The sequence below is a fragment of the Enterobacter sp. MG-EB028 genome, from assembly GCF_056673305.1.
The window spans coordinates 4,455,785-4,512,778 of the sequence record NZ_CP195079.1; the positions used below are offsets into that span (position 1 = coordinate 4,455,785).

53 protein-coding genes (2 of these 53 only partly in view) are annotated in these 56,994 nt (G+C 58.7%); 33 read left to right on the plus strand and 20 right to left on the minus strand.

The features are described from left to right. Positions 1–1,248: the 5' portion of a two-component system sensor histidine kinase EnvZ gene (gene envZ / locus ACR42C_RS21245; RefSeq protein WP_233003202.1), read on the minus strand. The gene continues 99 nt to the left of window position 1, outside the view; the window shows 1,248 of its 1,347 coding nt (coding positions 1–1,248); it begins with the start codon at positions 1,246–1,248; its stop codon lies off the left edge, out of view. Then, positions 1,245–1,964 carry an osmolarity response regulator transcription factor OmpR gene (gene ompR / locus ACR42C_RS21250; RefSeq protein ID WP_001157751.1) on the minus strand — a complete coding sequence of 240 codons (720 nt, stop codon included), beginning with the start codon at positions 1,962–1,964 and terminating at the stop codon, positions 1,245–1,247. Before ompR ends, envZ begins: the two co-directional genes overlap by 4 nt. Before the next feature lie 229 nt (positions 1,965–2,193). On the opposite strand from ompR, the gene greB reads away from it, so the two are divergent. The 5 genes from greB to feoC all read left to right on the plus strand — a co-directional run bounded on the left by greB (position 2,194) and on the right by feoC (position 8,246). Next, positions 2,194–2,667 carry a transcription elongation factor GreB gene (gene greB / locus ACR42C_RS21255; protein ID WP_014885539.1) on the plus strand — a complete coding sequence of 158 codons (474 nt, stop codon included), beginning with the start codon at positions 2,194–2,196 and terminating at the stop codon, positions 2,665–2,667. Positions 2,668–2,752: 85 nt separating this feature from the next. Beyond that, the gene (locus tag ACR42C_RS21260) at positions 2,753–5,083 is read left to right on the plus strand and encodes a Tex family protein (RefSeq protein ID WP_479984528.1); all 2,331 of its coding nucleotides are present in this window, start codon (positions 2,753–2,755) and stop codon (positions 5,081–5,083) included. Between the two features lie 338 nt (positions 5,084–5,421). Continuing rightward, on the plus strand, positions 5,422–5,649 hold the full coding sequence (feoA, locus tag ACR42C_RS21265) for a ferrous iron transporter A (protein ID WP_006177893.1): 228 nt from the start codon (positions 5,422–5,424) through the stop codon (positions 5,647–5,649). A 30-nt stretch (positions 5,650–5,679) separates the two neighbouring features. Continuing rightward, positions 5,680–7,998 carry a Fe(2+) transporter permease subunit FeoB gene (gene feoB, locus ACR42C_RS21270; protein WP_479984529.1) on the plus strand — a complete coding sequence of 773 codons (2,319 nt, stop codon included), beginning with the start codon at positions 5,680–5,682 and terminating at the stop codon, positions 7,996–7,998. An 11-nt stretch (positions 7,999–8,009) separates the two neighbouring features. Continuing rightward, on the plus strand, positions 8,010–8,246 hold the full coding sequence (gene feoC / locus ACR42C_RS21275) for a [Fe-S]-dependent transcriptional repressor FeoC (RefSeq protein WP_233003201.1): 237 nt from the start codon (positions 8,010–8,012) through the stop codon (positions 8,244–8,246). Between the two features lie 33 nt (positions 8,247–8,279). On the opposite strand, the gene ACR42C_RS21280 is transcribed toward feoC, so the two are convergent. Both ACR42C_RS21280 and bioH read right to left on the minus strand, forming a co-directional pair. Beyond that, positions 8,280–8,549, minus strand: a complete 270-nt coding sequence (locus ACR42C_RS21280) for a YdgH/BhsA/McbA-like domain containing protein (protein ID WP_023309499.1) — start codon at positions 8,547–8,549, stop codon at positions 8,280–8,282. A 112-nt stretch (positions 8,550–8,661) separates the two neighbouring features. Further along, positions 8,662–9,435, minus strand: coding sequence for a pimeloyl-ACP methyl ester esterase BioH (gene bioH, locus ACR42C_RS21285; RefSeq protein ID WP_479984530.1), 774 nt, complete (start codon positions 9,433–9,435; stop codon positions 8,662–8,664). Between the two features lie 36 nt (positions 9,436–9,471). Between bioH and gntX the strand changes: the two genes are divergently transcribed. From gntX to gntT, 3 genes are all read left to right on the plus strand, one after another. Further along, a complete protein-coding gene (gntX, locus tag ACR42C_RS21290) occupies positions 9,472–10,155 on the plus strand; it encodes a DNA utilization protein GntX (RefSeq protein WP_316380245.1) in 684 nt (227 codons plus the stop codon). Positions 10,156–10,216: 61 nt separating this feature from the next. Beyond that, positions 10,217–10,792, plus strand: a complete 576-nt coding sequence (gene nfuA, locus ACR42C_RS21295; protein WP_003861601.1) for a Fe-S biogenesis protein NfuA — start codon at positions 10,217–10,219, stop codon at positions 10,790–10,792. Between the two features lie 307 nt (positions 10,793–11,099). Continuing rightward, positions 11,100–12,416: a gluconate transporter gene (gntT, locus tag ACR42C_RS21300; protein WP_116342718.1), complete on the plus strand. Its 1,317-nt coding sequence runs from the start codon at positions 11,100–11,102 to the stop codon at positions 12,414–12,416. Between the two features lie 92 nt (positions 12,417–12,508). Here gntT and malQ read toward each other — a convergent pair whose 3' ends face one another. Beyond that, a complete protein-coding gene (gene malQ, locus ACR42C_RS21305; protein WP_479984531.1) occupies positions 12,509–14,590 on the minus strand; it encodes a 4-alpha-glucanotransferase in 2,082 nt (693 codons plus the stop codon). Between the two features lie 9 nt (positions 14,591–14,599). Beyond that, positions 14,600–16,993: a maltodextrin phosphorylase gene (gene malP / locus ACR42C_RS21310; protein WP_479984532.1), complete on the minus strand. Its 2,394-nt coding sequence runs from the start codon at positions 16,991–16,993 to the stop codon at positions 14,600–14,602. Between the two features lie 585 nt (positions 16,994–17,578). Here malP and malT point away from each other — a divergent pair. Further along, entirely contained in the window at positions 17,579–20,284 is a 2,706-nt protein-coding gene (malT, locus tag ACR42C_RS21315; protein ID WP_061096855.1) for an HTH-type transcriptional regulator MalT, read from the plus strand. A 61-nt stretch (positions 20,285–20,345) separates the two neighbouring features. Here malT and ACR42C_RS21320 read toward each other — a convergent pair whose 3' ends face one another. From ACR42C_RS21320 to glpE, 3 genes are read right to left on the minus strand one after another with little or no spacing between them, the layout of a single operon-like run. Beyond that, positions 20,346–21,104 (minus strand): DeoR/GlpR family transcriptional regulator, encoded by a 759-nt coding sequence (locus ACR42C_RS21320; protein ID WP_028014684.1) that lies wholly within the window; start codon positions 21,102–21,104, stop codon positions 20,346–20,348. 16 nt (positions 21,105–21,120) lie between these two features. Beyond that, positions 21,121–21,951, minus strand: coding sequence for a rhomboid family intramembrane serine protease GlpG (glpG, locus tag ACR42C_RS21325; RefSeq protein WP_166712536.1), 831 nt, complete (start codon positions 21,949–21,951; stop codon positions 21,121–21,123). A gap of 47 nt (positions 21,952–21,998) precedes the next feature. Continuing rightward, a complete protein-coding gene (glpE, locus tag ACR42C_RS21330; protein ID WP_096928555.1) occupies positions 21,999–22,331 on the minus strand; it encodes a thiosulfate sulfurtransferase GlpE in 333 nt (110 codons plus the stop codon). 300 nt (positions 22,332–22,631) lie between these two features. Between glpE and glpD the strand changes: the two genes are divergently transcribed. Continuing rightward, complete coding sequence (gene glpD, locus ACR42C_RS21335; RefSeq protein WP_116342727.1) at positions 22,632–24,140, plus strand: glycerol-3-phosphate dehydrogenase; 1,509 nt, start codon at positions 22,632–22,634, stop codon at positions 24,138–24,140. Positions 24,141–24,227: 87 nt separating this feature from the next. On the opposite strand, the gene glgP is transcribed toward glpD, so the two are convergent. The 6 genes from glgP to asd form a co-directional block, all read right to left on the minus strand. Then, complete coding sequence (gene glgP, locus ACR42C_RS21340) at positions 24,228–26,675, minus strand: glycogen phosphorylase (RefSeq protein WP_116342729.1); 2,448 nt, start codon at positions 26,673–26,675, stop codon at positions 24,228–24,230. A gap of 18 nt (positions 26,676–26,693) precedes the next feature. Further along, positions 26,694–28,127, minus strand: a complete 1,434-nt coding sequence (gene glgA / locus ACR42C_RS21345; RefSeq protein WP_479985216.1) for a glycogen synthase GlgA — start codon at positions 28,125–28,127, stop codon at positions 26,694–26,696. Next, positions 28,127–29,422: a glucose-1-phosphate adenylyltransferase gene (gene glgC, locus ACR42C_RS21350; RefSeq protein ID WP_023333724.1), complete on the minus strand. Its 1,296-nt coding sequence runs from the start codon at positions 29,420–29,422 to the stop codon at positions 28,127–28,129. The genes glgA and glgC overlap by 1 nt, the downstream gene beginning before the upstream one ends. 17 nt (positions 29,423–29,439) lie before the next feature. After that, positions 29,440–31,413, minus strand: a complete 1,974-nt coding sequence (glgX, locus tag ACR42C_RS21355; RefSeq protein ID WP_163330636.1) for a glycogen debranching protein GlgX — start codon at positions 31,411–31,413, stop codon at positions 29,440–29,442. Next, on the minus strand, positions 31,410–33,596 hold the full coding sequence (glgB, locus tag ACR42C_RS21360) for a 1,4-alpha-glucan branching enzyme (protein WP_116342733.1): 2,187 nt from the start codon (positions 33,594–33,596) through the stop codon (positions 31,410–31,412). The genes glgX and glgB overlap by 4 nt, the downstream gene beginning before the upstream one ends. 231 nt (positions 33,597–33,827) lie before the next feature. Further along, positions 33,828–34,931 carry an aspartate-semialdehyde dehydrogenase gene (asd, locus tag ACR42C_RS21365; protein ID WP_061096847.1) on the minus strand — a complete coding sequence of 368 codons (1,104 nt, stop codon included), beginning with the start codon at positions 34,929–34,931 and terminating at the stop codon, positions 33,828–33,830. A gap of 177 nt (positions 34,932–35,108) precedes the next feature. Between asd and yhgN the strand changes: the two genes are divergently transcribed. Next, positions 35,109–35,702, plus strand: coding sequence for an NAAT family transporter YhgN (yhgN, locus tag ACR42C_RS21370; RefSeq protein ID WP_003861574.1), 594 nt, complete (start codon positions 35,109–35,111; stop codon positions 35,700–35,702). Between the two features lie 63 nt (positions 35,703–35,765). Here the strand turns inward: yhgN and tusA are convergent, their stop codons facing one another. Beyond that, entirely contained in the window at positions 35,766–36,008 is a 243-nt protein-coding gene (gene tusA / locus ACR42C_RS21375) for a sulfurtransferase TusA (RefSeq protein WP_008503071.1), read from the minus strand. Positions 36,009–36,175: 167 nt separating this feature from the next. On the opposite strand from tusA, the gene ACR42C_RS21380 reads away from it, so the two are divergent. Together ACR42C_RS21380 and ACR42C_RS21385 are read left to right on the plus strand one after the other, a co-directional pair. Continuing rightward, a complete protein-coding gene (locus ACR42C_RS21380) occupies positions 36,176–36,841 on the plus strand; it encodes a 7-cyano-7-deazaguanine/7-aminomethyl-7-deazaguanine transporter (RefSeq protein ID WP_014885561.1) in 666 nt (221 codons plus the stop codon). 72 nt (positions 36,842–36,913) lie between these two features. Next, positions 36,914–37,471 (plus strand): DcrB family lipoprotein, encoded by a 558-nt coding sequence (locus ACR42C_RS21385; protein ID WP_316380241.1) that lies wholly within the window; start codon positions 36,914–36,916, stop codon positions 37,469–37,471. A 4-nt stretch (positions 37,472–37,475) separates the two neighbouring features. On the opposite strand, the gene ACR42C_RS21390 is transcribed toward ACR42C_RS21385, so the two are convergent. Next, entirely contained in the window at positions 37,476–38,693 is a 1,218-nt protein-coding gene (locus tag ACR42C_RS21390; protein WP_316380240.1) for an MFS transporter, read from the minus strand. A 145-nt stretch (positions 38,694–38,838) separates the two neighbouring features. Between ACR42C_RS21390 and ACR42C_RS21395 the strand changes: the two genes are divergently transcribed. The 20 genes from ACR42C_RS21395 to acpT all read left to right on the plus strand — a co-directional run bounded on the left by ACR42C_RS21395 (position 38,839) and on the right by acpT (position 55,896). Continuing rightward, complete coding sequence (locus ACR42C_RS21395) at positions 38,839–39,888, plus strand: AI-2E family transporter (RefSeq protein WP_233003196.1); 1,050 nt, start codon at positions 38,839–38,841, stop codon at positions 39,886–39,888. Between the two features lie 313 nt (positions 39,889–40,201). Further along, positions 40,202–40,591, plus strand: coding sequence for a lipoprotein (locus ACR42C_RS21400; RefSeq protein ID WP_061096845.1), 390 nt, complete (start codon positions 40,202–40,204; stop codon positions 40,589–40,591). A gap of 68 nt (positions 40,592–40,659) precedes the next feature. Further along, positions 40,660–41,724, plus strand: coding sequence for a class I SAM-dependent methyltransferase (locus tag ACR42C_RS21405; RefSeq protein ID WP_116342736.1), 1,065 nt, complete (start codon positions 40,660–40,662; stop codon positions 41,722–41,724). 65 nt (positions 41,725–41,789) lie between these two features. Beyond that, a complete protein-coding gene (locus tag ACR42C_RS21410; RefSeq protein ID WP_316380239.1) occupies positions 41,790–42,512 on the plus strand; it encodes a beta-ketoacyl synthase chain length factor in 723 nt (240 codons plus the stop codon). Then, a complete protein-coding gene (locus tag ACR42C_RS21415; protein ID WP_316380238.1) occupies positions 42,509–43,324 on the plus strand; it encodes a lysophospholipid acyltransferase family protein in 816 nt (271 codons plus the stop codon). The genes ACR42C_RS21410 and ACR42C_RS21415 overlap by 4 nt, the downstream gene beginning before the upstream one ends. Beyond that, complete coding sequence (locus ACR42C_RS21420) at positions 43,305–43,562, plus strand: phosphopantetheine-binding protein (protein WP_028014701.1); 258 nt, start codon at positions 43,305–43,307, stop codon at positions 43,560–43,562. The genes ACR42C_RS21415 and ACR42C_RS21420 overlap by 20 nt, the downstream gene beginning before the upstream one ends. Positions 43,563–43,572: 10 nt before the next feature. Next, positions 43,573–43,824 (plus strand): acyl carrier protein, encoded by a 252-nt coding sequence (locus ACR42C_RS21425; protein ID WP_116342741.1) that lies wholly within the window; start codon positions 43,573–43,575, stop codon positions 43,822–43,824. Between the two features lie 6 nt (positions 43,825–43,830). Continuing rightward, positions 43,831–44,418: a COG4648 family protein gene (locus ACR42C_RS21430; protein WP_166712542.1), complete on the plus strand. Its 588-nt coding sequence runs from the start codon at positions 43,831–43,833 to the stop codon at positions 44,416–44,418. Beyond that, a complete protein-coding gene (locus ACR42C_RS21435; protein WP_479984533.1) occupies positions 44,411–45,772 on the plus strand; it encodes a class I adenylate-forming enzyme family protein in 1,362 nt (453 codons plus the stop codon). Before ACR42C_RS21430 ends, ACR42C_RS21435 begins: the two co-directional genes overlap by 8 nt. Beyond that, positions 45,759–46,112, plus strand: coding sequence for an ApeI family dehydratase (locus ACR42C_RS21440; protein ID WP_116342747.1), 354 nt, complete (start codon positions 45,759–45,761; stop codon positions 46,110–46,112). The genes ACR42C_RS21435 and ACR42C_RS21440 overlap by 14 nt, the downstream gene beginning before the upstream one ends. Continuing rightward, positions 46,103–47,794 carry a glycosyltransferase family 2 protein gene (locus ACR42C_RS21445; RefSeq protein ID WP_479984534.1) on the plus strand — a complete coding sequence of 564 codons (1,692 nt, stop codon included), beginning with the start codon at positions 46,103–46,105 and terminating at the stop codon, positions 47,792–47,794. The genes ACR42C_RS21440 and ACR42C_RS21445 overlap by 10 nt, the downstream gene beginning before the upstream one ends. Before the next feature lie 3 nt (positions 47,795–47,797). Then, entirely contained in the window at positions 47,798–48,220 is a 423-nt protein-coding gene (locus tag ACR42C_RS21450; RefSeq protein ID WP_028014706.1) for an acyl-CoA thioesterase, read from the plus strand. After that, entirely contained in the window at positions 48,217–48,822 is a 606-nt protein-coding gene (locus ACR42C_RS21455) for a LolA family protein (RefSeq protein ID WP_479984535.1), read from the plus strand. The genes ACR42C_RS21450 and ACR42C_RS21455 overlap by 4 nt, the downstream gene beginning before the upstream one ends. Then, positions 48,791–51,115, plus strand: coding sequence for an MMPL family transporter (locus tag ACR42C_RS21460; protein WP_316380234.1), 2,325 nt, complete (start codon positions 48,791–48,793; stop codon positions 51,113–51,115). The genes ACR42C_RS21455 and ACR42C_RS21460 overlap by 32 nt, the downstream gene beginning before the upstream one ends. Continuing rightward, on the plus strand, positions 51,112–51,690 hold the full coding sequence (locus ACR42C_RS21465) for a DUF3261 domain-containing protein (RefSeq protein ID WP_116342755.1): 579 nt from the start codon (positions 51,112–51,114) through the stop codon (positions 51,688–51,690). Before ACR42C_RS21460 ends, ACR42C_RS21465 begins: the two co-directional genes overlap by 4 nt. A gap of 1 nt (position 51,691) precedes the next feature. Then, entirely contained in the window at positions 51,692–52,861 is a 1,170-nt protein-coding gene (locus ACR42C_RS21470) for a beta-ketoacyl-[acyl-carrier-protein] synthase family protein (RefSeq protein WP_479984536.1), read from the plus strand. Beyond that, complete coding sequence (locus ACR42C_RS21475; RefSeq protein WP_163330628.1) at positions 52,858–53,331, plus strand: hotdog family protein; 474 nt, start codon at positions 52,858–52,860, stop codon at positions 53,329–53,331. The genes ACR42C_RS21470 and ACR42C_RS21475 overlap by 4 nt, the downstream gene beginning before the upstream one ends. Then, on the plus strand, positions 53,328–54,059 hold the full coding sequence (locus tag ACR42C_RS21480; RefSeq protein WP_479984537.1) for a 3-ketoacyl-ACP reductase FabG2: 732 nt from the start codon (positions 53,328–53,330) through the stop codon (positions 54,057–54,059). Before ACR42C_RS21475 ends, ACR42C_RS21480 begins: the two co-directional genes overlap by 4 nt. After that, positions 54,056–55,285: a beta-ketoacyl-ACP synthase gene (locus ACR42C_RS21485; protein WP_192983757.1), complete on the plus strand. Its 1,230-nt coding sequence runs from the start codon at positions 54,056–54,058 to the stop codon at positions 55,283–55,285. Before ACR42C_RS21480 ends, ACR42C_RS21485 begins: the two co-directional genes overlap by 4 nt. 2 nt (positions 55,286–55,287) lie before the next feature. After that, a complete protein-coding gene (gene acpT, locus ACR42C_RS21490; RefSeq protein WP_479984538.1) occupies positions 55,288–55,896 on the plus strand; it encodes a 4'-phosphopantetheinyl transferase AcpT in 609 nt (202 codons plus the stop codon). On the opposite strand, the gene arnF is transcribed toward acpT, so the two are convergent. The 3 genes in view from arnF to arnT are tightly spaced (each overlapping or abutting the next) and all read right to left on the minus strand, a layout consistent with a single transcriptional unit that may run on beyond the window. Beyond that, the gene (gene arnF, locus ACR42C_RS21495) at positions 55,853–56,233 is read right to left on the minus strand and encodes a 4-amino-4-deoxy-L-arabinose-phosphoundecaprenol flippase subunit ArnF (RefSeq protein ID WP_116342767.1); all 381 of its coding nucleotides are present in this window, start codon (positions 56,231–56,233) and stop codon (positions 55,853–55,855) included. The genes acpT and arnF overlap by 44 nt on opposite strands. Next, on the minus strand, positions 56,230–56,565 hold the full coding sequence (arnE, locus tag ACR42C_RS21500; RefSeq protein ID WP_116342769.1) for a 4-amino-4-deoxy-L-arabinose-phosphoundecaprenol flippase subunit ArnE: 336 nt from the start codon (positions 56,563–56,565) through the stop codon (positions 56,230–56,232). Before arnE ends, arnF begins: the two co-directional genes overlap by 4 nt. Next, positions 56,565–56,994 carry the final stretch of a lipid IV(A) 4-amino-4-deoxy-L-arabinosyltransferase gene (arnT, locus tag ACR42C_RS21505; RefSeq protein WP_479984539.1) on the minus strand. It continues 1,226 nt past the right edge of the window, so the window shows 430 of its 1,656 coding nt (coding positions 1,227–1,656); its start codon lies off the right edge, out of view; it ends in the stop codon at positions 56,565–56,567. The genes arnE and arnT overlap by 1 nt, the downstream gene beginning before the upstream one ends.

Sequence of the window (56,994 nt, forward strand, 5' to 3'; positions counted from 1 at the left end):
ATGGTTATCGATAATACGCTGCACAATCGCCAGGCCTAAGCCCGTACCGCTGGTGCTGCGCGCGCTATCGCCGCGCACAAACGGCTGGAACAGATGCTTACGCTGCTCGGGCTTAATGCCCGGACCGTCGTCTTCCACCTGGAACCAGGCGCGGTTGAGTTCAGACCCGCTGCTGACCTTAATCCAGCCGTTACCGTAACGCGCCGCATTGACCACCATGTTAGCCACCGCACGCTTAATGGAGAGCGGGTGCATACGAACCTGAATTTCACCGTCCTGAAGGTCAGTGTCAATTTCACGTTCATAACCACTTTCTGCGGCCACCACTTCGCCCAGCACCGCGTTCAGATCGGCCATTTCCATTGGCATTTCCTGGCCGGTGCGCAGGTAGTCGATGAACTGCTCGATGATGGCGTTACACTCTTCGATGTCCTTGTTAATGGACTCGGCGAGATAGCCGTCCTCTTCCCCCATCATCTCCGTCGCCAGACGAATACGCGTTAGCGGGGTGCGAAGGTCATGACTGACGCCTGCCATCAGCAGCGTACGGTCGTCCGCCAGTTGCTTCACGCCTGCCGCCATATGGTTAAACGCGCGCGTTACCGAACGCACTTCAGAGGCACCATATTCGCGCAGCGGAGGAGGAATGATGCCTTTACCGACCTGCAGCGCCGCGTGCTCCAGGTCGACCAGCGGTCGGTTCTGGATACGGATAAACAGCCACGCGCCACCTATCGCCAGCAGCATAATGGCCAGGGTGTAGCGGAACAGCGGCGAGAAGTCGCCCTGATGAATTTCGGTCAGCGGAACGCGCACCCAGATGTTGGGTGACAGCCAGGTTTTCAGCCAGACGACGGGCGAGCTTTTGTTGACCTCAACGCGCACTTCCGTTGGGCCACCCAGCTGCTGCGCCATCTGCTGGCTGAGAAATTCGTAGTGCTGCGCCCAGCGCAGGCCAGCGTCTTCCGCCGCCTCATTCGAGTAGAGCGAAATGCCCAGCTCACGGTAAATTTCACGGCGAAATGCCGGGGGAACAACCAGCTGCGTACCGTCCTCCAGCTGCAGCTTATCGGTCATCAGCATACGCACTTCGTAGGCCAGGACCTTATTAAACTGCTGGAGGCTCGGCAGGATCGCAAAGTTCAGCACCACCAGGTAGGTCGTCACCAGGCTGACGAACAGCAGGGTGACGATCAGCAGCAGGGTGCGGGCAAACGAGCTTCGCGGCGAGAAGCGCATTCGCCTCATGCTTTAGAGCCGTCCGGGACAAATACGTAGCCCAGACCCCACACGGTCTGAATATAACGAGGATGCGCCGGATCTTCTTCCACCATGCGGCGCAGGCGAGAGATCTGCACGTCGATGGAGCGTTCCATTGCGGAGTATTCGCGACCGCGCGCCAGGTTCATCAGCTTGTCACGGGAAAGCGGCTCGCGCGGGTGGCTGACCAGCGCTTTCAGTACCGCAAACTCGCCGCTGGTGAGCGGCATTGGTTCGTCTTCACGGAACATCTCGCGCGTGCCGAGGTTCAGCTTGAACTTGCCGAAGGCAATCACCGCTTCTTCCTGCGACGGTGCGCCAGGCAGTTCGTTCGCCTGACGGCGCAGCACGGCGCGAATACGCGCCAGCAGTTCACGCGGGTTAAACGGTTTTGGAATGTAGTCGTCCGCGCCGATTTCGAGGCCCACGATACGGTCAACTTCCTCGCCCTTCGCCGTCACCATGATGATCGGCATCGGGTTGCTCTGGCTGCGCAGACGGCGGCAAATAGAAAGCCCGTCTTCGCCCGGCAGCATCAGGTCGAGAACCATCAGGTGGAAAGATTCACGGGTCAGCAGACGGTCCATCTGCTCAGCGTTCGCGACGCTACGAACCTGGAAGCCCTGCTCGGTCAGATAACGCTCCAGCAGCGCGCGCAGGCGCATGTCGTCATCCACGACCAGAATTTTGTAGTTCTCTTGCATTGTGTGTACTCCCAAAGGTTCGGATAGTCTTTGTAACAGCGTATTCTAAAAAAGTGCACGTATTCGACCAGTTAATTCTGGTATAAATTCTAGTCGAAATTGTTACAAAGCATATTTAACAGCAGCTTATCTGTTCATTTCATCACATAAATCATTATTAATCCTGTCTGTTACACTGTGCGCTACGTATTGTGCGCAAAGACAGTTAACCGGCATTAAAGGCTGCACCATGAAAACGCCCCTGATCACCCGCGAAGGGTACGAGAAACTCAAGAAAGAGATGGATTACCTGTGGCGCGAAGAGCGTCCTGAGGTGACCAAAAAGGTGACCTGGGCGGCCAGCCTGGGCGATCGCAGCGAGAATGCGGATTACCAGTACAACAAAAAGCGGCTGCGCGAAATTGACCGCCGGGTTCGCTACCTGACGAAGTGCCTCGAGAATCTCAAAATTGTCGATTACTCCCCACAGCAGGAGGGCAAAGTGTTCTTCGGCGCGTGGGTGGAAATTGAAAACGATGACGGTGACACCCTGCGTTTTCGCATTGTCGGCTACGATGAAATTTTTGGTCGTAAAGATTACATCTCCATCGACTCCCCGATGGCCCGCGCGCTGCTGAAAAAGGAAGTGGGCGATCTGGCCGTCGTTCAAACCCCAGCCGGTGAAGCCAGCTGGTACGTCAATGAGATCGTCTACGTAAAATAGTCCGAGAGCGCCCTCCCCGGCTGGCATTTTGCCGTGTCAGCCCGTATAACTATCCCCTGATTTTGACCCACAAGATGATAAAGCCATGATGAAAGATTCGCTCTGCCGCATTATTGCGGGTGAACTTCAGGCCAGAGCCGAACAGGTAGAAGCTGCCGTTCGCCTGCTTGATGAAGGGAACACCGTGCCGTTTATTGCACGCTATCGTAAGGAAGTCACCGGCGGTCTGGATGACACGCAGCTGCGTAACCTGGAGACCCGTCTGGGCTATCTGCGCGAGCTGGAAGAACGTCGTCAGGCGATCCTCAAATCCATCGGCGAACAGGGCAAGCTGACCAGCGAGCTGGAAAGCGCCATTAACGGCACCCTGAGCAAAACCGAACTCGAAGATCTCTATCTGCCGTACAAACCGAAGCGCCGCACGCGCGGGCAGATTGCCATCGAAGCGGGCCTTGAGCCGCTGGCCGACCTGCTGTGGAATGAGCCGTCTCACGACCCGGACACCGAAGCGGCGAAATTCATCGACGCCGACAAAGGCGTCGCGGACACCAAGGCCGCTCTGGACGGCGCGCGCTACATCCTGATGGAGCGCTTCGCGGAAGACGCTGCCCTGCTGGCCAAAGTGCGTGATTACCTGTGGAAGAATGCCCACATCGTCTCTACCGTCGTCGCGGGCAAAGAGGAAGAAGGCGCGAAGTTCCGCGACTACTTCGATCACCACGAACCGATTTCAACCACCCCTTCTCACCGCGCGCTGGCGATGTTCCGCGGCCGCAACGAAGGCGTGCTCCAGCTCTCCCTGAACGCCGACCCGCAGTTTGACGAGCCGCCGAAAGAGAGCCACTGCGAGCAGATCATTATCGACCATCTCGGCCTGCGCCTGAACAATGCCCCGGCGGACAGCTGGCGCAAAGGCGTAGTGAGCTGGACCTGGCGCATCAAGGTGTTGATGCACCTGGAAACCGAGCTGATGGGCACCGTGCGCGAGCGCGCTGAAGATGAAGCGATTAACGTTTTCGCCCGTAACCTGCACGACCTGCTGATGGCCGCTCCTGCCGGCCTGCGCACCACCATGGGTCTCGATCCGGGCCTGCGTACCGGCGTGAAGGTCGCTGTGGTTGACGGCACCGGCAAGCTGGTCGCCACCGACACCATTTACCCGCATACCGGACAGGCAGCGAAAGCCGCCGTCGTGGTGGCGGCGCTGTGCGAGAAGTACAACGTGGAGCTGGTTGCCATCGGTAACGGCACCGCATCACGCGAAACCGAGCGTTTCTACCTCGACGTGCAGAAGCAGTTCCCGAAAGTGACGGCGCAGAAAGTGATCGTCAGCGAAGCGGGCGCATCGGTCTACTCCGCCTCTGAGCTGGCGGCGCAGGAGTTCCCGGACCTGGACGTTTCCCTGCGCGGTGCGGTCTCTATTGCCCGTCGCCTGCAGGATCCGCTGGCCGAACTCGTGAAGATCGACCCGAAATCCATCGGCGTGGGCCAGTACCAGCACGACGTGAGCCAGACGCAGCTGGCGCGCAAGCTGGATGCGGTGGTGGAAGACTGCGTAAACGCCGTCGGCGTGGACCTGAACACCGCCTCCGTTCCTCTGCTGACCCGCGTGGCGGGCTTAACCCGCATGATGGCGCAGAACATCGTGGCCTGGCGTGACGAGAACGGCCAGTTCCAGAACCGTCAGCAGCTGCTTAAAGTGAGCCGCCTGGGGCCGAAAGCGTTTGAGCAGTGCGCGGGCTTCCTGCGCATCAATCACGGCGATAACCCGCTGGATGCTTCTACCGTTCACCCGGAAGCATACCCGGTTGTTGAGCGCATCCTGGCCGCTACTCAGCAGGCGCTTAAAGACCTGATGGGCGACAGCGGCGCCCTGCGCAACCTGAAAGCGGTGGACTTCACCGACGAAAAATTTGGCGTGCCTACCGTCACCGATATCATCAAAGAGCTGGAAAAACCGGGCCGCGATCCGCGTCCTGAGTTCAAAACGGCGACCTTTGCTGACGGCATCGAGACCATGAACGATCTCCTGCCGGGCATGGTGCTGGAAGGCGCGGTGACCAACGTCACCAACTTCGGCGCGTTTGTGGATATCGGCGTGCACCAGGACGGTCTGGTGCATATCTCGTCCCTTGCCGACAAGTTCGTTGAAGACCCGCACACCGTGGTCAAAGCGGGCGACATCGTGAAGGTGAAAGTGCTGGAAGTGGATCTGCAGCGCAAGCGTATCGCCCTGACCATGCGTCTGGACGAGCAACCGGGCGACACCAACGCGCGCCGTGGCGGCAACGGTGGAGGCCGCGAGCAGCAGCGTCCGGCCGCGAAAGCCGCAAAACCGCGCGGGCGTGATGCACAGCCTGCGGGCAATAGCGCGATGATGGACGCGCTGGCGGCCGCGATGGGTAAGAAACGCTAAGGCAACAACGCCCCCCTCACCCTAACCCTCTCCCCAAAGGGGAGAGGGAACTTTAACACCCTCGCCCCTTTGGGGAGAGGGTTAGGGTGAGGGGAATAAAACATCTCGAAATATATGAAACCGATTGCACAGCCATATTTAAACCACTAATTATCACCCCGTTAACAAATATCCCTCTTTTCATTTTCCCGGCAATTCAGCAAATATTGAGCAAGGTCAATCAGACCGCAAATTAATACGATTAACAACATCCCGTCACATTTTTATTATTGCTGATAAAAACTATTCTCATTATCATCGCAGTGTAGATTATTTAACCTCTCGTGGAATCAGGCATTATGCAATTCACTCCAGACAGTGCATGGAAAATTACCGGTTTTACCCGCGAAATTAGCCCGGCCTATCGGCAGAAGCTGCTGTCACTGGGCATGCTGCCCGGCTCATCATTCCAGGTCGTGCGCGTAGCGCCGTTGGGCGATCCTGTCCATATCGAAACCCGGCGCGTGAATCTGGTTCTGCGCAAAAAAGACCTCGCATTAATTGAAGTTGAATCTTTATCCCGTTAACAAGCCAGCGGTTTCGGTGGGTCTAATACAATGAAAAAATTAACTATTGGCTTAATTGGCAATCCTAATTCCGGCAAGACAACCTTATTTAATCAGTTAACCGGCGCGCGCCAGCGCGTGGGAAATTGGGCAGGCGTAACGGTTGAACGTAAAGAAGGCCAGTTCACGACAACGGACAATCAGGTGACCCTGGTCGACCTTCCCGGTACCTATTCCTTAACCACGATTTCATCCCAGACATCGCTCGATGAGCAAATTGCCTGCCACTACATTCTTGGCGGCGATGCCGATCTGCTGATCAACGTGGTCGACGCCTCTAACCTCGAACGAAACCTTTACCTGACGCTGCAGCTGCTGGAGCTGGGGATCCCCTGCATCGTGGCGCTCAACATGCTCGACATTGCAGAGAAACAAAAGCTGCGCATTGACGTCGATGCCCTCTCTGCGCGCCTTGGGTGCCCTGTCGTTCCGCTGGTCTCGACCCGCGCTCGCGGTATCGACGCGCTGAAGCTGGCGATTGACCGCCACGCGGGAAACCGCGACGTTGAGCTGGTGCACTACGCCCAGCCGCTGCTGCGCGAAGCCGATCTGCTGGCGCAGGAGATGGACAAAAATATGCCTGCGAAACAGCGTCTGTGGCTCGGCCTGCAGATGCTGGAAGGGGATATCTATAGCCGCGCCTATGCCGGACATGCAGCAGATAAGCTGGACGTGACCCTCGCCCGTCTCAGCGGCGAGCTGGACGACCCGGCGCTGCACATCGCCGATGCGCGTTATCAGGCCATTGCGTCAATTTGTGATGTGGTCAGCAACGCCCTTACCGCGGAACCCAGCCGCTTTACGGCGGCGGTGGATAAGATTGTGCTCAACCGCTTCCTCGGTTTGCCGATCTTCCTGCTGGTGATGTACGTGATGTTCCTGCTTGCCATTAACATTGGTGGCGCGCTCCAGCCGATTTTTGACGCGGGTTCTGTCGCCGTTTTCGTTCATGGTATTCAGTGGCTGGGTTACACCCTGCACTTCCCGGAATGGCTAACCATCTTCCTCGCTCAGGGGATCGGCGGCGGTATCAACACCGTGCTGCCGCTGGTGCCGCAGATCGGCATGATGTATCTGTTCCTCTCGTTCCTTGAAGATTCCGGCTACATGGCGCGCGCCGCGTTCGTGATGGACCGCCTGATGCAGGCGCTGGGTCTGCCGGGTAAATCCTTCGTCCCGCTGATCGTCGGCTTCGGCTGTAACGTGCCGTCGGTGATGGGCGCGCGCACCCTGGATGCGCCGCGTGAACGTCTGATGACCATCATGATGGCGCCATTTATGTCCTGCGGCGCGCGTCTGGCAATCTTTGCGGTCTTTGCAGCCGCCTTCTTTGGTCAGCAGGGCGCGCTGGCGGTCTTCTCGCTGTATGTGCTGGGCATCGTGATGGCGATCCTGACCGGCTTAATGCTCAAGCACACCATCATGCGTGGTGAAGCGTCGCCGTTTGTGATGGAGCTTCCGGTTTACCACGTACCGCATCTGAAAAGCCTGGCGATCCAGACCTGGCAGCGACTGAAAGGCTTTGTGCTGCGCGCCGGTAAGGTGATTGTCATTGTCAGTATTTTCCTGAGCGCGCTGAACAGCTTCACCCTGAGTGGACAGACGGCGGATAACATCAACGACTCTGCCCTCGCCTCCGTCAGCCGCGTCATCACGCCGGTCTTTAAACCAATTGGCGTGCAGGAGGATAACTGGCAGGCGACCGTGGGACTGTTCACCGGGGCGATGGCGAAAGAGGTGGTCGTCGGGACCCTGAACACGCTCTACACCGCAGAGAACATTCAGGAGCAGGAATTTAACCCGGCGGAGTTTCACCTCGGTGACGAACTGCTGGGTGCCGTAGAGGAGACCTGGCAGAGCCTGAAAGATACCTTCAGCCTGAGCGTGCTGGCGAACCCGATTGAGGCCAGCAAGGGCGACGGCGAAATGGCAACCGGTGCCATGGGCGTGATGGGCGAGAAGTTTGGCAGCGCGTCTGCGGCCTACAGCTATCTCATCTTTGTCCTGCTCTATATCCCGTGCATCTCCGTCATGGGAGCGATTGCCCGCGAGTCCAGCCGCGGCTGGATGGGCTTCTCCATCCTGTGGGGGCTAAATATCGCTTACTCGCTGGCGACGCTGTTTTATCAGACCGTTAACTTCAGCCAGCACCCGCGCTACAGCCTGGTCTGCATTCTGGCGGTTGTGCTGTTTAACGTAATGGTTCTCGGTCTGCTACGCCGGGCACGCAGCCGCGTCGACATCGACCTGCTGGCAAATCGTAAAACCGCCGCAACCTGCTGCAGCAGCCCGGCTGGCGACTGTCACTAAGAGGAAACCAGATGGCATCGTTGATTCAGGTTCGTGACCTGCTGGCGCTTCAGGGGCGGATGGAGGCAAAACAGCTCAGCCTCAGCCTGCATACGCCGCAGCCGATGATCGATGCCATGCTGGAACGCCTGGAAGCGATGGGTAAAGCCGTGCGGATTAAGGAAGAAGCGGACGGCTGCCTCTCCGGCAGTTGTAAAAGCTGCCCGGAAGGAAAGGCCTGCCTCAGGGAGTGGTGGGCACTGCGCTAATAAAGCCGGGCATTGCTGCCCGGCTTTATCGTATTACTTATAGACGTCCGCGGTAGCGCGTACGTTTTTGGTCTGTTTTTCTGCACTGGTGACGACGTAGTACGTCCCGCCCAGCTCATCCGCTTTCTTCGACAGCTCTTTTCTTGCATCCATCGGCGCGGTGGTGTCAGACGTAGAAATCTCACCAATTTTCGTCAGATTCATCCCGGCAACTTTATCTTTTTCCAGCTCTTTCGCCGCAAAAACGCCAAATGACAGTGACCCAATAACCAGAGAAGTGACAATACCTGTAACAAGTTTCATAGCCTGACTCTCCATAGGATTGTTGTTTTTGATTATCGTAGGCAGAACAACCGCAACGACATCTGGAGTATGGTTGCGGTGTGTAACTTTTTCCAGGCTGGATAGAAAATAATCAGTCTAAACGTTGACTTAACGCAACCAGCGCTGAACAAAATTCCGTCGGATGAGAGATAAACGGAGCATGCGCGGCTTTGGCAATGACCCGGGATTCGCTGTCCGGCCAGAGGGAATCCAGAAGTGGAACCACTTTGCGCGGCACCAGCCCGTCCAGATGGCCATAGATACGCAGGTGCGGCATGGCCAGCGCAGTCAGCGGCTCCCGCAGGTCGACCGTTTTCAGGATCTCAAGACCGCCGTTAAGCACCTCGACGTCCGGCATCGGCAGGGAGAGCACCACCTGCTTCAGCGCTCTGGCATCCTGACGCGCGGTTTCCGTCCCCATTGTCTGCAATGCGAGGAATCGCTCGACGGTCCGCTGGAAATCGTCGCTCAGCTGCTGCTGGAAGCCCGCCAGCACGTCAGGTTTGATGCCGGGCCACGTCTCTTGCGCGCTAAAGCATGGCGACGAGGCCACGGTGACCAGCGCCTTAACGCGCTCGGGCCAGGAGAGCGCAATCTGGCTTGCCACCAGCCCGCCCAGGCTCCAGCCCAGCCAGATGGCATTTTGCGGCGCGGCGTCCACAACCTGCTGCGCCATCTCATCAAGCGACATCGCGCCAAAGCCGCGGCTGCGACCGTAGCCCGGTAGATCAACCAGATGTAACGTAAATTGCGAGGCAAGTTCCTCGCTTATGCAATGCCACACTTCCGCATTCAGGCCCCATCCGTGCAGCAGCACAAGATGGCAATTTCCTGTCCCTACGGTCTGCCACCACAGCGTCTTCATCAGTTACTGTTCTCTTTTTTCACATGGAGGTTGCACATGCTAACAGTGCCTGGCTTGTGCTGGCTATGCAAAATGCCGCTTGCCCTCAGCGCGTGGGGCGTCTGTTCCGTCTGCACGCGCTCACTGGCAAGGCGTATCACAACCTGCCCGCAATGTGGTTTACCGGCGGCTAACCGCTATTTGCCCTGCGGCCGCTGCCTGAAAAAATCCCCGCCGTGGAGCGCGCTGGTAGCCGTGGATGATTATGTTCCACCGCTGAGCGGGCTTATTCACGCCCTGAAGTTTTCCGGCCAGAGTTCGCTGGCGCAGCCCCTTGCCCGCCTGCTATTGCTGGCAGTTTTACAGGCGCGACGAACCCGCGCTCTGCCGAAAATCGATAGGGTGGTGAATGTCCCCTTATACCGACGTCGGCACTGGCGGCGCGGCTATAATCAAAGCGACCTGCTCTGCCGCCCGCTCGCCCGGTGGCTAGGCTGTCGCTATGATGCCTGCGCGCTTACCCGCGTACATGCCACCGCCATCCAGCATCAGCTCAACGCCCGGCTTCGCAAAAGGAACCTGAAAAACGCCTTTCGCCTTGAATTGCCGGTCAAAGGCCTCCATATCGCCATCGTGGATGACGTCGTCACCACAGGCAGTACCGTTGCTGAACTTTCCCGACTGCTTTTGCAAAGCGGCGCCGCGTCGGTTCAGGTATGGTGTCTGTGCCGTACCTTGTAGCCCTTCTTCAATGGGCGTATGATTATACCCAGGTAATTTAGTCAACTATTAGGCCAAAGCTATGATCCGTATTTCCGATTCTGCACAAGCGCACTTTGCCAAACTGCTGGCAAATCAGGAAGAAGGGACGCAGATCCGCGTGTTTGTGATCAATCCAGGCACTCCGAATGCAGAATGTGGTGTCTCTTATTGTCCTCCGGATGCTGTGGAAGCAACTGACACTGCCCTTAAATTTGAACAGCTCACCGCTTATGTCGATGAACTGAGCGCGCCGTATCTTGAAGATGCGGAGATCGACTTCGTCACCGACCAGCTGGGTTCTCAGCTGACCCTGAAAGCGCCAAACGCCAAAATGCGTAAAGTGTCTGACGATGCGCCGCTGATGGAGCGCGTTGAGTATCTGCTTCAGTCCCAGATCAACCCACAGCTGGCTGGCCACGGCGGTCGCGTTTCCCTGATGGAAATCACGGAAGACGGCCTGGCGATCCTGCAGTTCGGCGGCGGCTGTAATGGTTGCTCTATGGTCGACGTGACCCTGAAAGAAGGGATCGAGAAGCAGCTGCTGAACGAGTTCCCGGAACTGAAAGGCGTGCGTGACCTGACCGAGCACCAGCGCGGCGAGCATTCTTACTACTAATTCAGTACCCGCCCGTATTGCCCGGTGGCGCCACGCTTACCGGGCCAACCTCCCTTACCTTCCCACCTCGATATGTTGACCTGCGTCTCATAATTCAAATTTTGCCTCACTGGGTGATTCTCAACCGCGACATGTTACCCGTATCATTCTCGTGGGCACTCAGCACCCTTATAACAGCCGACTAAACTTAACTGTTTCGCAGGCATCAGTATGAGTGCCGTTAACCACTCTGTTCCCAGTTGGGACAATCGGAATTTGTCGTTGAAACAATGACGTTACCCATAACAATTCAAAGGCCAGGTAAATCATGCCATTAGTCATCGTTGCTATCGGTGTTGTGTTATTACTGCTCTTGATGATCCGTTTCAAAATGAACGGATTTATCGCTCTGGTTCTGGTGGCACTTGCAGTCGGTCTGATGCAGGGGATGCCGCTGGTTAAAGTTATCAGCTCTATCAAAGCCGGCGTCGGCGGCACGCTCGGCAGCCTGGCGCTGATCATGGGCTTCGGTGCCATGCTCGGCAAAATGCTGGCGGACTGCGGTGGCGCGCAGCGTATTGCCACCACCCTGATTGCCAAATTCGGTAAACAGCACATTCAGTGGGCAGTGGTGTTAACCGGTTTTACCGTCGGTTTCGCGCTGTTCTATGAAGTGGGCTTCGTGCTGATGCTGCCGCTGGTGTTTACCATCGCTGCGGCAGCGAACATCCCGCTGCTGTTTGTGGGTGTGCCAATGGCTGCGGCCCTGTCCGTGACCCACGGCTTCCTGCCGCCACACCCGGGTCCAACCGCTATCGCCACCATCTTCCACGCCGATATGGGTAAAACCCTGCTGTTCGGTACGATTCTGGCGATCCCGACCGTGATTCTGGCGGGCCCGGTGTATGCCCGCTTCCTGAAAGGCATTGATAAGCCTATCCCGGAAGGTCTGTACAGCGCCAAAACCTTCACCGAAGAAGAGATGCCGGGCTTTGGCGTCAGCGTCTGGACCTCTCTGGTGCCGGTGATCCTGATGGCGATGCGCGCCGTGGCGGAGATGATCCTGCCGAAAGGTCATGCTTTCCTGTCCGTTGCGGAATTCCTGGGTGACCCGGTAATGGCAACGCTGATTGCGGTGTTGATCGCGATGTTCACCTTCGGTCTTAACCGCGGTCGTTCAATGGATCAAATCAACGACACGCTGACCTCTTCCATCAAAATCATTGCCATGATGCTCCTGATCATCGGCGGCGGCGGTGCGTTCAAGCAGGTGCTGGTCGACAGCGGCGTGGACAAATACATCGCTGCCATGATGCATGAAACCAACGTGTCGCCGCTCCTGATGGCCTGGTCTATTGCTGCAGTTCTGCGTATTGCGCTGGGTTCTGCGACCGTTGCGGCGATCACCGCAGGCGGTATCGTTGCCCCGCTGATTGCGACCACGGGCGTAAGCCCTGAGCTGATGGTTATCGCCGTCGGTTCCGGTAGCGTGATTTTCTCTCACGTTAACGACCCTGGCTTCTGGCTGTTCAAGGAGTACTTCAACCTGACGATCGGTGAAACCATCAAGTCCTGGTCCGCGCTGGAAACCATTATTTCGGTGTGTGGTCTGGTCGGGGTGCTGCTGTTGAATATGGTTGTCTGATGTAAAAAAGCCGGGTGGCGCTGACGCTTACCCGGCCTACATTCTATTCCCTCTCCCTCCGGGAGAGGGTTAGGGTGAGGGTGAGGGTGAAACTACCGCTTCTTACCCACTGCCCTTCTGCGCTTATCCAAATCCTTAATCAGCCTGTTCACCCCGTCATCGGCAAACATCTTCTCAAGCGTTGTGGACAGCTTGCGTCGCCAGTTCTTGTACTGATAGCTGGTGCCCGGAACGTTCACCGGCTCCGCCATATCAATCCAGTCTTCCGGCTGCAGGCCGAGCAACGCGCTGTTGCTGTCGGCGATATAGCGCTGCAGGCCACGGTTGAGCGTTGGGGTCATCGCCATCAGCGACGCTTTATGCCCTGCACGCTTCGGCAGACAGCCATGCTTATGCAGCGCATCCAGCAGCCCCTGCTTCGCCAGCTCACGATCCTGATACAGACCGCGCAGAACCTCTTCATCAGGATACAGTCCCAGCGTTTTGCCGAGGGTCAGGTCGCCGCTTTCCCAGTAGCCCCTGAGCGTAGGAAGATCATGCGTCGTCGCGACTGCCATTGACTGTTCAGGGTACGCTTTCGGCGCGCGGAAGGTTTTCTCATGGTCGTTTTCAAAATAGAGCACTTTATAGGAGTAGACGCCGCTGTCGCGGAGCTTGCTGACAATTTCCACCGGCACGGTACCGAGATCTTCACCGATCACCATGCACTGGTGACGTTTACTCTCCAGCGCCAGGATCGACAGCAGATCGTCAACCGGATACTGGACGTACGCCCCGTGATCGGCCGTTTCACCGTACGGGATCCACCACAGGCGCAGCACGGACATCACGTGGTCAATGCGCAGCGCCCCGCAGTTCTGCATGTTCGCGCGCAGCAGGTCGATAAACGGCTCGTAGGCGCGCGCCGCCATCACGTGCGGATCCATCGGCGGCAGGCCCCAGTTCTGCCCGAGCGGCCCGAGGATATCCGGCGGTGCACCCACGGAGGCCTTCAGGCAGTAGAGCTCACGATCGCACCAGGTTTCCGCGCCGCCTTCCGCCACGCCCACGGCCAGGTCACGATACAGACCGATCGGCATTTTATAGCCCTGGCTCACCTGCCAGCAGGCAGCAAACTGGCTGTACGCCAGCCACTGCAGCCACAGGTAGAAGTCCACCTCATCGGCATGATTTTTACAGAAGGCTTTGACTTCAGGGGTATCCACGGTCTGATACGCTTCCGGCCAGACCGGCCAGCCCCAGCGCATTTCGTCCTCTTTCACCTGATATGCGTGCAGCGCATCAAATGCCGCCTGCCAGTAGAGACTTTCGCCTTCCTGCATCACAAACTGGCGGAAGGCCGCCATCTGCTCGTCATCGCGCTGCGAAAAGCCTTTCCACGCCAGACGCAGCGCGGCCATTTTCAGCGCCGTGACGGTGGAATAGTCCACCCAGTCCGCGTCGCGGGCCTGCTTCAGCATCTGCCGGGTGGTATCAAGCTTCCACCACGCCTGCGCCTCTTTGCTGTTTTTGAAGTCGTCTAACGCGTTAACGTCGATGTAAATCACGTTTAGCCAGCGTCGGGACGACGGGCTGTACGGGCTGGCGCTTTCCGGATTCGCCGGATAGAGCGCGTGAATTGGGTTGAGGCCAATAAAGGCCCCACCGCGCTCGCCCACGGATGCCAGCATGTTCTTCAGGTCGCCAAAATCGCCGATGCCCCAGTTGCTGTCGGAACGCAGCGTATAGAGCTGCACGCAGGCGCCCCACAGCTTTTTGCCTTCAAGCAGCGCCTGCGGCTCATAGCAGCGTTTTGGCGCGACGATCACCCGGCAGTGAAAACGCTGTTCGTCCTGGGTGAGCGTCAGGCTGTGATAGCCCTCCGGCAGCTTCGCCGGAAGGTTTAACGTTTTGCCGCCGGTGGCGTGGCCTTGATGCTGATGCCCCTCTTCGGTGGTGAGCAGCCAGCTAAACTCGCCGAGCCCCTCCACCGCCAGCGGCATCTTTTTGCCTGCGGTAAAGACCTTCACGTTTGGCACCGGGGCAACCGACGCTTTCGCGTCGGTTTTGTGCATCGCATCCAGCAAACGTCTTTTGGTGTCCGCACCAATAGACTGCGGTTTGCCGTGCGCGTTGATGTAACTGAGGCTAATTCCCGCCGCCTGCGCGGCACTGTCCAGACGTTTACTCTCCATCGCGCTTCCTTAGCGTTTTGCCTGCCAGATACGGGCCTGATAATCACGGATTGAGCGGTCAGAGCTGAACATGCCGCAGCGCGCGGTGTTCAGAATGCACGCCCTGGTCCACGCCTCCTGGTCGCGATACAGCACGTCGACCTGTTTCTGCGCTTCAACGTAGGCCGTGAAGTCCGCCATTACCAGGTATGGGTCGCCGCCGTGTTTGTCCATGCTGTGCAGCATCTGGTCAAACGCGTGCTTGTCGCCGTCGCTGTATTTGCCGCTTTCCAGCTCCTTCAGCACCGCATCCAGCACTTTGTCTTTCTTACGCCATTTCACCGGATCGTAGCCTTTGGCCTTGATGGCTTTCACCTCTTCCACGGTATGGCCGAAGATAAAGATATTCTCTTCACCGACCTTCTCGGCGATTTCGACGTTCGCCCCGTCGAGCGTGCCGACGGTCAGCGCGCCGTTCAGCGCCAGCTTCATGTTCCCGGTACCGGACGCTTCTTTCCCTGCGGTCGAGATCTGCTCGGAGATATCCGCCGCCGGGATAAGCATTTCAGCCGCCGAGACGCAGTAGTCCGGCAGGAACACCACCTTCAGCTTGTCGCCCACTTTTGGATCGCTGTTGATCGCCGCCGCCACTTTATTAATAGCGAGGATAATGTTTTTCGCCAGGTAGTAGCCCGGCGCCGCTTTCGCACCGAACAGGAACACGCGCGGCACGCGGTCGGCCTGCGGGTTCTCGCGGATCTCTTTGTACAGCGCCAGAATGTGCAGCAGGTTCAGGTGCTGGCGCTTGTACTCATGCAGACGTTTGATCTGAATGTCGAAAATGGCATGCGGGTTGATCTCAATCCCGGTACGCACTTTCACGAACTCCGCCAGGCGAACCTTGTTCTCCAGCTTGATCGCACGGTACTGCTCGCGGAATTTTGCGTCGTCGGCCTGTTTTTCCAGGTTGATCAGCTGGTCCAGATCGTTGGCCCACTCTTTCTTCAGGGTCTTGTCCAGCAGGCCGGCCAGCAGCGGGTTGCACTGCTTGATCCAGCGACGCGGCGTGATGCCGTTGGTCACGTTGTGGAATTTGGTCGGCCACAGCTGGTGATATTCCGGGAACAGATCTTTCACCACCAGGTCGGAGTGCAGCGCCGCCACGCCGTTAACGGCAAAGCCGCTGACTACGCACATGTTCGCCATGCGCACCTGTTTGTCGTGCACCACTGCCAGCTTGGCCCAGACGGCTTTGTCGCCCGGCCAGGTTTTCTCCACCAGCGCTTTAAACTGGTCGTTAATCTTGTTGATGATCTGCATATGGCGCGGCAGCAGCGCTTTCACCAGCTTCTCATCCCAGCACTCGAGCGCTTCTGGCATCAGGGTGTGGTTGGTGTAGGCGAAGGTGCGGCTGGTGATGGCCCAGGCGTCGTCCCAGCTCAGCTGATGCTCGTCGATCAGCACGCGCAGCAGTTCCGGGATGGCAATAGTCGGGTGCGTGTCGTTGAGCTGGATAACTTCGAAGTCCGGCAGCTGCGCCAGCTTGCGGCCCGCCAGATGATGGCGACGCAGAATGTCCGCCACGGAGCAGGCGCACTGGAAGTACTGCTGCATCAGGCGCAGCTTTTTACCCGCCAGATGATTGTCGTTCGGGTAGAGGACCTTCGTCAGTTTCTCGGCGTCAATGCCCTGCTGTTCGGCGCGCAGGAAATCACCGTCGTTGAATTTGGTCAGGTTGAACGGATGCGCGTGCTTCGCCTGCCACAGACGCAGCGGCTGCGCCACGCCGTTACGGTAGCCGAGCACCGGCAGATCCCAGGCTTCACCGGTAATAGTGAACGCCGGCTCCCAGAGCCCCTGCTTCGTCACTTTCCCGCCGATGCCGACCTGCACATCCAGCTGCGCGTTGTGGCGGAACCACGGGTAGGTGTTACGGTGCCAGTCGTCCGGCGCTTCCATCTGATGGCCGTCGGCAAACGACTGACGGAACAGACCGTACTGGTAGTTCAGACCATAGCCAATCGCCGACTGGCCGACGGTCGCCATGGAGTCAAGGAAGCAGGCCGCCAGACGACCCAGACCGCCGTTACCCAGCGCCGGGTCAATCTCTTCTTCCAGCAGGTCGGTCAGGTTAATGTCATGCTCTTTCAGCACATCACCCACCTCCTGATACCAGCCAAGGTTCAGCAGGTTGTTGCCGGTCAGGCGGCCAATCAGGAACTCCATCGAGATATAGTTGACGTGACGCTGGCCTTTGACGGGCTTCACCACGGGCTGAGCATCCAGCTGCTCTGCGAGCGCCCCGCTCACCGCCTGCCACCACTGGTGAGGCGTCATCTCGTTTGCAGCATGAAGGCCAAAACGCTGCCACTGACGCGTCAGGGCAGCCTGGAATTGAGCTTTGTTGAAGGTAGGCTGTGACATAGGGGATCGGCATCCTTTAGAAAGAAAACACAAGTTGGCGCTAGTGTGCCTGGCTCATTTCACCTCTTCCTCCTCCCGTGGGGGATTAGACAGGGAGGAGTAGCGGGGATGAGCATAAAAGTGTGATCGAGGCCACTCTGAGAGCATAGCCGTAGCGTGCCAGGAAGTTAAAAAAGTAACCGGGGAGAATGTCAAAGAAATGAAATGCAGTTTCGGGTGAAATTAATCCGCCCGGAAATGATTGCTTACGGAGAATAATATTTCAGCAATGGGCTCATACCTAAGGAGATTATTAATCTCACTCAACTTTACCCGAAGTTTATTAAATTCGGCGTCATTATACCTTTCTGAAACCAGTTTCAGCCCGACCGGGTGACATCCATACAAGCCAGCATTCACGCGGCATCAAAGCCTTTTTAAAAAAGTTCCGACACTGGCCGGAATGTTTTGTGACAGAGTGCAAATTCAGAGCCACAAAAGCCAGACATAACTTGCAATAGTTCTCTTTCTGACCGACCTTATAGCTATTAATTACGAAGCGCAAAAAAAATAAATTCTCTCGTTCCCCACAGTGAAGTGAAACCTATGTTGATTCCGTCTAAATTAAGTCGCCCGGTTCGTCTTGACCATACAGTGGTCCGCGAGCGCCTGTTGGCTAAACTTTCCGGCGCGCATAATTTCCGACTGGCGCTGGTTACGAGCCCTGCAGGTTATGGAAAAACAACGCTCATTTCACAATGGGCCGCAGGTAAAAGCGATCTTGGCTGGTACTCTCTTGATGAGGGCGATAACCAGCAAGAGCGTTTTGCCAGCTATCTGATTGCCGCTATTCAACAGGCAACCAATGGACACTGCGTCGCCAGTGAAGCGATGGTGCAAAAGCGCCAGTACGCCAGCCTGTCCTCCCTTTTCTCTCAGCTATTTATCGAACTGGCCGAATGGCATCGCCCGCTGTACGTGGTAATTGATGACTATCATCTGATTACGAACCCGGTGATCCACGAGTCGATGCGCTTCTTCCTGCGTCATCAGCCGGAAAACCTGACCTTAGTCGTGCTGTCACGCAACCTGCCGCAGCTGGGAATTGCCAACCTGCGCGTGCGCGATCAGCTTCTGGAAGTGGGCAGCCAACAGCTGGCCTTCACCCACCAGGAAGCGAAACAGTTCTTCGACTGCCGCCTGACCTCGCCGATTGAGGCCGCTGAAAGCAGCCGCCTGTGTGATGACGTCGCGGGCTGGGCGACGGCGCTACAGCTGATTGCCCTCTCTGCCCGGCAAAACAACAGCCCGACGCACCAGTCTGCGCGTCGTCTGGCCGGCATCAACGCCAGCCATCTTTCTGATTACCTGGTGGATGAAGTGCTGAACAGCGTCGATCCATCGACCCGTAATTTCCTGCTGAAAAGTTCCCTGCTGCGTTCCATGAACGACGCGCTGATTGTGCGCGTTACCGGCTGTGAAAACGGCCAGCTGCAGCTGGAAGAGATTGAACGTCAGGGCCTGTTCCTGACGCGCATGGACGATCCCGGCGAGTGGTTCAGCTACCATCCGCTGTTTGGCAGCTTCCTGCGCCAGCGCTGCCAGTGGGAGCTTGCCACGGAATTGCCGGAAATCCACCGCGCCGCCGCCGAAAGCTGGATGGCGCAAGGCTTCCCGAGCGAGGCCATTCACCACGCGCTTGCCGCCGGTGACGCCAGCATGCTGCGCGATATCCTGCTTAACCACGCGTGGGGGCTGTTTAACCACAGCGAGCTGACGCTGCTGGAAGAGTCGTTGAAAGCCCTGCCGTGGGAGAGCCTGCTGGAGAACCCGCGTCTGGTGCTGCTCCAGGCCTGGCTGATGCAGAGCCAGCACCGCTACAGCGAAGTGAATACCCTGCTGGCGCGCGCCGAGCAGGAGATGGAAAGCGAAATGGATATCACCCTGCATGGCGAATTTAACGCCCTGCGGGCGCAGGTCGCGATTAACGACGGCGATGCGGATGAAGCGGAACGGCTGGCGATGGTCGCGCTTGATGAACTGCCGCTGGCGAATTTTTACAGCCGGATTGTGGCGACCTCGGTGCACGGCGAAGTGCTGCACTGCAAGGGTGAGCTGACGCGCTCCCTTTCGCTGATGCAGCAAACCGAGCAGATGGCGCGCCGCCATGATGTGTGGCACTACGCGCTGTGGAGCCTGATCCAGCAAAGCGAGATTTTATTCGCTCAGGGGTTCCTGCAGGCGGCCTGGGAAAATCAGGAAAAAGCGTTCCAGCTGATTCGTGAACAGCACCTGGAACAGCTGCCGATGCACGAGTTCCTGTTGCGTATTCGCGCTCAGCTCCTGTGGGCGTGGTCGCGCCTGGATGAAGCAGAAAGCTGCGCCCGTCAGGGTGTGAACGTTCTTTCTGGCTTCCAGCCGCAGCAGCAGCTGCAGTGTCTGGCTCTGCTGGTGCAGTGCTCGCTGGCGCGCGGCGATCTGGATAACGCCCGCAATCACCTTAACCGTCTGGAAAACCTGCTCGGCAACGGGCAGTACCACAGCGACTGGGTGTCAAACGCTGACAAGGTCCGGGTAATTTACTGGCAGATGACGGGGGACAAAAAATCCGCCGCCAACTGGCTGCGTCAGACGCCAAAACCGGAATTTGCCAATAACCACTTCCTGCAAAGCCAGTGGCGCAACATCGCCCGCGTGCAGATCCTGCTGGGTGACTTTGAGCCTGCCGAAATTGTGCTGGAAGAGTTAAACGAAAACGCCCGCAGCCTGCGCCTGATGAGCGATCTGAACCGCAACCTGCTGCTGCTTAACCAGCTTTACTGGCAGGCGGGGCGCAAAAACGACGCCCAGCGCGTGCTGCTGGAAGCCCTGCAGTTGGCGAACCGCACCGGGTTTATCAGCCACTTCGTGATTGAAGGTGAAGTGATGGCGCAGCAGCTGCGCCAGCTGATTCAGCTCAACACGCTGCCGGAGCTGGATCAGCATCGCGCCCAGCGCATTCTGCGCGAGATTAATCAGCACCACCGTCACAAGTTTGCGCATTTCGACGAGAACTTCGTTGAACGCCTGCTGAACCACCCGGAAGTGCCGGAGCTTATTCGCACCAGCCCGCTCACCCAGCGCGAATGGCAGGTGCTGGGGCTAATCTATTCAGGCTACAGCAATGAGCAGATTGCCGGAGAGCTGGCTGTGGCGGCAACCACCATCAAAACGCATATTCGCAATCTGTATCAGAAGCTGGGCGTGGCGCACCGTCAGGATGCGGTGCAGCATGCGCAGCAGCTGTTGAAGATGATGGGATACGGAGTTTAGTTTTGTGCGGTCTGATGCCCTAACCCCGGCCCTCTCGCACGGGGAGAGGGTGAAAGGCTTTTCAACACAACTCTAACTGCAAATTATTATCTTTAATTACCTGCATCACGCCCGCCGGCGGCATCACGTCGGTATAGACCGCATCCACCATGCTGATGCTGCCCATGTTCACCATTGCGTTACGGCCAAACTTCGAATGATCCACCACCAGCATCACGTGACGCGAGTTTTCAATAATCGCGCGCTTGGTGCGCACCTCGTGGTAATCAAATTCCAGCAACGAGCCGTCGGTGTCGATGCCGCTGATCCCCAGAATGCCGAAGTCGAGGCGGAACTGAGAGATAAAATCGAGCGTCGCTTCGCCGATAATCCCGCCGTCGCGGCTGCGCAGTTCGCCCCCCGCGAGGATGATGCGAAAATCATCTTTCTGCATCAGAGTGTTGGCGACGTTCAGGTTGTTGGTCACCACGCGCAGGTTCTCATGATCCAGCAGGGCATGGGCGACCGCTTCCGGCGTGGTGCCGATGTCAATAAACAGCGTCGCGCCGTTCGGGATCTGGCTCGCCACTTTACGGGCAATGCGCTCTTTTTCCGCCGTCTGCGTGGCTTTACGGTCGTGCCAGGAGGTGTTGACCGAGCTGGACGGCAGCGCGGCCCCGCCGTGGTGGCGCAAAATACGGTTCTGATCGGCCAGATCGTTCAGGTCACGACGGATGGTTTGCGGGCTGACGGCAAACTGCTCGACCAGCTCTTCGGTGCTGACGTATCCCTGTTTTTTGACCAGTTCGATAATGGCGTCATGACGTTGTGTTTGTTTCATCAATTATCCCTGAGAATTATGTTCGTTTTCGCGCATGGAGCGTGTCGGCAAGCGCCATTGCCAGCCCGACCGCCAGGCCGGTGACGTGCGCACCATTGGCGATAGACATACCAAACAGATCAAACCATCCGGCAATTAGCCATATTAACGCAAAGGCTATTAATCCGCGTTGTAAATAGATGCCGCTTTCCGGGTCGCGCTCCCCGCGAAGCCAGACGTAGCCCATCAGGGCGTAGACGACACCCGACAGCCCGCCGAACCACGGGCCGCTGAATTTATGCTGCACGTAGCCGCTCAGCAGGGCGCTAATCACGGTGATGACAATCAGCTTACCGCTGCCGAGCCGCTTCTCAACGATGCCGCCGAGATACCACCACCACAGCAGGTTAAAGAGGATATGCATCACCGAGAAGTGCATCAGCGCGTGGGTAAAGTAGCGCCAGACGTCAAACTGCAGCGATGGGTCATACGGCCACGCCAGCGCGATCATTACGCTCTGGTCGCCCACCACGTTCATAATAATGAAGACGATAATACAGGCCGCCATCAGCAGCAGCGTAAACGGGCCCGCACGCTCGCGAATCGTGGCAAGGAAGGGAAAACGGCTGTAATGCAGTCCGCTGCCGGTCTGGCCGGATTGCCAGCTGGCCGCCAGATAGCGCGGGTCGCCAGGGTTCTCAAGAAAACGCGCCAGCTCTTCGTTTACCCGCCCTGCCTGGCTCTCGTCGGCCAGCCAGACGTCGGTCTGAGTATGTTGCTGAATGGTCAGAATAACGCCCTGCGTCGCCATATAGTCGACAAACGCCTGGGCGACGCGCGGGTTGGTAAAAGAGGTGATCATCAACATGGGCAGCGGTCGCTTATTTCCACACAAAAGGGAACAGTATAGCGGGATTAGCGCTCAAACGCGTATTCCACTTCTGCCGGGAAATGACGATGCCAGGCATCGAAGCCGCCATCGACACTGTATACCGCGTCGTAGCCCTGCTGAATAAGATACTGCGCCGCGCCTTTGCTGCTGTTGCCGTGGTAGCACATGACCATTACCGGCGTGTCGAAGTCGTTATCGCGCATAAACGCGCCCAGCGTGTCGTTGGTGAGATGGAACGCGCCCGGCGTGTGGCCCATCGCAAAACTTTGCGGATCGCGGATGTCCACCAGCACCGCTTTTCCCTGGTGCATCTTCTGGTGGGCTTCTTCTACGTTAATACATTCAAACTGATCCATGGTGTTCTCTTTCGCTTATTCAGGTTTTATGCCGCCTGCTGACCCTCACCCCAGCCCTCTCCCTGAAAGGGAGAGGGAGCAAACCATCCCCTCGCCCCTCAGGGGAGAGGGTTAGGGTGAGGGGGTGAAGTTTCACCGCACTATTTTACCCCGTAGTGTACGTCCTGACGGCGGGTAAACGCCATTATGTTATCCATATCACTCTAAATTGTTTTTTTGATGTTACCAAAAGCGCGTTCCTTTGCTATTATGAGCGATATCGAACATTTTTGAGCTTTAACGAAAGTGCATGAGGGTGTTATGGAAACCAAAGATCTGATTGTGATAGGCGGTGGCATCAACGGTGCCGGTATTGCGGTTGATGCCGCAGGACGCGGTTTATCCGTGCTGATGCTGGAAGCTAACGACCTCGCCTGCGCGACGTCGTCCGCCAGCTCCAAGCTGATCCACGGTGGCCTGCGCTACCTGGAACACTACGAATTCCGCCTGGTCAGCGAAGCGCTGGCCGAACGTGAAGTGCTGCTGAAAATGGCCCCGCATCTGGCGATCCCGATGCGCTTCCGCCTGCCGCACCGCCCGCACCTGCGTCCGGCGTGGATGATCCGCATCGGTCTGTTTATGTACGATCATCTGGGTAAACGCACCAGCCTGCCGGGTTCGAACGGTTTGCGTTTTGGCTCAGAATCGGTCCTTAAGCCGGAAATCGTGCGCGGTTTCGAATATTCCGACTGCTGGGTGGACGATGCGCGTCTGGTGCTGGCGAATGCGCAGATGGTCGAGAAGAAAGGCGGCGAGGTGAAAACCCGGACCCGCGCGACCGCCGCACGCCGCGAAAACGGCCTGTGGATTGTGGAAGCAGAAGACATTGATACCGGCGAGAAATTCAGCTGGAAAGCGCGCGGCCTGGTGAACGCCACCGGCCCGTGGGTGAAGCAGTTCTTCGACGACGGCATGCACCTGCCTTCACCGTACGGCATTCGCCTGATCAAGGGCAGCCACATTGTGGTGCCGCGCGTGCATACCCAGAAGCAGGCGTACATTCTGCAAAACGAAGACAAGCGCATCGTGTTTGTGATCCCGTGGATGGACGAATTCTCGATCATCGGTACCACCGACGTGGAGTATAAAGGCGATCCGAAGAACGTCGAGATCGACGAGAGCGAAGTGAACTACCTGCTCAAAGTGTATAACGCGCACTTTAAGAAACAGCTGTCACGGGATGACGTGGTCTGGACCTACTCCGGCGTGCGTCCGCTGTGCGATGACGAGTCTGACTCGCCGCAGGCGATTACCCGCGACTATACGCTCGATATCCACGACGTAGACGGTCAGGCACCGCTGCTGTCGGTGTTTGGCGGCAAGCTCACCACCTATCGCAAGCTGGCCGAGCACGCGCTGGAAAAACTGGCGCCGTACTACAAGGGCATTGGCCCGGCGTGGACCAAAGAGGCGGTACTGCCCGGTGGAGATATCGGCGGAAACCGCGACGATTACGCCGCGAAGCTGCGCCGTCGCTTCCCGTTCATTACCGAAGGGATGGCGCGCCACTATGCCCGCACCTACGGCAGCAATACCGAGCTGTTCCTGGGCGACGCGAAATCGCTTGCCGATCTGGGTGAACATTTCGGCCACGAGCTGTATGAAGCCGAACTGCGCTACCTGGTCGAGCACGAATGGGTTCGCCGCCTGGACGATGCCATCTGGCGTCGTACTAAAGAAGGGATGTGGCTGAACGCAGAGCAGCAGTCTCGCGTGGCGCAATGGCTGCAGCAGCATGCGGGCAAGCGTGAGCTTTCGCTGGCGTCGTAATTGAAAAAATGCCCGGTGGCGCTGCGCTTACCGGGCCTACGGGATCGACCAGGCCGGGTAAGGCGAAGCCGCCACCCGGCTTTGTTTTTACAACCTCACCGGATCAATATGCCAGATCGTCTCGGCATACTCCTTGATGGTCCTGTCAGAAGAGAAATACCCCATGTTGGCGATGTTATGCATCGCTGCGCTGGTCCATTTCTCCTGCTGGCGATATAGCTCATCCACCTTATCCTGGCAGTCCACGTAGCTGCGATAATCCGCCAGCACCTGGTAGTGGTCGCCAAAGTTAATCAGCGAATCCACCAGATCGCGATAGCGGCCCGGCTCGTCGGGGCTGAACACGCCGGTCGCAATCTGCGTCAGAACCTGACGTAGCTCTTCATCCCCTTCATAGAACTCACGCGGCGAGTAACCTTTCCTGCGCAGCGCCTCCACCTCTTCCGTGGTGTTACCGAAAATGAAGATATTCTCTTCCCCGACGTGCTCCAGCATCTCGACGTTCGCCCCGTCCAGGGTGCCGATGGTCAGCGCACCGTTAAGGGCAAACTTCATGTTACTGGTGCCGGACGCTTCCGTGCCCGCCGTGGAAATCTGCTCAGAGAGATCCGCCGCCGGGATGATCAGCTGCGCCAGGCTGACGCTGTAGTTAGGGATGAACACCACCTTCAGCTTGTCGCCAATATCCGGATCCTGGTTCACCACCTTCGCCACGTCGTTGATGAGATGAATGATGTGCTTCGCCATGTAGTAAGCGGAAGCCGCCTTTCCGGCGAAGATCTTCACGCGCGGCACCCACTCGGCGGTTGGATCGGCCTTAATGCGATTGTAGTGGGTGATCACGTGCAGCACGTTCATCAGCTGTCGCTTGTACTCGTGGATGCGTTTGATCTGCACGTCGAACAGCGCTTTGGGGTTTGCCACCACGTTGAGGTGCATCGCCAGCCAGACCGCCAGACGTTTTTTGTTCCGCAGCTTGGCTTCCCGCACGGCTTTATTCACCGTCGGGAAATCAATGTGCTGCTTAAGCTCGCTCAGCTGGCTCAAATCGGTACGCCAGGTGCGGCCGATATTCTCATCCAGCACGTCGGACAGCGGCTGGTTCGCCAGCGCCAGCCAACGGCGCGGCGTGACGCCGTTGGTGACATTGCAGAAGCGCGTCGGGAAGATCTTCGCGAAGTCGGCGAACAGCGACTGCACCATCAGGTTTGAGTGGAGCTCAGACACCCCGTTCACCTTGTGGCTGATCACCACCGCCAGCCAGGCCATACGCACGCGACGGCCGTTGGATTCATCAATAATCGAGGCTCGGCTCAGCAGGCCGGTATCGTTCGGATACTGCTCCTGCAGCGTCTTGAGGAAATAGTCGTTGATCTCAAAGATAATCTGCAGATGGCGCGGCAGGATTTTGCCGAGCATATCCACCGGCCATGTTTCCAGCGCTTCGCTCATCAGCGTGTGGTTGGTGTAGGAGAACACCTGACACGTCACCTCAAACGCGTCGTCCCAGCTGAACTTATGCTCGTCGATCAGCAGGCGCATCAGCTCGGGAATGGAGAGCACCGGGTGGGTGTCGTTAAGGTGAATCGCCGTTTTCTCCGCCAGGTTGGCGTAGGTTTTGTGCAGCTGATGGTGGCGACTGAGGATGTCCTGAATCGTCGCGGAGACGAGGAAATACTCCTGACGCAGGCGCAGCTCGCGGCCGGAGTAGGTGGAGTCATCCGGGTACAGGACGCGGGAGACGTTCTCAGAGTGGTTTTTATCTTCCACCGCCGCAAAGTAGTCGCCCTGGTTAAATTTACCGAGGTTGATCTCGCTGCTGGCCTGGGCGTTCCACAGGCGCAGCGTGTTGGTCGCGTCGGTGTCGTAGCCGGGAATGATCTGATCATAGGCCACGGCGAGGATCTCTTCAGTTTCTACCCAGCGGGACTTTTTTCCTTCCTGCTGGATACGCCCGCCAAAGCGCACTTTGTAGCGCGTATTGTGGCGCTTAAACTCCCACGGGTTGCCGTACTCCAGCCAGTAGTCCGGGGACTCTTTCTGACGGCCATCGACGATGTTCTGTTTGAACATGCCGTAGTCATAGCGAATACCGTAGCCGCGGCCCGGCAGCGCCAGCGTCGCCAGCGAGTCGAGGAAGCAGGCGGCGAGACGCCCCAGCCCCCCGTTGCCCAGCCCCGGGTCGTTCTCTTCGTCAATCAGCTCTTCTAAATCCAGCCCCATCTCTTCCAGCGCGGTTTTGACGTCGTCGTAGATACCGAGCGACAGCAGCGCGTTAGAGAGGGTGCGGCCAATCAAAAATTCCATCGACAGGTAATAAACCTGCCGCGTCTCCTGCGAAAGCTGAGCGCGGTTTGAGCGCAGCCAGCGTTCGACCATGCGGTCACGCACCGCAAACAGCGTGGCGTTCAGCCACTCGTGCTTGTTGGCAATGACCGGGTCTTTCCCGATGGTGAACATCAGCTTGTAGGCGATGGAGTGCTTTAACGCCTCAACGCTGAGCGTGGGTGAAGAGTAGCTAAATGGAGCGTTCATATCAGTAACTTCGCCTCGTTACATCAAGCGTTGATAGAGATCGCGGTACGACTGCGCCGCAACGTGCCAGCTAAAGTCCATGGACATCGCCTGACGCTGTACGTAACGCCAAAGGGATGGACGGGACCACAAGACGAAAGCACGCCGAATCGCCCGAAGCAGCGACCAGGCATTACTGTCTTCAAAGACAAACCCGCTGGCAATACCGTCCGCCAGGTTTTCCAGAGAGCTATCCGACACCGTATCCGCCAGCCCGCCCGTGCGGCGCACCAGCGGCAGCGTGCCGTATTTCAGGCCGTAGAGCTGCGTCAGGCCGCAGGGTTCGAAACGGCTCGGCACCAGAATCACGTCCGCGCCGCCCATGATTCGGTGCGAGAACGCTTCGTGATAGCCAATCTGCACGCCCACCTGCCCCGGATGTTCCGCGGCGGCGGCGAGGAAACCCTCCTGCAGCACCGGGTCGCCTGCGCCGAGCAGCGCCAGCTGTCCGCCCTGCTCCAGTAAACCGGGCAGCGCTTCCAGCACCAGATCCAGTCCTTTCTGGCTGGTCAGGCGGCTGACCACCGCAAACAGCGGCACCTTGTCGTTGACCTTCAGCCCCATCGCAATCTGCAGCTGGCGTTTGTTTTCGGCTTTGTCTTCCACCGAGTCGCGGCCATAGCGCGCCGCCAAAAGGAGATCGGTTTCCGGGCTCCAGATCTGTTCATCCACGCCGTTCAGAATGCCCGACAGGCGGCCTTCGCGGTGGCGCTGCTGCAGCAGCCCTTCCAGACCGTAGCCAAACTCCGGCTGGGTGATTTCACGCGCGTAGGTGGGGCTCACCGCCGTAATGTGATCGGCATAGTACAGCCCGGCCTTCAGGAACGAAATTTGCCCGTTGAACTCCAGACCGTGCATGTTATAGAACGACCATGGCAGATCGATGTCATTCATATGATGGGCGTAGTACATGCCCTGATACGCCAGGTTGTGCACCGTAAACACCGATTTTGCCGGATGCCCTTTTGCCGCCAGATATGCAGGCGCCAGCCCGGCGTGCCAGTCATGCGCATGCACTATATCCGGACGCCAGAACGGATCCAGCCCGACGGCCATCTCCGCCCCCACCCAGCCGAGCAGCGCAAAGCGCAGCACGTTGTCGGTATAAGCGAACAGGTTCGTATCGTGATACGGGCTGCCCGGTCGGTCGTACAGGTGCGGCGCGTCGATCAGGTAGATCCCTACGCCGTTGTAATGCCCAAACAGCAGGGTGATGCGTCCGGCAAACGTTTCACGGCGGGTCACGACCTTTGCATCAGGTATGCCGCGCCGGATATCCGGGAAGGCGGGCAGCAGGACTCGGGTATCCACCCCTCCGGCGATCTGCGCCGCGGGTAATGCACCCAGAACATCTGCCAGACCGCCCGTTTTTAACAACGGGAACATCTCAGAACATACGTGTAAAACCTGCATCATCGCTCCTGTTTGATCTGCAGCTTCCGCAACATTTCCCGTGTGACTAACACGATCCCCTCTTCAGAACGGTAGAAGCGACGCGCGTCTTCTTCCGCGTTTTCACCAATCACCATTCCCTCAGGAATGACGCAGGCCCGGTCGATCACGCAGCGACGCAGACGACACGAACGCCCTACCCAGACATCCGGCAGCAGGACTGCCGAATCGATATTACAGAATGAGTTTATACGCACGCGCGGGAACAGCACGGACTGCACCACCACCGAACCGGAGATAATGCACCCGCCGGAGACCAGAGAGTTCAGCGTCATGCCGTGGCTGCCGGAGCGGTCCTGAACAAATTTCGCAGGCGGCAGGGATTCCATATGGGTACGAATCGGCCAGTTCTGGTCGTACATATCCAGCTCGGGCGTCACGGACGCCAGGTCCAGGTTGGCTTTCCAGTATGCTTCCAGCGTTCCCACATCGCGCCAGTAAGGCTCCGCATTCGGGTCGGACTGTACGCAGGACAATGGGAAAGGATGTGCATAGGCCATGCCAGCTTTGGTTATTTTTGGGATGATGTCTTTGCCGAAGTCGTGGCTGGAGTTTTCGTCTTTGTCGTCTTCTTCCAGTAGCTCATAAAGATAATCCGCATCAAAGACATAGATCCCCATGCTGGCGAGCGATTTGGTGTCATCCCCCGGCATGGTGGGCGGGTTCGCCGGTTTTTCTACGAAGTCGATAATCTTATCGTCCGCATCCACGTGCATCACGCCAAACGCCGTCGCCTCGGCAACGGGCACCGGCAGACACGCCACGGTGCATCGCGCCCCTTTTTCGACGTGGTCGATCAGCATATGCGAGTAGTCTTGCTTGTAGATGTGGTCCCCGGCGAGGATCACGATGTATTCCGCGCTGTAGCGACGAATGATGTCGAGGTTTTGGGTCACGGCATCCGCCGTGCCGCGGTACCAGTTTTCGCCGTGAACGCGCTGCTGCGCCGGGAGCAGATCGACAAACTCGTTCATCTCTTCGCTGAAGAATGACCAGCCGCGCTGGATGTGCTGCACCAGGGTGTGCGACTGATACTGCGTAATGACGCCAATGCGGCGAATGCCCGAGTTCAGGCAGTTGGAGAGCGCAAAGTCAATGATGCGAAACTTACCACCAAAGTGAACGGCCGGCTTGGCACGCTTGATGGTCAAATCTTTCAGACGGGTACCACGCCCGCCCGCGAGTATCAGGGCAACCGTTTTTAAGGGTAGCTGGCGTGCCAACATTAAGGGATCGTTCTTCTCTAATCTAACCATGACTAACTCCTTTTTTATCATCTTTGGAATACGCACACTCCGTGCGCAGGCCCGTGCCAGACAGCCATTACTACCGGATTATCCGCTCCGGCAAAGGGGGGAACGGCTCGCCACTCCCCGTCAGGTAAAACAATCTCTGCGACGTCGTCCGTCGCGTTCAGCGTCACCAGCCACTTATCCGAGAGCAGAATTTGCAGACAGGTGATGCCGTGTTGCCACTCTTGCGCGCTCAACGGTTGCGCGTCTTTATTCAGCCAGCGAACGTTGCCGTCGCCCTCTTCCCACCAGCGGTCGGCGGTAAGGGCGGGGATCTGCTGGCGAAGGTGGATCAGCGCCGCGGTGAAATGGGTCAACCCACTGTTCGCCTCCCCCCAGTCGAGCCAGGTCAGGGTGTTGTCCTGACAATAGGCGTTGTTGTTGCCGTGCTGGCTATGGCCGTGCTCGTCGCCCGCCAGCAGCATCGGCGTGCCCTGCGACAGTAAAAGCGTCGTCAGCAGCGCATGAACGCTGGCGCGTCGCCGCTCGATCACATCCAGACTTCCGCCTAATCCTTCTATACCATGATTGAAGCTATGGTTATTGTTAGTGCCATCGCGATTCTCTTCGCCGTTGGCCTCATTGTGTTTCTGATTGAAACAAACGCAGTCGCGCAGCGTAAAACCGTCGTGCGCCGTCACCAGGTTGACGGTGGCCGACGGACGTTTGCCGTCGCGCTTAAAGAGATCGCTGGAGCCGGCAAAGCGCCCGGCAAATTCGCCCAGTGACAGATCGCGCGCCAGCCAGAAGCGGCGGATGGCATCACGGTAGTGGTCGTTCCACTCGGCAAACAGCGGCGGGAAGTTCCCCACCTGATAACCGCCGTCACCGATGTCCCACGGCTCCGCGATAAGCTTCACCTGTGAAAGCACCGGACAGTTTTTGATTGCCTCAAACAGAGGCGCCTGCTGGCTGAATGCCGGCGTGCGCCCCATCACGGGCGCCAGGTCGAAACGGAAACCGTCCACGTGGAACGTCTCAACCCAGTATTTCAGGCACTCGTACGCGTAATGCGTGACCGCCGGGTGACTGAGATTGAGGGTGTTACCGCAGCCGGTCCAGTTCTCGTAATCGCCGTCGTCCCTGATCCAATAATAGCTACGGTTATCGATTCCGCGCTGTGAGAGCGTCGGGCCGTCAAGATCGCTTTCCGCACTGTGGTTCAGCACCACGTCCAGAATGACCTCAATTCCCGCGGCGTGGAGCGCCTTCACCGCGTCGCGAAACTCATCCCGCGCCTTCTCCGGATGCGCGGCATAGCGCGGTTCCAGGGCGAACATCGCCAGCGGGTTGTAGCCCCAGTAGTTGCTCAGCCCCAGGCGCTGCAGGCGCGGCTCGCTGGCGAAATGCGCCACGGGCAGCAGCTCCAGGGCCGTGATGCCCAAATGCTTCAGGTAAGCGACCATCGTCGGATGCCCAAGCGCCTGATAGGTGCCGCGCATCTCTTTGGGGATCGACGGGTGCAGGTAGGTCAGCCCTTTGACGTGCGCTTCATAAATGACGGTGTTGCCCCACGGCGTGCGCGGCGGGGCATCGTCTTCCCAGTCGTAGAGATCGTGCACCACCACGCTTTTTGGCGCGACGGGCGCGCTGTCGCGGTGGTCGGGCTCGCCGTAGCCGACGTGGAACAGCGGGTCGTCTTTGAACTCGCCGTCCACGCGGTGCGCGCACGGGTCAATCAATAGCTTCGCCGGGTTAAACCAGTGCCCCTGAGAGGGCTCCCACGGGCCGTGTACGCGAAAACCGTAGTGCATCCCCGGACGCCCGCCCGACAGGTAACCGTGCCAGATGTCTCCCGTGCGGGACGGTAAATCGTAACGGTGCTCGTTACCCTCCCCATCAAACACGCAGAGCTCCACCCGCTCCGCGTGAGCAGAAAAGAGCGTGAAGTTCACCCCCTTTCCGTCATAGCTCGCGCCGAGCGGTTCGGGTTTACCTGCCGTAAGCTGCGTCATTCTCCCTCCCGCATCAGCCAGATGGTGCCAAGCGGCGGCAGCGTCAGGCTCAGGGAGTTTGGTCGCCCGTGGCTTTCGACGGCATCGCTCTGCACCAGCCCGCCGTTGCCGGCGTTGCTGCCGTGGTAGTGCATGGAATCGGTATTCAGTATCTCGCGCCATTTGCCCGGCTGGTTAATGCCGAAGCGGTAGTGTTCACGCGGCACCGGCGTGAAGTTGCTGGCGACGATGATCTCGTTGCCCGCTTTATCGCGACGCACAAAGACAAACACCGAGCGCTCGTGATCGTCCACCACCAGCCACTCAAAGCCGTACGGGTCGAAGTCCAGCTCGTGCAGCGCTTTGTGGTGGCGGTAGGTCAGGTTCAGATCGCGCACCAGACGCTGCACGCCGTGATGCCAGTTGTCGCCGCCTTCCAGCAGATGCCAGTCGAGGCTTGAGTCGTGGTTCCACTCGCGCCCCTGGGCGAACTCATTGCCCATAAACAGCAGCTTTTTGCCCGGGAAGGCAAACATCCAGCCGTAGTAGGCGCGCAGGTTGGCAAACTTCTGCCACGCGTCGCCGGGCATGCGGTCGAGAATGGATTTTTTGCCGTGTACCACTTCATCGTGCGACAGCGGCAGCATGAAGTTTTCGGTGTAGTTGTAGAGCAGCCCGAAAGTGAGCTTATCGTGGTGATACTGACGATAAACCGGGTCGAGCTTCATGTAGTCGAGGGTGTCGTGCATCCAGCCCAGGTTCCACTTATACCAGAACCCCAGGCCGCCTGATGACGGTGGGCGGGAGACGCCTGCAAAGTCCGTCGACTCTTCCGCCATGGTCACGGCGCCGTCCACCTGCTCGCCAATAATGCGGTTAGTATTGCGCAGGAACTCAATCGCTTCCAGGTTTTCACGGCCGCCGTACTCGTTCGGGATCCACTCGCCCTCTTTGCGGCTGTAGTCGCGGTAGATCATCGAGGCCACCGCATCCACGCGCAGGGCGTCAATGCCAAATCGCTCGATCCAGTACAGCGCATTCCCGACCAGGTAGTTCGCGACTTCACGGCGCCCGTAGTTGTAGATCAGCGTGTTCCAGTCCTGGTGATAGCCTTCGCGCGGGTCGCTGTGCTCGTACAGCTTCGTGCCGTCAAACTCTGCCAGCGCAAAATCGTCCGACGGGAAATGGCCCGGCACCCAGTCGAGGATTACGTTCAGCCCGGCGGCGTGCGCGGCATCAATGAAATAGCGGAAGTCATCCCGCGTGCCGAAGCGGCGCGTCGGGGCGTACAGCCCGGTGGGCTGATAGCCCCAGCTGCCGTCGAACGGGTGCTCGTTAACCGGCAGCAGTTCGAGGTGGGTAAAGCCCATCCATTTGGCGTACGGCACCAGTTGATCGGCGAGCTCCCGATAGCTGAGCCAGAAGTTGTTATCGGTGTGGCGGCGCCAGGAGCCGAGATGCACTTCATAAACGGAGATCGGCGCATCAAAGCGGTTGGCCTGCTTACGCTCCTCCGTCTGGACGACCTTCTCCGGCAGGCCGCAAATCAGCGACGCGGTATCCGGGCGCATCTGCGCCTCGAAGGCATACGGGTCGGCTTTAATGCGCAGCTTGCCGTGGGCGTCGATCATTTCGAATTTATAGAGCTGGCCGTTGTGCGCCCCGGGGATAAACAGCTCCCAGATTCCCGTCTCACGGCGCAGGCGCATCGGGTGGCGGCGGCCGTCCCAGTAGTTGAACTGCCCGACAACGGAGACGCGCTGGGCGTTAGGCGCCCACACGGCAAACCGCGTACCGGTAATTCCGTCCATGGTATCCGCATGGGCACCCAGCGTTTCATAAGGGCGAAGATGCGTGCCTTCGGAGAGCAGCCAGGCATCCATCTCTTTCAGCAGAGGGCCAAAGCTGTAGGGATCGTCGATCAGGTTTTGCTGGCCGTGCCAGATAACGGCGAGCTGATAGCGAAAGGGGTTTTTACGGCGGGGCATGACGCCCGAGAAAAAGCCGCGCGAGTCGAGGCACTCCAGGTTGCCCACCTTGCGGCCGGTTTTGGGCTCGATGACCCACACTTCGGTGGCATCCGGTAACAACGCCCGGACTTCCAGCCCGGCCTCTGTATGGTGCATCCCCAGCACGGAAAAGGGGTCGGCAAAGTGACCCGCAATTAGCGCATTAATCACGTCTCTATCCACACGATCGGACATGGTATTCATCCTGTTTTTTATGTCGTCCTTTTTTAGCGCCTGGGACGACTTTAATGTGACCTGAACGGGCATCCACTTAGTCCCGTCCTAACCTCAGGTAAGAAATGACTCTTCCTTAAAGCATAGCCAACGCTCTACACGACTCCTGATAAAAATAAGACATACGCGCGTTACTCCATGTATTACGCAAAAAAAAGGGGGTGAAAATCACCCCCGGTAGTTAACAAATTATTACGCCAGCTGACGCAGCATGCGGCGCAGCGGCTCGGCGGCTCCCCACAGGAGCTGGTCGCCAACGGTGAACGCGGAGAGGTACTCCGGCCCCATGTTTAGCTTGCGCAGACGGCCAACCGGCGTGGTCAGCGTGCCGGTAACGGCTGCCGGGGTCAGCTCACGCATGGTGATATCGCGATCGTTTGGCACCACTTTCGCCCACGGGTTGTGCGCGGCCAGCAGCTCTTCCACGGTCGGAATAGACACATCTTTTTTCAGTTTAATGGTGAAGGCCTGGCTGTGGCAGCGTAGCGCGCCGATACGCACGCACAGACCGTCAACTGGGATCGCCGACGCGGTATTGAGGATTTTGTTGGTCTCGGCCTGGCCTTTCCACTCTTCGCGGGTCTGACCGTTATCCAGCTGTTTGTCGATCCACGGGATCAGGCCACCGGCCAGCGGTACGCCAAAGTTATCCACCGGCAGCTCGCCGCTGCGGGTCAGCTCGGTCACTTTACGTTCGATATCAAGAATAGCGGACGCCGGGTTTGCCAGCTCGGCCGCAACGCTGTGGTGCAGCTGGCCCATCTGGGTCAGCAGCTCGCGCATGTGGCGCGCGCCGCCGCCGGACGCGGCCTGGTAGGTCGCCACGGAGACCCACTCCACCAGATCCTGCGCGAACAGGCCGCCGAGGGACATCAGCATCAGGCTGACGGTGCAGTTACCGCCGACAAAGGTTTTCACGCCGTTATTCAGGCCGTCAGTGATGACGCCCTGGTTAACCGGGTCGAGAATAATGATGGCATCGTCTTTCATACGCAGCGAAGAGGCCGCGTCAATCCAGTAGCCCTGCCAGCCGCTTTCACGCAGCTTTGGATAGATTTCGTTGGTATAATCGCCGCCCTGGCAGGTCACAATAATATCAAGTGCCTTCAGCGCCTCCAGATCGTAAGCATCCTGCAACGTGCCTGTGGTACCACCAAAGGACGGAGCAGCCTGGCCGAGCTGAGAAGTGGAGAAGAAGACCGGGCGGATAGCGTCGAAATCGCGCTCTTCAACCATGCGTTGCATGAGTACAGAGCCGACCATACCGCGCCAGCCGATAAAACCAACGTTTTTCATAGCATTTTTTTCCTGCTGAGGGTGTGTGCTGATTGTGCAAGCCAGTATTGAACTGGGATATGCTTCACATTACAAAATGCTGCCAAAGTCGCAAGCGAAATTAATCGATGATTGCCCGGCAATCAGAAATACAGCTAATTATCATAATAACCATAGAGAGTTTCAGGGATAATTTACATGAGTGAAATCATTTCAGCAGCGGTTTTATTGATCCTGATAATGGATCCACTGGGCAACCTGCCAATCTTCATGTCGGTGCTGAAGCACACCGAGCCAAAGCGTCGCCGGGCGATCATGATCCGCGAGCTGCTTATTGCCCTGCTGGTGATGTTTATCTTCCTGTTTGCCGGTGAAAAAATCCTCGCCTTCCTGAACCTGCGTGCCGAAACCGTTTCGATTTCCGGCGGGATTATTCTGTTCCTGATCGCCATTAAGATGATTTTCCCGAGCGCGGAAGGCAGCAGCAGCGGCCTGCCCGCGGGTGAAGAGCCGTTTATTGTGCCGCTGGCGATTCCCCTCGTCGCCGGGCCGACGATTCTGGCGACGCTGATGCTGCTGTCGCACCAGTATCCGAACCAGATGAGCCATCTGGTGATTGCCCTGCTGATCGCCTGGGGCGGGACGTTTATTATCCTGCTGCAGTCGTCCCTGTTCCTGCGCCTGCTGGGTGAGAAAGGGGTGAACGCGCTGGAGCGTCTGATGGGGCTGATTCTGGTAATGATGGCGACGCAGATGTTCCTGGACGGAATCAGGGCGTGGATGAAAGGATGACTTTCTCCCTCTCCCGTGGGAGAGGGCCGGGGTGAGGGCATCAGGCCGCAGAGGACAGCCCACCTACCCCTTACGAATCAAATACCGGTACGGCAGCGCCTCGGTCTGCTGTGCCACCAGCTCATGCTCCATAAAGGTACAAAAGCCGGGAATATCGCGCGTGGTGGCCGGGTCGTCGGCAATAATCAGCAGCGTTTCACCCGTCTGCATGTTGCGCACGGTTTTGCGTACCATCATTACCGGCTCCGGGCAGCGAAGGCCCTGGGCATCAAGGGTGTGGTCTGGGCTGGAAAACAGGTCGGTCATGATCTTCTCGGTCAGGTAAAAACGGCTGTAGTTTACGCCCCGGCGCGGGCAATGCAAACCAGGTTAACGATTGCGCAAAAACTAACCATTGCAATGTCCAGCCAAAGCAGTATCATGCTGCGGTTTTTATTGGGTTCCCTCACCCCAACGTATAAAAAGGTCACAATATGACGCAGTTCTCTGAATCACAGCGCGTAAAAGCGTTGTTCTGGCTTTCGCTTTTTCACCTGCTGGTGATCACCTCCAGCAACTATCTGGTGCAGCTCCCGATCTCCATTTTTGGTTTTCATACCACCTGGGGCGCGTTCAGTTTTCCGTTTATTTTCCTCGCCACCGATCTGACCGTGCGTATCTTTGGCGCACCGCTGGCGCGCCGCATTATTTTTGCGGTCATGCTTCCGGCGCTGTTCATTTCATACGTGGTGTCATCCCTGTTTTATATGGGAAGCTGGCAGGGCGTTGAGGCGTTAACCCACTTCAACCTGTTTGTTGCCCGTATCGCTGCCGCAAGCTTTATGGCCTACGCGCTGGGGCAAATCCTCGACGTGCACGTGTTTAACCGCCTGCGTCAGAATCACCGTTGGTGGATGGCACCCACCGCCTCCACGCTGTTTGGTAACGTGAGCGATACACTGGCCTTCTTCTTCATCGCCTTCTGGCGCAGCCCGGATGCGTTCATGGCCGAACACTGGATGGAAATCGCGCTGGTGGACTACTGCTTCAAGGTGCTCATCAGCATTGTGTTCTTCCTGCCGATGTACGGCGTGCTGCTGAATATGCTGCTGAAAAGGCTGGCAGATAAATCTGAAATCACGGCATTGCAGGCTGGTTAAGGGTTCGCTTTATCAGTTGTGATAAGATGGACGAATGAGCCGCTATGGCCGTTTATCGAAAGGAAGAAGTCAATGCGCAATCTGGTTAAATATGTCGGGATTGGCCTGCTGGTTGCGGGTCTTGCAGCCTGTGATAACAGCGACACGAAAACGCCTGCTCAGGGCGCATCCGCAGAGAGCAACGCGACCGGTCAGCCGGTGAATCTGATGGATGGCAAACTCAGTTTCTCTCTGCCAGCAGATATGACTGACCAGAGCGGCAAGCTGGGCACCCAGGCGAATAATATGCACGTATACTCCGACGCAACCGGCCAGAAAGCGGTCATTGTGATTGTGGGCGACGACACCAGCGAAGAACTGGCCGTCCTGTCCAAACGTCTGGAAGACCAGCAGCGCGGCCGCGATCCGCAGCTGCAGGTGGTGACCAATAAATCCATTGAGCTGAAAGGCCATAAGCTGCAACAGCTGGACAGCATCATCTCCGCAAAAGGCCAGACCGCTTACTCTTCTGTGGTGCTGGGTAAGGTGGATAACAAACTGCTGACCCTGCAGATCACTCTGCCAGCGGAAGACCAGCAGAAAGCGCAGACGGCCGCTGAAAACATCATTAACACCATCGTGATCCAGTAACCTTTCACGACGATGACGTGGCCTCCGGTGCCTGCACCGGGGGCCATTTTTTTAGCCGCCACGTCAGCAGTAAGGCAAGAATAACCAGACCTGCCGAGGCAATGTAGATCACCGGTACCCCCGCCCAGGCCATCACCAGCCCTGCCAGCGGCCCGGTAATGCCCAACGACATATCCATAAACACCGTATAGGTCGCCAGCGCCGCCCCCTGGTTCTGCTGCGGCACCGCTTTCACCGCCACCACCCCCAGCGCCGGGAAGACCAGTGAAAAACCCGCCCCTGCAAGGAAGACACCAATTTTCGCCATCCAGGGTGCGCTGGCTATGCCGGTTAACAGCAGCCCGACAATCTCAACCGCAAAACAGATCATCGCCACATTCAGCCCGCCCAGGCGGTTGATACCGTTCGGGAAAAGCAGGCGTGCGCCAACAAACGCACCGCTAAAGAGAGTTAACGCAAAGGCCGCGCCCTCCCAGCCTTTGGCGTCGTAAAAGAGGGTAATGAAGGTTGCAATTACGCCGAAGCCGGTGGTCGCCAGGGCCAGCGCCATACCGTACGGCCAGACGCGCCCCAGCACGGCTCGAAACGGCAACGGCTTGCCCTTGCTGGCCCTCACTTTCGGGCGCGGCAGCGCAAACAGTATCGCCACAAGCGCGACCGCCATAATGGTGAGCGACAATCCATACAGCCCGCCAAAGGCATAACAGGCCACGCCAAGCGGCGCGCCGAGCGCCATCGCGCCATAGGTGACAATCCCGTTCCAGGAGATCACCCGGCCAATGTGCGGCGCACCTACAACCCCAACGCCCCATAGCGTCGAGCCGGTTCCCGCCAGGCTTTGCCCAATGCCAAGTATGATGCGGCCCAGGCAAAGCAGCGCCAGGCTAACCAGCGGCCAGGCGCCAGCAGCAGCAGCCAGCAGATAGCTCAGGCCGCTCAGGAAACAGCCGCACAATCCCACCACCACGATGCTTTTAGGACCAAACAGGTCGGCGTAGCGCCCGGCGTGCGGGCGGCTCAGGAGCGTGGCGAAATACTGCAGGCTGATGACCAGCCCCGCCCAGAACGCACTAAAACCCATCACGTCATGGACATAGCCCGGCAAAACCGCCAGCGGCAGGCCGATCGTCAGGTAACTGGCAAAGTTGAAAATAACGACGGAAACGATACGCAGATTGAGGCGCAATCCGCTCAGCGCCGGTTCGGCGGCAGCTTCGGGCATGGGGGTTTACCTGAATTTTTTGCAACAGTGTTTCACTATTACCACGGCGCAATAAGAAAATCAGCCCCGACTTTCAGATTATCGGCGCCAGACGAAGCGGCCCCCAGGCACTACACTTATCGGGTCATCATCTTAAGGAACGCGCATGTTAGCTCCCCAGCCCGATAAAGCAGGACTCCACATCTTACTAAAGCTCGCCTGTCTGGTGGTTATTCTTGCGGGCATTCATGCTGCCGCTGACATTATCGTCCAGCTCCTGCTGGCCCTGTTTTTTGCCATTGTTCTGAATCCGCTGGTGACCTGGTTTTTACGCCGGGGCGTGAGCCGTCCGGTGGCCATCACCATCGTGGTTATCGTGATGCTGATTGGCCTGACGGCGCTCTTCGGGGTACTGGCGGCCTCGCTGAGCGAGTTCTCCACCATGTTGCCGCAGTACAATAAGGAGCTGACGCGTAAAATCATCGCGCTGCAGGAGATGATGCCCTTTCTTAACCTGCATATCTCACCCGAACGTATGCTGCGCAGGATGGATTCCGAGAAGGTCATGACCTACGCCACCACGCTGATGACCGGTCTTTCCGGCGCGATGGCTAGCATACTGCTGCTGGTCATGACGGTAGTGTTCATGCTGTTCGAAGTCCGCCACGTCCCCTATAAGCTGCGCTTTGCTTTAAATAACCCGCAAATACACATTGCCGGCCTACACCGCGCCTTAAAGGGGGTCTCCAAATATCTGGCACTGAAAACGCTGCTCAGCGTCTGGACCGGCATTATCGTCTGGCTGGGGCTGATGCTGATGGACGTACAGTTCGCGCTGATGTGGGGGGTGCTGGCGTTTCTGTTGAACTACGTGCCGAATATTGGCGCGGTGCTTTCCGCCGTGCCGCCGATGATCCAGGCGTTTCTGTTTAACGGTTTCTACGAATGCATGCTGGTCGGAGCGCTCTTCCTCGTCGTGCATATGGTGCTGGGCAACATTCTTGAACCACGCATGATGGGGCACAGGCTGGGCATGTCGACGCTGGTGGTGTTTTTATCGTTGCTGATTTGGGGATGGCTGCTGGGCCCGGTCGGCATGCTGCTGTCGGTACCGCTGACCAGCGTATGTAAAATCTGGATGGAAACCACCAAAGGGGGCAGCAAGCTGGCGATCCTGCTGGGGCCAGGGCGGCCAAAAAGCCGGTTACCGGGATAACTTGTCTATGTCATCAGGCTTAGACCGTCAATAGAACGCCTTAATTACCGCGACGCTCACCGTCGCGGTATTTTTATTTGCGTTAAGGCATATGTTCCCGTTTTTATTCACCTCACCCACATTTCGCTTTAACACAAATTAAAAAAAACGGAATGATTAATTATTTTGCGTGATATTATACCCCGCCTTAGCGTCAACCTAATGCAAACATTAATATTGATTAAAAAAGACACCTGACTTAATCCGTAGGTCTGGTGATACTTATTTGTAAAAAACACTACCTTTAATTGTTATTATTGATATGGAGTTGTTGATGAAAAAGATCGTTAAATGGTGCGCTGCTGCAGTATTCGTTGGCGCTCTGGCTGGCTGTGCGCGTACCGCCCCAATCGCTCAGGTTCACTCTGTCGTGAGCGCAGGTCATACTGCCGATCAGGTGAAAACGGCAATTTTGAAAGCAGGCCAGAAGCGTGACTGGATCATGACGGAAGCGGGCCCGGGCGTTATTAAGGGGCGTCTGCAGGCACGCGATCACTCGGTCCAGGTACGTATTCCCTACTCTGCGACAAGCTATTCAATTAATTACGAAAGTAGCCTGAATCTGAAAGCGGCAGACGGTAAAATTCACAAAAATTATAACCGCTGGGTGAACAACCTCGACCACGATATTCAGCTGAATCTCTCTGCGGGTGCCGCGCTGTAATATTTTTCTAAAGTCGGGCCGGACATGGCCCGATAACCTCATTTCTTGCCCTGAAAGGTTACGCAACAATGTACGAAAAGGACACGCTCAGCGCCCTGGATGCCATTACCGAAGCGCAACGCATCGCTTTTGCTCCGATGTTATTTCAGACCGCGCTTTGTCTGCGTAACTCGGGTGTCCTCGCCTGGCTCGATAAACAGGGTAATAAGGGGGCGAGCCTCGAAGAAATAACCGAAAACAGTACCCTGAGCAACTATGCCGTCAGCGTATTGTTAGACATGGGATTAAGCGGGCGGATAATTACCTGGAAAGAAAGTCGTTATTTCCTGGCGAAAGTGGGCCATTTCTTACTCCACGATCCCATGACCCGCGTTAATATGGATTTCACGCAGGACGTCTGTTACCAGGGGTTATTTCACCTGGCCGACGCCCTGCAGGAAGAAAAACCGGCCGGATTATCCGTGTTTGGCGACTGGCCAACCATCTATCCGGCCTTATCCCAGCTTCCTGCCCGGGCAAAAGAGAGCTGGTTCGCCTTCGATCACTACTATTCTGACGCCGCTTTTGACGCCGCGTTGCCATATATATTCGCAAGCTCGCCGACAAAATTGTACGATGTGGGCGGAAATACGGGTAAATGGTCGTTACGCTGCTGCCGCTATGACGATAATGTTGCCGTGACGATCCTCGATCTCCCGCAGCAGATAGCGCTGGCGCAGGAAAACATCGAAAAAGCAGGTTTTTCTCATCGTATTGGATTCCATGCTGTCGATATGCTTAGTCCGGCTGCATTGCCGGGAGATGCTGACGTCTGGTGGATGAGCCAGTTTCTGGACTGTTTCTCTCCGGATCAGATTGTCGCCATGCTGACGCGCGTCGCACAGGTCATGAAGCCAGGCGCACGGTTGTGCATCATGGAGCTTTTCTGGGATGCCCAGAAATATGAAGCGGCGGCTTTCAGCCTGAATGCCACCTCGCTCTATTTCACCTGTATGGCGAATGGTAATAGCCGTTTTTACAGCGTAGAGAAGTTTTATCACTACCTGGAGAGGGCGGGCTTCTGCATTGAACAGCGGCTGGATAACCTTGGGGTAGGTCATACCCTGTTAATATGCACCAAACGTGAACAATAGCGCAGCCTGGCTGCCCGGGTGGCCCAGCCTGCCCTTTGAATACGGTATTCCGCGGACGCGCGTAGATGAAATTTTCACTGAACATTATTGACTGGCAGGCAAGAGCGCCAGGACTAAGCGATGCCGCAGAGTGGCAGGCGTGGTCGCGCCTGCAGTCGACTATAGACCCAACGGCCCCGCTTCCCCGGCTGACTGCGTTACCCATGATGACCGCGCGCCGCCTTAACTCGGGCAGTAAGCTGGCGGTGGATATTGGTCTTGCCATGCTGCAAAGCCACGCCGTTGATGCCGTCGTCTATTCCAGCCGCCACGGCGAACTGGAGCGCAATTACCGTATTCTGCATGCGCTGGCAACCGGTCAGGCCGTCTCGCCCACCGACTTCGCCATGTCCGTGCACAACTCCGCTGTGGGCAATCTTACTATTACCGCTCGCCAGCCTGTTGTCTCTTCATCCATTTCTGCCGGGCTGGACACCTTCCAGCAGGCCCTGTGTGAAGTGCTGAGCCTGCTGCAGGCGGGCTACTCCCGCGTCTTGCTGGTGGATTTTGACGGCACGCTGCCGGAATTTTACCACCCGGCATTGCCGCCGCAGATGCCCACCTGGCCGTACGCGCTGGCGCTGGTGATTGAATCCGGCAGCGAATGGCAGTGCGAAACCCGCAGCGGCAGCACGGGCGAGGAGCCTACTCTGCCGCAAAGCCTGATGTTCCTGCAACGCTATCTCCGCGAGGAGCGGCAGTTTGTGGTGCCCGGCGAACGCCTGCTGTGGCAGTGGGCGCGCCAATGAACCGCCTGGCCGCCCGGATCAACTGGCTATGGCGTCTGGCGATGACCGGACTCTGCTTCGTGCTGTTTGGCGCGGGCGGCCTGCTGCTGTCGCTGATCTGGTTCAACCTGCTGCTGATTGTTCAGCGCGATCGCGCCAAACGCCGTCGCCTGGCGCGCCGCAGCATTGCGGCCAGCTTCCGCGGCTTCTTAACCGTTGCCCGCGGCACCGGGGTGCTGGACTATCGCATTCACAATCTTGACGCGCTTCGCGGCGATCGGGGCTGTCTGGTGGTGGCTAACCACCCAACGCTAATTGACTACGTGATTCTGGCGTCGGTGATGCCCGAAACCGACTGTCTGGTGAAGAGCGCGTTACTGCGCAATCCCTTTGTCAGCGGCGTTATCCGCGCGGCGGATTACCTGATTAACAGCGAAGCCGAGCCTCTGCTCGCTGCCAGCCGGCAGCGTCTGGCCCACGGCGACACGCTGTTAATCTTCCCGGAAGGCACGCGTACCCGGCCAGGTGAGGCTATCGCCCTCCAGCGCGGCGCGGCAAATATCGCTGTGCGCTGCCGCAGCGATCTGCGGATCGTGCTGATCCACTGCAGCGAGCACCTGCTGGATAAAAAAAGCCGCTGGTATGACGTACCGCCCGCAAAACCTGTCTTTACCGTGGATGTGCGCGATCGCGTGAACATCGACGAATTTTACGATGCAAATGAACAAGAACCGGCGCTGGCGGCAAGGCAGTTAAACCGGCATCTGGAGCATCGATTAACATCAGGCCTTCAATCTTTGTCAGGAATTAATGATGCAAGCGCTTTATCTTGAAATTAAGAATCTCATTATCACCACGCTGAATCTGGACGAGCTTACCGCAGAGGATATTGATACCGATGCCGCGCTGTTTGGCGATGGGCTGGGTCTCGACTCTATCGACGCGCTGGAGCTCGGTCTGGCGGTGAAAAACCAGTATGGCGTGGTGCTTTCTGCCGAAAGCGAGGAGATGCGCCAGCACTTCTTTTCCGTCGCCACCCTGGCGTCCTTTATCCATGCCCAACGCGCCTGAGACGTGAACTATGACCGAACAAGAAACCATTTATCAGGAAGTCTGCGGCCTTCTGATCAAACTCTTTGAAATCGACCCGCAGGACATTACGCCCGAAGCCCGTCTTTACGAAGACCTGGAGCTGGACAGCATTGACGCGGTGGACATGATTGTCCATCTGCAGAAGAAAACCGGTAAGAAAATCAAGCCGGAAACCTTCAAATCGGTTCGTACCGTTCAGGATGTGGTAGACGCCGTCGAACAGCTTCTGCGCGAAGAGTAAAACACCGTGCGTGGTGGACGGACGTTGCCGGTTATCCCCCTTCTGACGGGGCTGATGCTGCTGGCGTGGCCCTTCCTGATTGGATTTGGGCTGACGCATAACAGCCTGCCGTGGCTGCTGCCCGTGATGGCACTGCTGTTGCTGCTGCGGCTGCAACAGGCGCGGCGGAACACCGGCCCGATGCGGTATGTGGTGCAGTGCGTGGCGCTGGCGGGCATCGCGCTCTGCGCGGCAAGCTACCTGCTGAAAACCCACCAGTGGCTGCTGTTTTACCCTGTGGTCGTCAATCTTGTGATGCTGGCCGTGTTCGGGGGTTCGCTCTGGACCGCGATGCCGCTTGTCGAACGGCTGGCGCGCCTGCGTGAGCCAAATTTGCCCCCGGAGGGTGTGCGCTATACCTACAAGGTGACCCTCGTCTGGTGCGGATTTTTCATCGGCAACGGGGCGATGGCGCTGTTTACCGTCCTGCACGGTGACATGCATCTGTGGACGCTGTGGAACGGTATGGTGGCTTACATCCTGATGGGAACGCTGATGGCGACAGAGTGGCTGGTGCGTCAACGGGTGATAAAAAAAGAGATGCACAATGACTAACCCCCTTCCGCTGGGCCAGTGGTTAAACGCGCCCCGCCCTGACGACACGCCCGTCGCCTGGCTTGACGATCGTACCTGGACGCTGGGCCAGCTGCGCCACGACGTGACCCTGCTGGTCGACACCCTGCGTCAGCAAGAAGGCGAGCGCTGGGCGCTGTGCTTTGAAAACAGCTACCTGTTTATCGTTGCGCTGCTGGCCTCGCTGCATGCGGGTAAAACGCCGGTCATTCCCGGCCATAGCCGTATTTCGCTGCTTGAAGAGCAGCAGTCGCTGTTTAGCGGCGTTCTGAGCGACAGGCCCCTCGGTTACCCTGGAAAGTTGATTATGGTGGCTTCCCGCCATCAGACGATCGCCCACTGGATGCCCCTGCCGGATATTGCCGAAAGCCGCTTTGTTGAGCTTTTCACCTCCGGCTCCACGGGGACGCCGCGTCGGGTGATTAAGCACATCGTCAGCCTGGATCGCGAAGCCCGCCTGCTGGCTGACCGCTTCGGCGCGCGTCTGGCTGGCTGTAGCGTTGTCGCCTCCGTCGTACCGCAACACCTGTACGGTCTGACATTCCGCATTGTATTGCCGATGGCGCTTGGCCTGCCGCTGCATGCCGCGATGCTCTATTACGCAGAGCAACTGGCCGCCCTTCCTCATGACAGGCATTACCTGTTCATCAGCAGCCCGGCGTTCCTGAAACGCCTGGATACTGAGCTGGCCGCGCCGCCCGTCAGGATGCTGATTTCCGCGGGCGGAATGCTGCCCTGGCGTGACGTCTCAACCACCGCTGGCTGGCTTAACATCTGGCCGGATGAAATTTATGGCAGCACCGAAACCGGGATCCTCGCCTGGCGCCATCGCCAGGAAGATAACCTGCCATGGCTGCCCTTCCCCGGCGTAAGCTTCCATCAGGAAGAAGAAGCGTGCCGCGTCACGTCACCACTGATCCATGAGGCTGAAGGACTCCAGCTGGACGATATCCTCCACTTCGACAGCGAGGGGCTGTTCAGCATCGCCGGTCGTCGCGGGCGGGTGGTCAAAATTGAAGAAAAGCGCATCTCGCTTAACGAAATAGAACGCCGCCTGCTGGAGCTCGACGGCGTTTGCGAAGCGGCTGCGCTGCCGGTCACGCGCGGGGGCCGCCAGGGAATCGGCGCCCTGCTGGTGCTGGATGAGGCGGTTCGTCAGCGCTGGCAGCTGCAGGATAAAAAAGCGCAGGAGTTCGCCTGGCGTCGCGCTCTGCTGCCGTGGCTTGAACCGGTCGCGGTGCCGCGCTACTGGCGGATTGTGGATGAGATGCCGGTAAACAGTATGAACAAGCGTGTCTATGCGCAGTTAGAGGAGTTATTTCATGAAAATTCATGAAATTGAGCGCCATCAGGCACAGCCGGAGAAGCTGGAGATCGTTTTGCATCTCGACGCGTCTCTGTTCTGGTTTCAGGGCCATTTTGCCGTACAGCCGCTGCTGCCCGGCGTTGCGCAGCTTGACTGGGTCATGCACTACGCCACGACGTTACTGGCGCCGGGTTACCGCTTTCACAGCATTCAAAACGTGAAGTTTCAGGCCCCTCTGCTGCCGGAAACTACGGTGACGCTGGTGCTTGAGTGGCATGCCGAACGTCAGATGTTGACCTTCAGCTACCAGCGTCACGCCGGGGCGGAGCGCCATACCGCCAGCAGCGGGAAAATTCGTCTATGTCAGTGATCTTTCGCCCCTGCGTGCTGATCCCGTGCTACAACCACGGTGCCATGATCGCCAGCGTGCTGTCACGTCTCGCCCCGTTCGGCCTGCCGTGCCTGGTGGTGGATGACGGCAGCGAAGCGATCACCCGTCAGGAGCTCGAACGCCTGGCGGCGGAGCAGCCGCATATGACGCTGATCCGTCTGGGGCAAAACGCCGGGAAAGGTGCTGCGGTCATCAGGGGGCTGGAGGAGTGCGCTCGCGCGGGCTATACCCACGCCGTGCAGGTGGATGCGGACGGCCAGCACGCCATTGAAGATATCCCCAAACTGCTGGCGCTGGCGGAGCGCCACCCGGACGCGCTGATTTCCGGCCAGCCCATTTACGATGATTCCATTCCGCGCTCGCGGCTCTACGGGCGCTGGGTCACCCACGTCTGGGTATGGATTGAGACCTTATCCCTGCAGCTTAAAGACAGCATGTGCGGCTTTCGGGTCTACCCGGTCTCGCCCACGCTGCGGCTGGCCGCGCGTGAAACGCTCGGTAAACGGATGGACTTTGACACCGAAGTGATGGTCCGTCTCTACTGGCAGGGCAACACCAGCGTCTTCCTGCCCACCCGTGTGACCTACCCGCAGGACGGGTTATCCCACTTCGACGCGTTAAAAGATAACGTGCGGATCTCCCTGATGCATACCCGGCTGTTCTTCGGCATGCTGCCCCGCATTCCCGGCCTGCTCTTCCGTCGACGCGGCCAGCACTGGGCGCAGCAGGACGAGGTCAAGGGGCTATGGGGCATGCGCCTGATGCTGCGCGTCTGGCAGTTGCTGGGGCGGCGGGCCTTTACCGTGCTGCTGTGGCCAGTGATCGGCGTCTACTGGCTTATCGCGCGTCCGGCGCGGCAGGCTTCGCGGCAGTGGATTGCACGCGTGAAGCAGGTGCTGATGCAGCGGGACATGCCTGTTCCCTCACGGCTCAACAGCTTTTTCCATTTCATGCGCTTCGGCAACGCGATGCTGGACAAAGTTGCCAGCTGGCGCGGCGAGCTGAAGTTTAATCGCGACGTGGTCTTTGCCCCCGGCGCGCGCGAAACGCTTAATATCGCGGCGCCGCAGGGCAAGCTGCTGCTGGCCTCGCATCTTGGTGACGTAGAGGCCTGCCGGGCGCTGGCCCAGCTGGACGGCAGCAAGACCATCAATGCCCTGGTCTTCAGCGAAAACGCCCGGCGCTTTAAGCAGATTATGAGCGAAATGGCGCCCCAGGCGGGCGTGAATTTAATGTCGGTCACCGACATCGGCCCGGACACCGCGATTGCCATCAAAGAGAAGCTTGAGCGCGGAGAATGGGTCGCGATTGTGGGCGACCGCATCGCGGTGAATCCGCAGCGTGGCGGCGAGTGGCGCGTGATCTGGAGCCGGTTCATGGGCCAGCCCGCGCCGTTCCCTCAGGGGCCGTTTATCCTGGCCTCGATTCTCCGCTGCCCGGTGGTGCTGATTTTTGCCCTGCGCCAGCAGGGCAAGCTTGTCCTGCACGGCGAACCGTTTGCCGACCCGCTGATCCTGCCGCGCGGGGAACGCCAGCAGGCGCTGCAGGATGCCGTCGATCGCTACGCGCAGCGGCTGGAGCATTACGCCCTGATGTCGCCGCTCGACTGGTTTAATTTTTTCGATTTCTGGCATCTGCCAGAGTCCAGAGAGAAGGAGTAAAGGGTGCTGACCGATCCCCGCTTTACGACTGAAGTCGAGATCACCGTTCCGTTCCACGACGTCGATATGATGGGCGTGGTCTGGCACGGGAACTATTTCCGCTACTTTGAGATCGCCCGCGAGGCGCTGCTCAATCAGTTTGACTATGGCTATCGCCAGATGAAAGCCTCCGGCTACGTCTGGCCCGTCGTCGACACCCGGGTGAAATACCGCGATGCGGTGACCTTTGAGCAGCGTATTCGCGTCCGCGCGCAGATTGAAGAGTATGAAAACCGGCTGCGCATTGCCTATCAAATTTTCGATGCGCAGACCGGCAAGCGCACCACCACCGGGTACACCATCCAGGTGGCGGTGGAAGAAGCCACCCGCGAAATGTGCTTTGTCAGTCCGGCAGTACTGTTTGAACGTATGGGAGTCACGCCATGAAATGGTTGCCTTTGCTGACGCTGCTCGTCAGCCCGCTGGTCAGCGCCGTGACGCTGGATGAACTGCAGCAGCGCTTCACCGAGCAGCCCGTGGTGCGCGCGTACTTCGAACAGGTTCGCACGATAAAAGATATGCCGCAGCCGCTGCGCTCGCAGGGCGAGATGCTGATCGCCCGCGACAGTGGCCTGCTGTGGGATCAAAAAGCGCCGTTTCCGATGACGCTCCTGCTGGACGACAAGCGGATGGTTCAGGCGATCAACGGCCAGCCGCCGCAGACCATCACTGCCGACAATAATCCGCAGATGTTCCAGTTCAACCACCTGCTGCGGGCCCTGTTCCAGGCCGACCGCAAGGTGCTGGAAGAGAACTTCCGCATCGATTTTAAAGACCTGGGAGCGGGCCGCTGGTCGTTGGTACTTACGCCAAAAACGACGCCGCTGGACAAGATTTTTGCCTCCCTCGATCTGGGCGGCGCGACCTATCTGGAGACGATTCGCCTGAACGACAAGCAGGGCGACCGTACCGATATCGCTCTTTCAAACCACCAACTGACGCCCGCCAGCCTGACCGATGACGAACGCCAACGCTTTGCCGCACCGTAAATCCCTGCGCCCGGCGCTGCTGTGGGCCGCGGCATGCCTGATCCTGCTGGGCGTGCTGCTGTCACTGCTGCCCGGCGCGCGTCTGAACAGCAGCGTGCTGGCCATGCTGCCGAAGCAGACGCTGGGGGCGATCCCGCCGGCGCTCAACGACGGGTTTATGCAGCGTCTCGACCGCCAGCTGGTCTGGCTGGTCAGCCCCGGCAAAGAGCCCGATCCGCGCGTGGCGCAGCAGTGGCTGACGCTGCTGCAAAACAGTCACTCGCTCAGCGAGGTTAAAGGCCCGATGGACGCCGCCGGGCAGAAAGCCTGGGGAGAGTTCTTCTGGCAGCACCGCAACGGCCTGATCGATCCCGCCACCCGCGCCCGTCTGCAAAACGGCGGAGACGCGCAGGCGCAGTGGATTTTATCCCAGCTCTACTCGGCCTTTTCCGGCGTCAGCGGCAAAGAGCTGCAAAACGATCCGCTGATGCTGATGCGCGGCTCGCAGCTCGCCCTGGCGCAAAACGGCCAGAAGCTGCGGCTGATGGACGGCTGGCTGGTCACGCAAGATGAGGCGGGGAACTACTGGTACCTGCTGCACGGCGAGCTGGCAGGCTCGTCATTTGATATGCAGCAGACCCACCGGCTCGTGACGACGCTTAACGCGCTGCAACAGACGCTGAAAGCGAGTTACCCGCAGGCCCAACTGCTTTCCCGCGGAACGGTCTTCTACAGCGATTACGCCAGCCAGCAGGCCAAACGCGACGTCTCGACGCTGGGTATCGCCACCCTGCTTGGGGTGTTCCTGCTTATCGTCGCGGTGTTCCGCTCTCTGCGCCCGCTGCTGCTGAGCGTGCTCTCGATTGCCATCGGCGCGCTGGCGGGCACGGCGGTGACGCTGCTGCTCTTTGGCGAACTGCACCTGATGACGCTGGTGATGAGCATGAGCATCATCGGTATTTCCGCAGACTACACGCTCTACTACCTGACCGAACGGATGGTGCACGGCGCGGAGCTTTCCCCCTGGCAGAGCCTGGCCAAGGTACGCAATGCGCTGCTGCTGGCGCTGCTGACGACCGTCGCCGCCTACCTGATTATGATGCTGGCCCCCTTCCCCGGGATCCGCCAGATGGCGGTGTTCGCCGCCGTGGGGCTGAGCGCCTCCTGCCTGACGGTGATTTTCTGGCATCCGTGGCTGTGCCGGGGTCTGCCGGTGCGCCCGGTTCCCTTTATGGTCCTGATGCTGCGCTGGCTGGCCGCCTGGCGACGCAGTAAAAAACTGTCCGTTGGTCTGCCCGTCGCGCTGGCGCTGCTCTCCGCCGCGGGGATGAGCACCCTGAAGGTGGACGACGATATCGCCCAGCTGCAGGCGCTGCCAAAAGATATTCTGGCGCAAGAGAAAGCCATTACCGCCCTGACCGGCCAAAGCGTCGATCAGAAATGGTTTGTGGTGCACGGTGCTTCGCCCCAGCAAACGCTGGAGCGGCTGGAAGCCTTCACCCCGGCGCTGGCCGAGGCGCAAAAAGCGGGCGATCTCACCCGCTGGCGTACCCTGCCGCTGAACTCGCTGGCCCGCCAGAAAAGCGATCTTACGCTGCTGCGCGACGCTGCCCCGGCGGTAACGAACATGCTGAAAAGCGCCGGGCTCAACGCCGTATCCCCGAATCTGGACGCCATGCCGGTCAGCGTGGACGCGTGGCTTAACAGTCCGGCCAGCGAAGGCTGGCGACTGCTCTGGCTGACCCTGCCGGGCGGGGAAAGCGGCGTGCTGGTGCCGGTGGACGGCGCGAAAAACAGCGCGGCGCTCGGTGAGCTGGCCGCGCGCCATGACGGCGTCGTCTGGGTGGACCGCAAAGCCAGCTTTGACAGCCTCTTTGCCCTCTACCGCACGCTGCTGACGGGGCTACTGTTTGCGGCGCTGGCGGTGATTGCCTGCGGGGCGATGCTGCGCCTCGGCTGGCGTAAGGGACTGATAAGCCTGGTGCCGTCCGCACTGTCGCTGAGCTGCGGTCTGGCGGTCCTGGCCGCAACGGGCCACCCGGTAAATCTGTTTTCACTGCTGGCGCTGGTACTGGTGCTCGGCATTGGCATTAACTACACGCTATTTTTCAGCAACCCGCGCGGTACGCCGCTGACCTCGATGCTGGCGATTACCCTGGCGATGATGACCACCCTGCTGACGCTGGGCATGCTCGTCTTCAGCACCACCCAGGCCATCAGCAGCTTTGGTATTGTGCTGGTGAGCGGGATTTTCACCGCCTTCCTGCTGGCCCCGCTGGCGATGCCGGAAAAGAAAGAGAGAAAACGTAAATGAACGCTGTTTATCGCGCCGTTGCGCTGGCTGCGGCGCTGCTGCTGGCAGGCTGTAGCCATTCGACCGATACTAAAGAGACGCGGCCTCAGGCCTGGCTCCAGCCGGGCACCAAAGTGACGCTCCCGCCGCCCGGCATCAGCCCGGCGGTAAGCTCCCAGCAGCTGCTGACCGGCAGCTTTAACGGACAAACGCAGTCTCTGCTGGTGATGCTCAACGCGGATGCGCATAAGGTCACGCTGGCCGGGCTCTCTTCCGTTGGGATCCGTCTGTTCCTGGCAACGTACGATGAGAACGGTATTCATACCGAGCAGTCCATCGTCGTGCCGCAGCTGCCGCCAGCCAGCCAGGTGCTGGCCGACGTGATGCTCAGCCACTGGCCGATTAGCGCCTGGCAGCCGCAGTTGCCGAAGGGCTGGACGCTGACGGACAATGGCGATCGGCGAGAGCTGCGTAACGCCAGCGGCAAGCTGGTGACGGAGATTGTCTACCTCCAGCGCAAAGGCAAGCGCGAGCCGATCAGCATCGAGCAACACGTATTCAAATACCACATCACCATTCAATATCTGGGTGACTGAGATGATCTATATATCCGCTGTTGGCATGGTCAACGCGCTGGGCAACTCGCCTGATGAGATTGCCGCGAACCTGACGGCAGGCGTGGCGCCGGGTATGCACGCCCGGGCCGGCTGGTTGCAGGGAGCCCCCGAAGCGGTACTGGGCGCCGTGGAAGGCGAGCTGCCGCCCATCCCGGACAGCTTCTGTGCACACCGCACCCGCAATAACCAACTGCTGCTGGCCGCACTGGCGCAGATTCAGTCAACCGTTGACGAGGCCATCGCCCGCGTCGGTCGCGACCGCGTGGCCGTGGTGCTGGGAACCAGCACTTCCGGGCTGGATGAAGGCGATGAGCACGTTAGGCGCATGACCGACGGCGAGACCAGCACGCGATGGCAGTATCCGCAGCAGGAGCTGGGCGATCCGTCCCGCTTCCTTGCCAACTGGCTGCAGCTTGAAAGCCCGGCCTATACGATCTCCACCGCCTGCTCCTCCAGCGCGCGGGCGATGATTGGCGGCAAACGCCTGATTGAAGCCGGGCTGGTGGACATCGCCATTGTCGGCGGGGCCGATACCCTGAGCCGGATGCCCGTCAACGGTTTTAACAGCCTTGAATCCTTCTCCCCTACGCTCTGCGAGCCGTTTGGGCGCGACCGCCGGGGGATCACCATCGGTGAAGCGGCGGCGCTGATGGTATTGAGCCGGGAACCTGCGGACGTGGCGCTGCTCGGGACGGGCGAATCCAGCGATGCGTACCATATTTCCGCCCCGCATCCTCAGGGCGAAGGGGCGATAAGGGCTATCACTCAGGCGCTCAACGAAGCGGGCATGCAGCCGGGCGACATCGGCTATATCAACCTGCACGGCACGGCCACGCCGCTCAACGATCAGATTGAATCGCAGGTGGTACACGATCTCTTCGGGGAGAGCGTGCCGTGCAGCTCAACCAAACACCTGACCGGCCACACGCTGGGCGCTGCCGGTATCACCGAAGCGGCACTGAGCTGGCTGATCCTGACGCGCGATCTGCCCTTGCCGCCGCAGGATTTTTCCCGCTATGCCCCGGACGACACGCTCGCGCCGTGCGGCCTGCTGCACCAGCGCGCCGCCCTGAAAAAGCCGGTGATTTTGTCTAACTCGTTCGCGTTTGGCGGCAACAACGCCAGCATTCTGCTGGGGAGAGCGTCATGAGCTATCTATCACCCGAAGCCTATTTGCCGCACGAGGCGCCCATGATGCTGCTGGGGTCCGTTGAGAATGTCACGGACGACACAGCGGTCTGCCGCGTCGCGGTTGACAGGCAAAGCGTGCTGGCGCCGTTTCTCAATGCCGATGGCGACCTGCCAGGCTGGTACGCGCTCGAATTGATGGCGCAGACCGTTGGCGTCTGGTCAGGCTGGCATCGTCAGCAGCAGGGGCAAGAGCATATCGCGCTGGGCATGGTGCTCGGCGCGCGCGAGCTGGTCTGCGCCAGCGGGCGTTTCGCCAAAGGCTTAACGCTGGACATTACCGTTAAGCTGCTGATGCAGGACGAACGGTTCGGCAGTTTTGAATGTACGATTTCCGCAGATGAAGAGACGCTGGCCACGGGCCGGGTCAACACCTTCCAGCCGAGTGCAGAAGAATTAACATCGCTTTTTAATCAGGGATCCCACGCATGAGTCGTTCCGTTCTGGTCACAGGGGCCAGCAAAGGCATTGGTCGCGCCATCGCCCGCCAGCTTGCCGCTGACGGGTTCACCGTCGGCGTGCATTACCACTGTGATGCCGCAGGCGCGCAGGAGACGCTGGACGCCATCACGCAGGCGGGCGGCAGCGGTCGTTTACTCTCGTTTGACGTGGGCAACCGCGAACAGTGCCGCGAGGTGCTGGAGCAAGAAATTGAAGCTTATGGCGCATGGTATGGCGTGGTCAGCAATGCCGGGATCGCCCGCGACGGTGCCTTTCCGGCACTGAGTGAAGACGACTGGGACAGCGTGATCCACACCAATCTCGACAGCTTTTATAACGTCATTCACCCCTGCATTATGCCGATGATCGGCACCCGTAAAGGGGGACGCATTATCACCTTATCGTCCGTGTCCGGCGTGATGGGCAACCGCGGGCAGGTGAACTACAGTGCGGCAAAAGCGGGCATTATCGGCGCCACCAAAGCGCTGGCGATCGAGCTGGCAAAACGCAAAATCACCGTGAACTGCATTGCCCCGGGGCTGATTGATACCGGCATGATTGAGATGGAGGAGGCTGCGCTGAAGGAAGCGATGTCCATCATCCCAATGAAACGTATGGGCCAGGCTGAGGAGGTCGCCGGGCTGGCCAGCTATCTGATGTCGGATATTGCGGGCTACGTCACCCGACAGGTCATTTCCATTAACGGAGGAATGCTATGACGCGTCGCGTGGTGATTACGGGCATGGGCGGCGTGACCGCCTTTGGCGAGAGCTGGCAATCTGTTTCCAGCCGGCTGCTGGCGTATGAAAACGCCGTGCGTAAAATGCCGGAATGGCAGGTGTACGAAGGCCTGCATACCCTGCTGGGCGCGCCGATCGACGATTTCGCGCTGCCGGAACACTATACCCGCAAGCGTATCCGCGCCATGGGCCGGGTGTCGCTGATGTCGACCCGCGCTACCGAGCTGGCGCTGGAGCAGGCGGGGCTGATTGGCGAAGCGGTGCTCACCAACGGGCAAACCGGTATCGCCTACGGCTCTTCGACAGGTAGCACCGGCCCGGTCAGCGAATTCGCGACCATGCTCACCGAAAAGCACACCAATAACATCACCGGGACAACCTATGTCCAGATGATGCCGCACACCACCGCGGTGAATACCGGCCTGTTCTTTGGATTACGCGGCCGCGTCATCCCGACGTCGAGCGCCTGTACCTCCGGCAGCCAGGCGATAGGCTACGCCTGGGAGGCGATTCGCCACGGGTATCAGACCGTTATGGTCGCGGGGGGCGCGGAAGAGCTTTGTCCGTCAGAAGCGGCGGTGTTTGACACGCTGTTTGCCACCAGCCAGCGCAACGACGAACCCAAAACCACCCCGTCGCCGTTTGATACGCAGCGCGATGGTCTGGTGATTGGGGAAGGTGCGGGTACCCTGATACTCGAAGAGCTGGAGCATGCCAAAGCACGTGGGGCCACGATCTACGGCGAAATTGTAGGCTTTGCCACTAACTGTGACGCGGCCCATATCACCCAGCCACAGCGCGACACCATGCAGATTTGCATGGAGCAGTCGCTGGCGATGGCGGGATTAAGCGCCCGGGATATGGGGTATATCTCCGCGCACGGTACCGCCACCGACCGCGGCGATATCGCCGAAAGCCAGGCTACTGCCGCCATCTACGGTGACAGCGTGCCGGTTTCCTCGCTGAAGAGCTATTTAGGCCACACGCTGGGGGCCTGCGGCGCGCTGGAAGCATGGATGAGCCTGCAGATGATGCGCGAAGGCTGGTTTGCCCCGACGCTCAATTTAACGCAGCCGGATGAGCAATGCGGGGCTTTAGATTATATTATGGGAGAAGCCCGTCAGATTGACTGCGAGTATCTGCAGAGCAATAACTTCGCGTTTGGCGGCATCAATACCTCAATTATTATTAAACGCTGGGCGTAACTATGTACCGGTTTGTACTGGGAAAAATTTCCACCCTTTGCGCGGACCCGCTGGCGTCAACGCTCGCAGACAGGGCACCTCCGGGTGCACGACATGCCTCCTGGCTGGCAGGCCGGACGCTGCTCGCCAGAACATTATCCCCTCACCCGCTCCCCGACATCATTTACGGCGAGCAGGGGAAACCGGCCTTTGAGAAGGGGAATCCGCTGTGGTTCAACCTGAGCCATAGCGGTGACGATATCGCCTTACTGATGAGCGATGAAGGTGAAGTGGGCTGCGATATCGAAGTGATTCGCCCCCGCAAGAACTGGCAGGCGCTGGCCAACGCCGTTTTCAGCCTGACAGAGCATGACGAGCTGGAGCGTGAAGCGCCTGAGGAACAGCTTTCCGCCTTCTGGCGTATCTGGACGCGAAAAGAAGCGATTGTGAAACAACGTGGCGGCAGCGCCTGGCAGATTGTCAGCATCGACAGCACGGCCCGGTCGCACGCGGTCAGCCAGTTACAGCTCGGTTCTCTGAGCCTTGCCGTCTGTACTGCAACCCCTTACACCCTGACCACCGAGTCGATTATTCACGTCGGGGCAGGAAAATCACCAGTACACCCAGCATAATAAACCCGACGCCCGCCAGCCCGCGCCAGGAGAAGCCTTCTCCCCAGCCGGGCAGCAGGATCGCCGCGCCCCACACCAGGATATAGCTGAGGCTCAGCAAGGCATAGGCTTTGCTGAGCGCCATGCGATGCAGCGCCAGATACCAGCAGCCCATGGAGGCCACGTATCCCGTCAATCCCAGCAGCAGCGCGCCCGTGCCGGGCGAGACGTGCCACAGCGCAGAGATAAACGTCAGAAGATCGCTGACTGGTGGCAGAGCCTGCATGGCATCGCGCAGCAACAGCTGCGCGGCGCTGACTAACAGCACGCTGCATAACGCCCAGAACGCGCCTTTCACAGGCTTCCTCCCAGCACGATAATCCCAATGATGATGAACCCGACTCCCAGCCAGTGATGCACAGCAACATGCTCACGCCAGAAGACCTTCGCCGCCAGCGTTACCCAGACAAAATTGAGGCTCAGCATCGGATAGGCGACGCCGACGGGCAGACGCTGCAGCACCACCAGCCAGACCAGCATACCGCCGCCCAGCGCCAGCATTGCCAGGCCAAGCCACAGCGCGATGTGCGCGCCACGCCGCCCGGCCTTCGCCGGACGGGTGGCCTGTTTCTGGCACAGCTGCCCCGCGCAGCTGAGCAGGCTTGCCAGTACGAGCCAGGTCCAGGTCATCACTTCGGCCGATACTCCAGCAGGGCCAGACGCCCCTGGATATAGAGATTGTCCGGCTGCGGTAAATTCGCCTGTGAAAGATCGTCGCGCTTTGAGAGCAGCATCACCAGCGACACGCGCCCCTGCTGACGATGCGTTGCCAGCCACTGCGCGAAGTCGTCCTCACTGACAAAACGGTCTTTCACATCGGGATAATCCAGCCCGTAGCGCAGCTCGCCGCTCTGACCAAAGAGCGTGATGTCATTGCGCTTCAACTCCCACGCCAGGCCCGCGGCCACGCCCACGTTATTGGCCAGCACGAATCGGCTTTCCTGCAACGGCTCCCGCACGGTATCGACCAGCGACTGGGGCTGTTTGGAGTCCACCACCAGGTTAGGAATGGCAAAACCAATCAGCAGCGCCAGGCCTGCTGGACACAGCGCCGCCAGC

Excerpts from the sequence above, each read along its gene's own strand:
- ompR (WP_001157751.1), bottom strand. The coding sequence starts at position 1,964 with ATGCAAGAGAACTACAAAATTCTGGTCGTGGATGACGACATGCGCCTG.
- greB (WP_014885539.1), top strand. The coding sequence starts at position 2,194 with ATGAAAACGCCCCTGATCACCCGCGAAGGGTACGAGAAACTCAAGAAA.
- ACR42C_RS21260 (WP_479984528.1), top strand. The coding sequence starts at position 2,753 with ATGATGAAAGATTCGCTCTGCCGCATTATTGCGGGTGAACTTCAGGCC.
- feoA (WP_006177893.1), top strand. The coding sequence starts at position 5,422 with ATGCAATTCACTCCAGACAGTGCATGGAAAATTACCGGTTTTACCCGC.
- feoB (WP_479984529.1), top strand. The coding sequence starts at position 5,680 with ATGAAAAAATTAACTATTGGCTTAATTGGCAATCCTAATTCCGGCAAG.
- feoC (WP_233003201.1), top strand. The coding sequence starts at position 8,010 with ATGGCATCGTTGATTCAGGTTCGTGACCTGCTGGCGCTTCAGGGGCGG.
- ACR42C_RS21280 (WP_023309499.1), bottom strand. The coding sequence starts at position 8,549 with ATGAAACTTGTTACAGGTATTGTCACTTCTCTGGTTATTGGGTCACTG.
- bioH (WP_479984530.1), bottom strand. The coding sequence starts at position 9,435 with ATGAAGACGCTGTGGTGGCAGACCGTAGGGACAGGAAATTGCCATCTT.
- gntX (WP_316380245.1), top strand. The coding sequence starts at position 9,472 with ATGCTAACAGTGCCTGGCTTGTGCTGGCTATGCAAAATGCCGCTTGCC.
- nfuA (WP_003861601.1), top strand. The coding sequence starts at position 10,217 with ATGATCCGTATTTCCGATTCTGCACAAGCGCACTTTGCCAAACTGCTG.
- gntT (WP_116342718.1), top strand. The coding sequence starts at position 11,100 with ATGCCATTAGTCATCGTTGCTATCGGTGTTGTGTTATTACTGCTCTTG.
- malQ (WP_479984531.1), bottom strand. The coding sequence starts at position 14,590 with ATGGAGAGTAAACGTCTGGACAGTGCCGCGCAGGCGGCGGGAATTAGC.
- malP (WP_479984532.1), bottom strand. The coding sequence starts at position 16,993 with ATGTCACAGCCTACCTTCAACAAAGCTCAATTCCAGGCTGCCCTGACG.
- malT (WP_061096855.1), top strand. The coding sequence starts at position 17,579 with ATGTTGATTCCGTCTAAATTAAGTCGCCCGGTTCGTCTTGACCATACA.
- ACR42C_RS21320 (WP_028014684.1), bottom strand. The coding sequence starts at position 21,104 with ATGAAACAAACACAACGTCATGACGCCATTATCGAACTGGTCAAAAAA.
- glpG (WP_166712536.1), bottom strand. The coding sequence starts at position 21,951 with ATGTTGATGATCACCTCTTTTACCAACCCGCGCGTCGCCCAGGCGTTT.
- glpE (WP_096928555.1), bottom strand. The coding sequence starts at position 22,331 with ATGGATCAGTTTGAATGTATTAACGTAGAAGAAGCCCACCAGAAGATG.
- glpD (WP_116342727.1), top strand. The coding sequence starts at position 22,632 with ATGGAAACCAAAGATCTGATTGTGATAGGCGGTGGCATCAACGGTGCC.
- glgP (WP_116342729.1), bottom strand. The coding sequence starts at position 26,675 with ATGAACGCTCCATTTAGCTACTCTTCACCCACGCTCAGCGTTGAGGCG.
- glgA (WP_479985216.1), bottom strand. The coding sequence starts at position 28,127 with ATGCAGGTTTTACACGTATGTTCTGAGATGTTCCCGTTGTTAAAAACG.
- glgC (WP_023333724.1), bottom strand. The coding sequence starts at position 29,422 with ATGGTTAGATTAGAGAAGAACGATCCCTTAATGTTGGCACGCCAGCTA.
- glgX (WP_163330636.1), bottom strand. The coding sequence starts at position 31,413 with ATGACGCAGCTTACGGCAGGTAAACCCGAACCGCTCGGCGCGAGCTAT.
- glgB (WP_116342733.1), bottom strand. The coding sequence starts at position 33,596 with ATGTCCGATCGTGTGGATAGAGACGTGATTAATGCGCTAATTGCGGGT.
- asd (WP_061096847.1), bottom strand. The coding sequence starts at position 34,931 with ATGAAAAACGTTGGTTTTATCGGCTGGCGCGGTATGGTCGGCTCTGTA.
- yhgN (WP_003861574.1), top strand. The coding sequence starts at position 35,109 with ATGAGTGAAATCATTTCAGCAGCGGTTTTATTGATCCTGATAATGGAT.
- tusA (WP_008503071.1), bottom strand. The coding sequence starts at position 36,008 with ATGACCGACCTGTTTTCCAGCCCAGACCACACCCTTGATGCCCAGGGC.
- ACR42C_RS21380 (WP_014885561.1), top strand. The coding sequence starts at position 36,176 with ATGACGCAGTTCTCTGAATCACAGCGCGTAAAAGCGTTGTTCTGGCTT.
- ACR42C_RS21385 (WP_316380241.1), top strand. The coding sequence starts at position 36,914 with ATGCGCAATCTGGTTAAATATGTCGGGATTGGCCTGCTGGTTGCGGGT.
- ACR42C_RS21390 (WP_316380240.1), bottom strand. The coding sequence starts at position 38,693 with ATGCCCGAAGCTGCCGCCGAACCGGCGCTGAGCGGATTGCGCCTCAAT.
- ACR42C_RS21395 (WP_233003196.1), top strand. The coding sequence starts at position 38,839 with ATGTTAGCTCCCCAGCCCGATAAAGCAGGACTCCACATCTTACTAAAG.
- ACR42C_RS21400 (WP_061096845.1), top strand. The coding sequence starts at position 40,202 with ATGAAAAAGATCGTTAAATGGTGCGCTGCTGCAGTATTCGTTGGCGCT.
- ACR42C_RS21405 (WP_116342736.1), top strand. The coding sequence starts at position 40,660 with ATGTACGAAAAGGACACGCTCAGCGCCCTGGATGCCATTACCGAAGCG.
- ACR42C_RS21410 (WP_316380239.1), top strand. The coding sequence starts at position 41,790 with ATGAAATTTTCACTGAACATTATTGACTGGCAGGCAAGAGCGCCAGGA.
- ACR42C_RS21415 (WP_316380238.1), top strand. The coding sequence starts at position 42,509 with ATGAACCGCCTGGCCGCCCGGATCAACTGGCTATGGCGTCTGGCGATG.
- ACR42C_RS21420 (WP_028014701.1), top strand. The coding sequence starts at position 43,305 with ATGCAAGCGCTTTATCTTGAAATTAAGAATCTCATTATCACCACGCTG.
- ACR42C_RS21425 (WP_116342741.1), top strand. The coding sequence starts at position 43,573 with ATGACCGAACAAGAAACCATTTATCAGGAAGTCTGCGGCCTTCTGATC.
- ACR42C_RS21435 (WP_479984533.1), top strand. The coding sequence starts at position 44,411 with ATGACTAACCCCCTTCCGCTGGGCCAGTGGTTAAACGCGCCCCGCCCT.
- ACR42C_RS21440 (WP_116342747.1), top strand. The coding sequence starts at position 45,759 with ATGAAAATTCATGAAATTGAGCGCCATCAGGCACAGCCGGAGAAGCTG.
- ACR42C_RS21445 (WP_479984534.1), top strand. The coding sequence starts at position 46,103 with ATGTCAGTGATCTTTCGCCCCTGCGTGCTGATCCCGTGCTACAACCAC.
- ACR42C_RS21455 (WP_479984535.1), top strand. The coding sequence starts at position 48,217 with ATGAAATGGTTGCCTTTGCTGACGCTGCTCGTCAGCCCGCTGGTCAGC.
- ACR42C_RS21460 (WP_316380234.1), top strand. The coding sequence starts at position 48,791 with ATGACGAACGCCAACGCTTTGCCGCACCGTAAATCCCTGCGCCCGGCG.
- ACR42C_RS21465 (WP_116342755.1), top strand. The coding sequence starts at position 51,112 with ATGAACGCTGTTTATCGCGCCGTTGCGCTGGCTGCGGCGCTGCTGCTG.
- ACR42C_RS21470 (WP_479984536.1), top strand. The coding sequence starts at position 51,692 with ATGATCTATATATCCGCTGTTGGCATGGTCAACGCGCTGGGCAACTCG.
- ACR42C_RS21475 (WP_163330628.1), top strand. The coding sequence starts at position 52,858 with ATGAGCTATCTATCACCCGAAGCCTATTTGCCGCACGAGGCGCCCATG.
- ACR42C_RS21480 (WP_479984537.1), top strand. The coding sequence starts at position 53,328 with ATGAGTCGTTCCGTTCTGGTCACAGGGGCCAGCAAAGGCATTGGTCGC.
- ACR42C_RS21485 (WP_192983757.1), top strand. The coding sequence starts at position 54,056 with ATGACGCGTCGCGTGGTGATTACGGGCATGGGCGGCGTGACCGCCTTT.
- acpT (WP_479984538.1), top strand. The coding sequence starts at position 55,288 with ATGTACCGGTTTGTACTGGGAAAAATTTCCACCCTTTGCGCGGACCCG.
- arnE (WP_116342769.1), bottom strand. The coding sequence starts at position 56,565 with ATGACCTGGACCTGGCTCGTACTGGCAAGCCTGCTCAGCTGCGCGGGG.